Genomic DNA, 55801 nt, shown 5'->3' with positions numbered 1-55801 from the left:
GAACTGCACTTGCACGTGCCCGAGCAATGGAGCGTGGGCCGGGCGATGCAGTTGCGGCAGACGCTCGCCGCCGCGCTGATCGAGCGGGTGCCCGGGCTGCGGGTGACGATCGAGCTCGCCCCCGTGGCCGCGGAACCGCTGGCCGCGCAGCCGGGCACCGGGCACGACCCGATCGAGGAGGGCTGAGGTGCTGGCGCTGGTGCAGCGGGTGGCCGAAGCGCGCGTCGAAGTGGCGGGCGAGGTGGTGGGCGCGATCGGCCGGGGGCTGCTCGTCTTCGTGTGCGCCGAGCCGGGCGACACCGAGGCCCAGGCGGACCAGCTGGTCGCCAAGCTGCTCAAGCTGCGCATCTTCTCGGACGAGGCGGGCAAGATGAACCGCAGCGTGCAGGACGTCGGAGGCGGCCTGCTGATCGTCTCGCAGTTCACGCTGGCCGCCGACACCTCGGGCGGGAATCGTCCGAGCTTCGCCGGGGCGGCGCCGCCGCAGCAGGGGCGGCAGCTCTACGAGCATGTGGTGTCGCGCTTGCGCGCTGCGCATCCGCAGGTTGCCACCGGCCGTTTCGGCGCCCACATGCAGGTGCACCTCGTCAACGACGGGCCGGTGACGATACCGCTGCGGTTCGCCGCCGAAGGGGCGTGACGCCCGCCTGCCGGGCGGCCATGAAAAAGGCCGCCCGAAGGCGGCCCGTGCGCGCTGCGGCCCACCGCCTTGGCGGCGTGGCCGGCCCGCTCAGTCGGCGTACTGGCCTGCGGCCTTGATGACCGGGCCCCACTTGTTGATCTCGGCTTCCACGAACTTCTTGTGATCCGCCGGATTGACGCGGTTGTCCGTCACCACCACCGCACCGAGCGATTCCTGGCGCTTCAGGAACTCGGGGTCCTTCAGCGCCGTCTTGAGGGCGGCATTGAGCTTGTCGAGGACAGGCTTGGGCGTGCCCTTGGGCGCGTACAGCCCGTGCCAGATCGTGACGTTGAATCCCTTGAGTCCCGACTCGTCGAGGGTGGGCAGGTGCTTGAGCGCCGGCGTGGCCAGGCGCTTCGCCGTGGTCACGGCATAGGCCTTCACCTTGCCGCCCTCGATCTGCGTGGTGGTGTTGGTGGTCTGGTCGCACATCAGATCGACCTGGCCGCCGATCAGGTCGGTCATCGCGGGGCCGGTGCCCTTGTACGGCACGGTGGTCATGTCGATCTTGAGGGTGGACATGAACAGCAGGCCGCACAGGTGCGAGGCCGAGCCGAGGCCCGCGTTGGCCAGGTTGATCTTGCCCTTGTTGTCGTTGAGCCACTTGAGCAGCTCGGCGTAGTTGTTGGCCGGCAGCGTGGGACGGCCGATCAGCGTCATCGGCACTTCGTTGATGAGGCCGATGTACTCGAAGTCCTCCAGCGTCTTGTACTGGAGGTTGCGGTACAGCGCGGGCGAGGTGGCCATCGCCACGTGCGCCAGCAGGATCGTGTAGCCGTCCGGTGCGGCCTTGGCGACCTTGGTGGCGCCCAGGGTGCCGCCGGCGCCCGCGACGTTCTCAATGATGATCTGGCCCCCCAGCGCCTTGCGCATGGTGTCGGCCAGGTCGCGCGCCACCTTGTCGGTCGGCCCGCCCGCCGCGAACGGAACGACGAAGGTCACCGGCTTGGTGGGGTAGTCCTGAGCGTAGGCTGCCCCGGAGGTCAGGGCCGCGACCGCGGCGGCCATCAGCAGACGTTTCATGCGTGTCTCCTAAGCGGAAAGGGACTCTCGGTGCGAGTCCGAAAGACCGGCCGATGCTAAGGGCCGGGCGCCCCCGCCGCCCGGTGGGAACTACGTAAGGAGCGCCCCTAGGTCCGGCGCGCTGCGCTTCTATATGTGTAGCAGTGATTTGGGAATTCCGAAAGTGTATTGGACGTCCATAAGGGCGGTGTCTACCCTCGCTCCATCGCATCAGGAGAGCAGTCATGGCAGGCATCAGGGCATCCGGGAAGAGCGCGCTGAGCGCGTGGGCGGCCGTGGCCGTCATGCTCTGGGCCGGCGCCGCCCATGCGGAGCCGGTGTCTGCGGCTCATGCGCGCGAAGCACTGGCCTCCGGCGCGATCGCGTGGGACGTACGGGCGCCCGCGGCGTATGCGCAGGGCCACCTGCCGGGGGCCGTGTCGGCGCGCGTCGACAGCCTGGACCTGGCCGCTCTGGAGGCGCTCGTCAGCGCCCGGGGCATCGACCTTTCGCGCGGCGTGGTGGTGTACGGCCTGCCGGGCGATGAGGGGGCTGCGCGTCTGCATGCGCGGCTGGAGAGCGTGTCTCCGGGCAAGGTGTACTGGCTGGTGGGCGGGCTCGAGGAATGGCAGCTGGCCGGGGGGAAGGTCAGCCGGGAGGTGGCGGTGCGGGCCCCGGTGCCGCAGCGTCTCGTGGTGCGCGACGACAACGAGCGCGACCTGCGCATGGCGGCGCATGCCTTGCGCCGCCCGCACCCCTTCGCCCTGTGGGAGGTCGCGGGCGCCCGCTGAGGCGAGCGTACGCGCAAGACCTCACCAGACCCCCAGACCGCACCAGACGAAAGGGCGCCCCCAGGCGCCCTTTTCTTTTCTACTCGTAGCGGCGGGCGTCCTCGATCACTTTGCCGTCATTGGGCAGGGTGCCCGGGGCACACAGCTCGACCTCGCCGCGCAGCTTGGTCACCTCGCGCAGCGTCTGCGCGATGCGCTCGGCCAGCCCTTGCGCCGGGGAGGCCACTTCGGCGCGCAGGGTCATCCGGTCCTGAGCCATCTCGCCCGAGACCACGAGCCGCGCGCGCCCGATCTCGGGATGACGGCGGGCGACGTCGGCGATCTGCGAGGGGTGGACGAACATGCCGCGCACCTTGGCGGTTTGGTCGGCCCGGCCCATCCAGCCTTGGATGCGCGTGTTCGTGCGGCCGGTGGGGCAGCGTCCGGGCAGGACGGCCGACAGGTCGCCGGTGCCGAAACGGATGAGGGGGTAGTCGGGGTTGAGGGTGGTGACGACCACTTCTCCCACCTCGCCTTCGGCCACCGGGTCGCCGGTGCCGGGACGCACGATCTCGACGATCACGTGCTCGTCGAGCACCAGCCCTTCGCGCGCCGGGGTTTCGTAGGCCACCAGGCCGAGGTCCGCCGTGGCGTAGCACTGGAAGGCCTGCACGCCACGCTCCGCCAGCCAGTCGCGCAGCGAGGGCGGAAACGCCTCGCCGGAGACCAAGGCCTTGCGCAGCCAGGGCAGCCCGATGCCGGCTTCGGCCGCCTTGTCCAGGAGGATCTTCAGAAAGCTCGGCGTCCCGGCGTAACCCTGGGGCTTGAGCTCGCTGATCGCCTGCAACTGCAGCTCGGTGTTGCCCACGCCACCGGCGAAGACGGTGCACCCGATGGCGTGGGCGCCCGTTTCCATCATCGAGCCGGCGGGCGTCAGGTGATAGCTGAAGCTGTTGTGGATGAGGTCACCGGCGCGGAAGCCGGCCGCGTAGAGCGCGCGGGCCATGCGCCAGTAGTCGGCGGCCGCGCCTTCGGGCTCGTACAGGGGGCCGGGCGACTGGAACACGCGACGCGCTCCGCGCCCGGGACCCTGGCCGCGCCAGCCGACGGTGGCGAAACCGCCGAACACATCGTCGGCGCGCCGCGCCTTCTGGCGCTCCAGCAGCTCGTGCTTGCGCACCACCGGCAGTCGGGCGAGGGCCGCGCGGGACGTGATGGCGTCGGGGTCCACCTCGTGCAGCAGTTCGGCGTAGGCGGGGGCCTGCGCGCGCGCATGCGCGATCTGTGCCGGCAGCGCAGCGAAGAGGGCGCGCTCGCGCTGCTCGGGGTCGCGGCATTCGAGGTCGTCGTAGTAGGGGGCGGGTTCCGGCATGGCCTGGAGCTCCTTCGGTCTCATTCGTCCTCGTTCCAGCGCGCGAGACGGCGCCGAACGTCTTCCGTGAACCGGCGCACGTCGGCCCCGCTCGCCAGGCGCCGGTCCTCCCAATGCGGTGTGCGGGCCGGCCGCTCGACCACCTTCGCGCGGATGCAGTCCGGCTCGAGCGTCAGCAAGACGACGGGGTGCCCGCGGTACTCGAACGAGTCGCCGCGCGCGGTCAGACCCCGCAACTCGCGCAGGTCGCGGCGCAGTTTCACGATCGCCTCGTCCGGTTTGAAGGGCGGCAACGCGAAAGAGAAGTCGTCCGTCGTCATGGAAGCACCTTGCACCTGGGCACATGGGTCGTGCCGGCGGGTCGGTTCGTCCTCGGATTCGGGCCCGGCCTGCGTCCGCCGGCCAGCCTCGCCTGATTCATGACAGCCAGCGCTTGCGGCGCTTGTAGCTCTTGACGTCGCGGAAGCTCTTGCGGTCGCCGCCGCCCATGCCGAGGTAGAACTCCTTGACGTCTTCGTTCTCGGCCAGGTCCTTGGCCGTGCCGTCCATCACGACGCGGCCGTTCTCGAGGATGTAGCCGTAGCTGGCGTAGCGCAGCGCGACCCGGGTGTTCTGCTCGGCCAGCAGGAAGGTGACCCGCTCCTTGACGTTGAGGTCCTTCACGATCTCGAAGACCTCCTCGACGATCTGAGGGGCAAGACCCATCGACGGCTCGTCGAGCAGCACCATCTTCGGATTGGCCATCAGCGCGCGGCCGATGGCGCACATCTGTTGCTCGCCGCCCGAGGTGTACGCGGCTTGCGAGTGGCGGCGCGTCTTCAAGCGCGGGAAGTAGGTGTAGACCTTCTCCAGCGTCTCGGCGATGGCCGCCTTGCCGTCGCGCCGGGTGTAGGCGCCGGTCAGGAGGTTCTCCTCGATCGTCAGGTGGCCGAAGCAGTGGCGGCCTTCCATGACCTGCACCACGCCCCGGTGCACCAGGTCGGCCGGGGTGAGTTTTTCGATGCGCTCGCCGCGCAGCTCGATCGAGCCTTTGGTGACCTCGCCGCGCTCGCCGGCCAGCAGGTTGCTCACCGCCCGCAAGGTCGTCGTCTTGCCCGCGCCGTTGCCGCCCAGCAGCGCGACCACGCTGCCTTCGGGCACCTGCAGCGACACGCCCTTGAGCACGAGGATCACGTGGTTGTAGATCACCTCGATGCCGTTGACGTTGAGTAGCACGTTGCTCATGCAAGTTCCTCTGCCGTGGGGCCGGCAGCCGCGAGGCTGCCCGGTCCATTTCGAGTGTCGCCTCTGGACCGGCACGGCCGGTCCAGAGGCGGCGCCCCCTCGAGGGGGCGCGGCGCGAGCCGCGACGGGGTGGATCAGGACTGGCAGTCCTGCGGCGTGCGGCGGGTCAGCTTCTTTTCGTTGGCGTACTTGTCGGCCGCGGCGCGCACCATCGGGCGGATGATCTGTTCGTCCGCCTGGTACCAGTCGGAGCTGAAGTTCCACTTGCTGCCGTCCCAGGTGTGCACGCGGGCCCAGGTCGACCCCATGTGGTCCTGGCACGAGGTGCTGATGGGCCGCAACACGCCATTGAAGCCCAGCGCGTCGAGCTTCTTCTGGTCGAGCGCGAGGTTCTCCAAGCCCCAGCGCACCTGTTCGCCCGTCATGACCTTGCCCTTGCCGAAGCGCTCCTGCGCGCGGCGCACGGCTTCCACCGCCAGCATCTGGATGATCACGCCGCGGGTGTAGAGCACGGAGCCGACCTCTTCCTTGGGGCCGGTGCCCATGCCCTTGCCGTGCACATGCTTCAGGATGTCCTGGATCACCTTGGGCTGTTGGCCGTAGCCGTTGAGCGCCAGCGCGTTGTAGCCCTTGGCGCCTTCGCCGACGTCCTTCACGTCGGGTTCCGCCCCGGCCCACCACACGCCGTACATCTTCTCGCGCGGGTAGCCGGTGGCCTGCGCTTCCTTCAGGGCGGTGGAGTTCATCACCCCCCAGCCCCACAGCAGCACGTAGTCGGGGCGCTGCTGGCGCACCTGCAGCCAGGCGGACTTCTGCTCGACACCCGGCGCGGTGACCGGGATCTTCAGCAGCTCGAAGCCGTGCATCTTGGAGCGTTCCTCAAGCAGCGGGATGGGCTCCTTGCCGAACGGCGAGTCGTGATAGACGAGGGCGATCTTCTTGCCCTTGAGCTTGTCGAGGCCGCCTTCCTTCTTGCCGATGTGCTGGATCAGGATGTCGGCGCCGGTCCAGTAGCTGCCCATCAAGGGGAAGTTCCATTTGAAGACGCCGCCGTCCTGCGAGGCCGACAGGCCGTAGCCCAGCGTGATCAGCGGGATCTTGTCGGCCGGCGCTTTGTCGGTGAGCGCGAACGTGATGCCGGTGGACTGCGGGTCGAAGACGGTCGCGCCCTTGCCCTTCAGGCGCTCGTAGCACTCCACGCCCTTGTCGGTCGCGTAGCCGGTCTCGCACTCCTCGAACGTGAGCTTGACGCCGTTGACGCCGCCGTCGCGCTCGTTGATGAGCTTGATGTAGTCCTGCTTGCCGTTGGCCCAGGGCGTGCCGTTGGGCGCGTACGGGCCGGTGCGGTAGACCAGCAGCGGAAAGAACTGCTCCTTGGCCTGCGCATGGGCAGGCGGGGCCATCAGCGAGCCGGACACCGCGGCCGCGCAAGCGGCAGCGAGTGCGAGTGACTTCAGTTTCATCTCTTGTCTCCTTTTGGTGGTGGGCACTCGAAGGTGCGAGGGAACTCGTTGCCGGAAGATCAATGCGGGAATGGCCACAGCCGCAGCTTTTCCTTGGCGGTGGACCACAGCCGTGCCAGTCCGTGCGGCTCGACGATCAGGAAGAAGACGATCAGCGCGCCGAAGATCATGTAGGTGAGGTGCGCGGCCATCGCGGTGGACAGCGGCGCGCCCAGCCACCGCGGCACGGCGTCGAGCAGGATCGGCAGCAGCACGATGAACGCCGCGCCGAAGAAGCTGCCCATGATGGAGCCCAGGCCGCCGATGATCACCATGAAGAGCAGCTGGAACGAGCGGTCGATGTTGAAGGCGGCCGGCTCCCAGGCACCCAGGTAGATGAAGCCCCACAACGCCCCCGCCACGCCGACGATGAACGAGCTGACCGCGAACGCGGTGAGCTTGGCGTAGACCGGGCGGATGCCGATGACCGCAGCCGCGACATCCATGTCGCGGATCGCCATCCACTCGCGCCCGATGGCGCTGCGCACGAGGTTCTTGGCCAAGAGACCGAAGACCAGCACGAAGGCCAGGCAGAAGAGGTACTTCTGGACCGGTGTTTCGATCGGCATGCCCAAGACGTTGAGCCCCGCGACACTGACCGAGCCCGACGGCGAATCGTTGGTGAACCACTTGATGCGCAGGAAGGCCCAGTCGACGAAGAACTGCGCGGCGAGCGTCGCCACGGCGAGGTACAGGCCTTTGATGCGCAGGCTGGGCACACCGAAGATGACACCGACGACGGTGGCGCTCGCGCCGCCGAGCAGCAGCGAGGCGAGCAGCGGCATGCCGTCGATGCGCACATGGAAGTTGTAGGCCGCGTAGGCGCCCACCGCCATGAAGGCCCCGGTGCCCAGCGAGATCTGACCGCAGTAGCCCACCAGGATGTTGAGCCCCAGCGCGGCCAGCGACAGGATCAGGAACGGAATCAGGATGGCACGGAAGAGGTACTCGTCGGCGGTGAACGGGATCACGACGATCGCCACGAGCAGCAGCAGCGCCATCGCGATGCGGTCTTGCTTGATCGGGAAGATCGCGAGGTCGGCGCGATAGCTCGTCTTGAACTGGCCGTTTTCTCTGTAGAACATGGTGGTTCCAGTCGATGATCTTTGGGTTTCGGCACGCTTGGCTCAACTCGGCCTTGCCAAGTCAGGCCGCAGCGAAGCATTGCTCGTGCTCATACACGATCAATGATCTTTTCGCCGAAGAGGCCTTGTGGGCGCACGAGCAGGAACACGAGGGCCAGCACATAGGCGAACCAGATCTCGATGCCGCCGCCGAAGTACGGGCCGATGTAGATCTCGGAGAGCTTTTCGCCCACGCCGATGATGAGTCCGCCGATGATCGCGCCCGGCACCGAGGTGAGTCCGCCGAGGATCACCACGGGCAACGCCTTGAGCGCCACCAGCGACAGCGAGAACTGCACGCCGAGCTTGGAGCCCCAGATGATTCCGGCCACCAATGCGACGAAGCCCGCCACGCTCCAGACGATCACCCAGATGCGGTTGAGCGGGATGCCGATCGACTGCGCCGCCTGGTGGTCGTCGGCGACGGCGCGCAGCGCGCGGCCGGTGGCCGTCTTCTGGAAGAACACCGACAGCAGCGTGACCAGGGCGGCCGCGATCAGCGCGGCGATGAGGTCCTCCTGGCTGATGAGGATGCCGCCTTGGAAGAGGCTGTCGCCGACGATCACCGGGTCCTTCGGCATGCCGACGTCGATCTTGTAGATGTCGTTGCCGAACAGCGTCTGCCCGAAGCCGTCGAGGAAGTAGGTGATGCCCAGCGTGGCCATCAGCAGGGTGACGGCCTCCTGGTTGACCAACTTGCTCAGCGCCAGGCGTTCGATCAGCCAGGCGACGACGACCATCATCGCCATCGCGGCGACGAAGGCGAGCACGTTGGCCAGCGCCTTGCTTTCGAAGCCGAACCACTGCGGGAACCACTCGGCAAAGCGCGCCATACCCAACGCGGCGAACAGCACCATCGCGCCTTGCGCGAAGTTGAAGACGCCGGAGGCCTTGAAGATGAGAACGAAGCCGAGTGCGATCAGCGAATACAGCATGCCCGCCATCAGGCCGCCGATGAGTGTCTCGATGAAGAATCCCATGGTCGTTGTCCTGACGTGTTCAGTGCGAGGTGCCGAGATACGCCCGGATGACGTCTTCGTTGTTGCGCACCTCGTCCGGGGTGCCGTCGCCGATCTTCTTGCCGTAATCGAGCACGACGACGCGGTCCGAGATGTCCATCACCACGCCCATGTCGTGCTCGATCAGCACGATGGTGGTGCCGAACTCGTCGTTGACGTCCAGGATGAAGCGGCACATGTCCTGCTTTTCCTCGACGTTCATGCCGGCCATGGGCTCGTCGAGCAGCAGCACCTGCGGCTCCATCGCCAGCGCGCGGCCCAGGTCCACGCGTTTTTGCAGCCCGTAGGGCAGGCGCCCGACGGGCGTCTTGCGCCACGCCTGGATCTCGAGGAAGTCGATGATGCGCTCGACGAACTCGCGGTGCTCGATCTCCTCGCGCTCGGCGGGCCCCCAGCGCAGCGCTTGCAGGAAGAGGTTGCTCTTCATGCGCAGGTTGCGGCCGGTCATGATGTTGTCCAGCACGCTCATGCCCTTGAAGAGCGCGAGGTTCTGGAAGGTGCGCGCCACGCCCATCTCGGCGACCTGCCGCGAGTTCATGTGATGGAAGGTCTGGCCGCGGAAGGTGATCGTGCCCTGCTGCGGGGTGTACACGCCGTTGATGCAGTTGAGCATCGAGCTCTTGCCGGCGCCGTTGGGGCCGATGATGGCGCGGATCTCGTGTTCGCGCACGTCGAAGCTGATGTCGGTGAGCGCCTTGACGCCGCCGAAACTCAGCGAGATGTTGCGCACGTCCAGGATGACGTCGCCGATCTTGCGGCCGGCCACCGGCGCGTCGCTGTCGGTGGCCGGGGTCAGGGCGGGGGCGGGCACGTCGGCCGCCCGCATGACAGGAATCGCTGCGGCCCTCATGCGGCCCTCCTCATGGCGGGGTAGGTCTTGGCATCCACGATCGCCAGGTCGGCGCTCACGGTGCCGGTGCGCCCGTCCTCGAAGCGCACCTGCGTCTCGATGTACTGCGAGGACTTGCCCGCGTACAGGGCGTCGACCAGCACCTGGTACTTCTCGGCGATGTAGCCCCGGCGGACCTTGCGGGTGCGGGTGAGTTCGCCGTCGTCCGCGTCGAGCTCCTTATGGAGGATCAGGAAGCGGTGGATCTGGCTGCCGGCGAGTTTCTCGTCGGCGGCGAGGTCGGCATTGACCTTTTCGACGCACTCGCGGATGAGTTCGTACACCTCGGGTTTGGCGGCCAGGTCGGTATAGCCGGCATAGGGGAGCCCGCGCTTCTCGGCCCAGTTGCCCACGGCCTCGAAGTCGATGTTGATGAAGGCGCAGACCTTGTCGCGCTTGTCGCCGAAGGCCACCGCCTCCTTGATGTGCGGGAAGAACTTGAGTTTGTTCTCGATGTACTTGGGCGCGAACATCGAACCGTCGGCCATGCGGCCCACGTCCTTGGCCCGGTCGATGATCTTGAGATGACCGCTGGCGTCGATGAAGCCGGCATCGCCGCTGCGGTACCAGCCATCTTCGGTCTTGACCTCGGCGGTCGCCTGCGGGTTCTTGTAGTACTCCTTGAGCAGCCCCGGCGAGCGGATGAGGATCTCGCCGTTCGCATCGAGCTTGATCTCTACACCTTCGATCGGCACGCCGACGGTGTCGGCCTTGACCTCGTGGTCCGGCTGCAGGCAGACGAACACCGCCGTCTCGGTCGAGCCGTAGAGCTGCTTGAGGTTGATGCCGATCGAGCGGTAGAAGGTGAACAGGTCCGGTCCGATCGCCTCGCCCGCGGTGTAGGCCACGCGGATGCGGCTCATGCCCAGGTTGTTGCGCAGCGGCCCGTACACCAGCAGGTTGCCGAGCCCGTACAGCAGCTTTTCCGTGAAGCTGAGCCGCTGGCCGTCCATGCGCTTGGGCCCCACGCGCCGCGCCACGTCCATGAAGGTCTTGTAGAGCCAGCGCTTGAGGCGTCCGGCGTCTTCCATGCGGATGGTGACGCTGGTGAGCAGGCCCTCGAAGATGCGTGGTGGCGCGAAGTAGTAGGTGGGCCCGATCTCCTTGAGGTCGATCATCACGGTGGAGGACGACTCGGGGCAGTTCACCACGTAGCCGCACACCAGCCACTGGGCGTAGCTGAAGCAGTTCTGTCCGATCCACGCGGGCGGCAGGTAGGCCAGCACCTCCTCGCGCTCGGTGAGGTGGTCGAAGCGTGCCCCGGCCTCGGCGCGGTCGAGCAAGGAGCGGTGGGTGTGCACCACGCCCTTGGGGTTGCCGGTGGTGCCGGAGGTGAAGAACATCGCGGCCACGTCGTCCGCCTGGGCCTTCTCCACCTCGGCCTCGAACAGGCCGGGATGCCGGGCGTCGTGCTCCCGGCCCCGCTCGATCAGGGCATCCAGGCTTTCCAGGCCCGGCTCGCGGTAGTTGCGCAGGCCGCGGCCGTCGTCGTACCAGATGCATGCCAGCTGCGGGCACTGAGCCCGGATCTCGAGCAGCTTGTCGACCTGCTCCTGGTCTTCGACCACGGCGAAGGCGACCTCGGCGTTGTTGATCGGATAGACGAACTCGGCCGCCACCGCGTCCTGGTACAGCGGTACCGGCACGGCGCCCAGCGACTGCGCCGCCAGCATCGTCGCGTACAGCCGCGGGCGGTTCTCGCCGATCACCACCACGTGCTGGCCCCGCTGCAAACCGGCTTCGGCCAACCCGCCGGCCAAGTGGCGCACCATCTGCGCGAGCTGGGCCCAGGTCAGCGTCTGCCAGATGCCGTACTCCTTCTCGCGCAGCGCAGGCGCGTCGGGGCGCCGGGCGGCGTGCTCGAGCAGCAATCGGGGAAACGTCGTCTGCACCGTGAACTCCTTGGCACGCGCGATGGGGCGTGCCCAGTGTGAACGCGATGCTAGGGGCAAGTTTGACGTTAAGTTGTCATTGCGACGACAATCCTAGGGTCCGCCCCGTGGGGAAAAACCCGCGTGCGTCGGCGGCGTCGGCCCTGGGGAAGCCCCAGCCGGCCCACGCCGCTCGAGAAGCCGCGCCCGGGCGACGAGGAGCCTGCCATGAGCGAAGCCGCCGTCACGCCGCTGCATCGACGCGCCCGCGAGGCCACCGCGGCGGAGCTGGCCGGCATTCCCTGGTTGGAGGTGCTCGAGGCGAGCGAGCGCGAACGGGTCGCCGGTGAGATCCGGGTGGCCGACGCGGCGCCCGGCGAACTGCTGTGCCGCATCGGTCGGCCGCCCACCTACTGGTTCGGCGTGGTCGATGGCCTGCTCAAGATGAACAACGACAGCTCGCACGGCACCCCGATCACCTTCACCGGATTGCCTCCGGGGGCGTGGTTCGGCGAGGGCACGCTGCTCAAGCGCGAGCCGTACCGCTACAACGTGCAAGCACTGCGGCGCAGTGTCGTGGCGGGCCTGCCCATCGAGAGCTTCCATCGCCTGCTCGACAACAGCATTCCCTTCAACCGGTTCGTCATGCGCCAGCTCAACGAGCGGCTGGGCCAGTTCATCGCCGCCCGCGAGATCGACCGGCTCAACGACCCGGACGCCCGCGTGGCGCGCAGTCTCGCCTCGCTGTTCCACCCCCTGCTGTACCCCGGGGTCGGCTCGATGCTGCGCATCACGCAGCAGGAACTGGGGATGTTGGTGGGCCTGTCGCGCCAGCGGGTCAACCAGGCGCTGCACACCTTGCAGGACCGCGGCTTGATCCGCATCGAGTACGGCGGGGTGCGCGTGCTCGACCTGCCGGGCTTGCAACGCGAGGTGTTCTCCGCTTGAATCCGCTCGCGCGCCCAGCGCGGCCAAACTCCTAGCCGTTGATCACGCCGGCTGCCACGTGACCCGAGGGCACGTGCGCGGCGGCGTTCTCGATGTGCCGCATCTGGTCGTCGAAGAAGAAGTCGGGCTCGAACTCACGCAGGAATTCGCCCTTCGGCAGCCCGCCGAGGAACATGGCTTCGTCCACCTCGATCTTCCAGTTCATCAGCGTGCGGATCGCGCGCTCGTGCGCTGGCGCGCTGCGCGCGGTGACCAACGCGGTGCGGATGCGCATCGTCGGGCTGCCGTGCTGCTGGAGCCTGTGCAGGGCCTCCAGCACCGGCTTGAACGGCCCGGCGGGCAGGGGATAGTCGGCGCGGCTCGTCTCGTGGCGGTGAAAGGCGTCCAGCCCACCGTCCTGGAAGACGCGCTCGGCTTCGTCCGAGAACAGCACCGCGTCGCCGTCGAAGGCGATGCGAACCTCGTGCGGATGAGCGTCCGAGGCGCGTGCAGAGTGCGGGTAGACCCGCGCGGCGGGAAAGCCCGCTTCCAACGCCGAACGCACGTCGAGCTCATTGGCCGAGAGAAAGAGCTGCGCTTGCAACGGGCGCAGGTAGCGGTAGGGCGACGTGCCACGCGTGAACACACCGCGCTGGATCGGCAGCTGGTAATGCTGCGCCGAGCGGAACACGCGCATGCCCGACACGGGATCGTTGCGCGAGAGGATCACCACCTCCACCCGGGGCTTGCCGTCGGCCGTGTTGGCGTTGAAGGCCAGGAGTTTCTGCACGAGCGAGAACGCCACCCCGGGCTTGGCCGGCACGTCCAGCCGCTGCAGCTGCAACTCCATGTAGGCGCGGTCGTCGGTGGCTTCGAAGAGCTGGTTCTCCTCCTCGAAGTCGAAGAGCGCACGCGAGGAGATGGCGACGACGAATTGGCCGGTGAGGGAGAGGGGCATGGTCGGTGGCCTGCAACAAATTTGCGATGGGGCGTCCCCCTTTTGGGGGAAGTCAACGAATTCGGTCGAGTGGCGATGGCAAGATCGCCGTGCCGTTACAACGGTTTACAACAAAGAGGTAGGAACACGCATGATGAAGTCGAAAAAGATGTCTGCTTGGCTCCTGGCACTGTGCCTGGGGGTACCGTTCCTCGCTGCTTGCGGAGGAGGGGGAGGAGGGGGCGGCAGCGCCCAGCCGACCGTGAACGGGAGCGTCTCGGCCACCGATTACGAGGTGGTCGCCAATGGGGTCGTCGATACGCTGACGGCGACGAATGCGGCATCATCTGCGCTTGCGGGGAGTTATTCTGTCGGCGGGGCGAGCCAGCCCTCGAACGATGCCATTGTTTCGCTGGTCCGCCAAGGTGTGGCGCGGCTTCGCGCCGGCGAGCGAGCTCAACCCTTGGCCATCGCTTCTGAGACGGTCGCTTGCTCGAGCGGAGGCTCCCTCGCGGTGACCGTGTCCTACAAGGATCCCAACACCGTCTCCGCGGGCGACTATGTCGATTTCCAGGCGCAAAGCTGCGTAGAAGGCGGCGTCCGCCTCGATGGGGGGATGCGCCTCACGGTGACTTCGGTCACGCAGCAGTCGTTCGCGGCGCAGCTCAGTGCACGAAACTTCTCCGTCACCGCCGACGGGGTGACGACGGTGATCGACGGCGTCGCCACGGTGGCCGCCTCGACGAGTGCTTCGAAGGACACGATCTCGTTGGTCTATGAGGGCTTGAGCGCAACCCGCGGGGCCGAAAGGATCGAATGGTGGCACTCGGTGACCTATGAGTACGACAGCACTACCGGCTCGACGTCGTTCTCGTTCGGAGGCTTCGTGCAACATGCAGGCCGCTACTTCGCGCTGCGTCAGAACAAGCCGTTCTCTTGGTCCGGCGGGGTGCTGCAGGGCGAACTCGACGTGGTGGATTCGCGCGGGAACTTCGTGCGCATAGTCGGCTCTGCGGACCGGTTCATCTATCAGTACTACGAGGCGGGTAGCTCGACGCCGAAGGCCACCAGCTCGAACGGGCGGTCGTTCGCCGGCATTTTCTATTGATCCTGCCGACTGTCTTGACTCTGGAGCACCCGCCCGGGCTCGGGCCTTCGGGTGGGTAAGCTCCTGCACCGGGGCGGCGGGCAGGGTCACGGTACACAATAGTCTTTGTGGCTTTCAGGAGGACCGCATGACCCCCGCCCGCTATCCCTTCCCCCCGCTCGACTCCCTGCCGGACGACATTCGCCAGCGCATCCTGGCCGTGCAGGAGAAGTCGGGCTTCGTGCCCAACGTCTTCTTGCTGCTCGCCCGCCGGCCGGACGAGTTCCGCGCCTTCTTCGCCTATCACGACGCGCTGATGGAGAAGGATGGCGGGTTGACGAAGGCCGAGCGCGAGATGATCGTCGTCGCCACCTCCGGCGTGAACGACTGCTTGTATTGCGTCGTCGCGCACGGCGCGATCCTTCGCATTCGCGCGAAGAACCCCCGCCTGGCCGACCAGTTGGCCACCAACCACCGGCGCGCGGAGCTGACGCCCAGGCAGCGGGCGATGCTCGACTTCGCGGTCAAGCTCGCGACCCGCTCAGGCGAGGTGGTGGACGACGACCTGGCCGCGTTGAAGGCGCACGGCTTCTCCGACGAGGACATCTGGGACATCGGCGCCATCACGAGCTTCTTTGCGATGAGCAACCGGCTCGCGAACTTCGCGAGCCTGCAGCCGAACGAGGAGTTCTATCTGCTCGGCCGGGTGCCGAAGTCGTAAAGCCCCGGCAGGCACGGGTGGAGCGCGCTGCCCGTGGCCGGTGGGCAGGGCCGATGCGACCCGAGCGCCGCGCCGACGGCCAGGTGACCGGCGGGCGGCGTGCGGGCGGCGTGCGGGCGCCGGCCGCGCTGTCAGTGCACGAAGCCGATCGCCTGCTTGCGCGGACCGGTCTCGGGCAGATCCTTTTCCTCGATCTGATCGCGGCTGTCGAGTTTGGCGTTGCCGAAGGCGGTCATCCACGCACGGCGCATCTCGCGCGGCGCGAGGGTGCTCATGCGCTCCAGCACCGCCTCGCTCGGCTCGGGGTCGAAGCGCGAACCCCAATCGTGCTCGGCCCGGATGGACTGGTACAGCCGCAGGGCGATCTTGCGCGCGGCGTCCCGGTCGGGAGCCGGTACGGTGTAGACGTTCATGCGGTTGAGGATGGGCTCGGGGATCGCGCGTTCGTCGTTGGCGGTGGCCACCCAGATGACTTGGCTGGCGTCGATCGGCACCTCGGCGAACTCATCGGTGAAGCTGCCGGCGGTGTCGTGCTCGAGCAGGCTGTACAGCGCGCCCAGCGGGTCATAGGTGGACTCGCCGCTGGCCTTGTCGATCTCGTCCACCACCATGACCGGATTCGCGTACTGGCCGTCCACCAAGGTTTCGAAGACCTTGCCGGGCCGCGCGCCCTTCCATTGCGAGGAGGCGCCGGAGAGCACCCATCCGGCCGTCAGCGAGCTCATCGCGACGAAGCCCATGCCGGTACCCAGCAGTTGAGACAGGCGTTTGGCGAAATGCGTCTTGCCGACCCCGGGCGGGCCCAGCAGCAGCATGGGGGTGAGTTCGAGCGCGTCACGGCTGTCCTGGCACAGCGCGAGCTGGCGTTTGACGTCGTCCAGCACCTCGGTGAAGTTGGGCAGCTCGTCGTAGAGGGCTTCCATCACCGGCAGGGCGGAGGGCTTGACCTGAAAGCGCTCCGGTCCACGTTCGAGCATGCGCTCGTAGGTCGAGCGCAGGTGCTCGTGCTCCTTGGGCGGCAGCTTGTCCAGCCGCCGCTCGACGTCCGTGACGCGGTAGACCGCGCGCATGTGGGCGATGGGGATGTGGCCGCTGCGCGCCGGCACCAGGTCATGCGAGCTCATCGTTCACCTCCATCTCTGCGTCCCCGGGCGGCCGCGCGGTGCCGACAGACGGGGCGCGCTGCCCGGGAAACCCAAGGTCATTCCAGCAAAGCGTGCACGAGCCGAATCTTGGAACAAAGCGGAAAACCCCGCACAGATCCCAAGCGACGCCTCAGGCGAGGGCCCGGGCGTGATGGTCGTCACGCGCCGCCGCGGGAAGTCCTCCATCGGCGTGGACATCATGCGACGACGGCGGTCTCGGAGGCTGTCGGTGAAGGGCCGACGGGCTCGTCGGCGAGCGCTGGCAACGCGCGCCGGGGGCAGCCCGGCCGCGCCCGATCGCCGTTCGAGGCCTTCGAGGCAACGGCCGCCCGCGGCGCGGGTCCGGCGCCTCAGCGCACCCAGGTTTGGAGTTCGATGATGGGCAGCAACACGGCCAGCACGATCAACATCACGACGAGACCCATCGTCACGATCAGCAGGGGCTCGAGGATGGTGGCCATCTGCATGGCCCGGCGCTGCACTTCCTGGCCCAGTTGCTGCGCGGCCCGCGCGAGCATCGTGCTCAGATCGCCCGTCTGCTCACCCAGCCGCGCGAACATCGCCAGCAGCCCCGGAAAGCGCTTCTTGCCCGCGAGTGCGGCCGCCAGGGGCGCGCCTTCGCGCACCAGCACCAGCGCCTCGAGAGCGTCGGCGCGCATCGCGCGGTTGCCCAACGTTTCGGCCGCTGCCTGCAAGGCCTTCAGGATGGGCACGCCGGCGCCGGCCAGCATGGCCAGCGTGCCGGCGAAGCGCGCCGCGTTGTAGCCCCGCGAGAGCCGGCCGACGAGGGGCAGGCGCAGCCACGCGGCGTCGAAGCGCAGCCGGAACCCCTCGTTGCGCAGCATGACGGCCAGCGCGCCGCCGCCGGCCACGAGGCCGAGGGCCAGGAGCCAACCCCAGTGGCGCACGAAGTCGCTGAGGGCGAGCATCGCGACGGTGAGGAAAGGCAAGCTGCGCTTGCCCCCGCTGAAGACGGAGGCCACCTGGGGGACGACGTAGGTGACGAGGAAGATGACGATCACCACGGCGACCAGCGAGACGATGGCCGGGTAGAGGGCCGCGCCCACGATGCGGGCCTTGAGCGCCTGGCGCTCCTCGAGGTCGTCGGCGAGCTTCTCCAGCACCTTGCCGAGGCTGCCGCTTTGCTCGCCGGCAGCCACCACGGCCCGGTAGATCTCGTCGAATTCGCGCGGGGCGGTGGCGAGCGCCTTGGCGAAGGTCGAGCCGGCATTGACTTCGCTGCGCAAGTGCGCGAGCAACTCGCGCTGGCGCTCGTCCTCGGCCTCGTCGGCGAGCGCCGTGAGCGCACGCTCGAGCGGCAGGCCCGCGCTCACCAGGCCCGCAAGCTGTCGCGTCCAGATCGCCAGCGCCGTGGCGTTGAAGACGCGGCGCCGCAGGCGCACCTCGCGCGCGCCTTCCTGCGCGCCCACGGGGGTGACTTCCAGCGGCACGAGCTTCTGGGCGCGCAATTGCGCCCGGGCGGCGCGAGCGTTGTCCGCATCGAGCAACCCGGTGCTCGTGCGGCCGGCGGCGTCCAGGGCTTCGAAGCGATAGGCGGGCATGGTGGATCAGCGACGGGCGGGCACAGCGACCCTATTCGCGCGTGACGCGCAGCACTTCCTCGAGCGAGGTGACGCCCGCTTGCACGAGCCGTTCGCCGTCGTCGCGCATGGTGCGCATTCCCGCTTGCTCGGCGGCCACGAACAGCTGGGACTCGGCCGCGCGGCTGTGGATCAGCGCGCGGATCTTGTCGTCGGCCACCATCAGTTCGTAGACGCCGGTGCGGCCCTTGTAGCCGCTCAGGCCGCACGCCGGGCAGCCCACGGGGTGCCAACGGCCGCGATCGTCTTGCGTCTTGCACACGGGGCACAGGCGCCGCACGAGGCGCTGCGCCAGCACGCCCAGCAGCGACGACGACAAGAGGAACGGCTCGACGCCCATGTCGATCAGCCGCGTGACGGCACTGGGCGCGTCGTTGGTGTGCAGCGTGGCCAGCACCAGGTGACCGGTGAGCGACGCCTGGATCGCGATTTGCGCGGTCTCGAAGTCGCGGATCTCGCCGATCATGATGACGTCCGGGTCCTGCCGCAAGATGGCTCGCAGCGCCTTGGCGAAAGTGAGGTCGATCTTCGGGTTGACCTGCGTCTGGCCGATGCCGGGCAGCTCGTACTCGATCGGGTCTTCCACCGTCAGCACGTTGGTGGTGGCGGTGTCCATGCGGGCGAGCGCCGCGTAGAGCGTGGTCGTCTTGCCCGAGCCCGTGGGGCCGGTGACCAGCACGATGCCGTGCGGCTGCTGGATGAGCCGGTTGAACTTCTCCAGTGTGTCGCCGCTCATGCCCAGGCTCTCGAGCGTGAAGCGGGTGTCGCCCTTGTCGAGCAGACGCAGCACGGCGCGCTCGCCGTGGGCCGAAGGCAGCGTGGAGACGCGCACGTCGATGGCCCGCCCGCCGATGCGCAGCGAAATGCGCCCATCTTGCGGCAGGCGCTTTTCGGCGATGTCGAGCTCGGCCATGATCTTCAGGCGCGAAATGAGCGCGGCGTGCAGCGCCTTGTTGGGCTGCACCACCTCGCGCAGCGTGCCGTCCACGCGGAACCGCACCGAAGAGCTGCGTTCGTAGGGCTCGATGTGGATGTCGGAGGCGCCGTCCTTCGCGGCCTGCGTGAGCAGCGCGTTGAGCATGCGGATGATGGGGGCGTCGTTGGCGGCCTCGAGCAGGTCCTCCACCGCGGGCAGCTCCTGCATCATGCGCGACAGGTCCACCGCGCTCTCGACCTCGCCGACGACCGCGGCGGCGCTGGACTCGCCGCCGGCGTAGGCCGCCGCGATGCGCTGCGCGAGCGTCGCGGCCGGCTCGCGCTCGAAGGCGTCGACGTCGAAGTGCCGCAGCACCTCGGAGATCGCCTGCGGCGAAGCCTGCTCGTCCGCCCACAGCACGAGCCGCTCGCCGTCGTCTTCCAGCAGCAGCGTGTGCGCCTTGGCGAAGGCGTAGGGCAGGGGGTGTCGTGCGGCCATCGAAACGCCTCAGTTGGAGGGCACGGCCGCAGGGGCCGGCGCGCTCGCGGCGGGTTGCGGCGGCGTGGCGGCATCGGGCGCGGGCGGCACCCGCATCGGCGGCAGCAGCGGGGCCTCGTTGATCGGCAACAGGCGCCGGGGCTCGGGTTGGGCCTCCTTCTGCTGCGCGCGGATCATGTCGTAGCGGTCCAGCGAGAACCGCATCGTCGCATCCTGGTCGCGCATCACCACCGGCCGCAGGAACACCATCAGGTTCGTCTTGGTGCGGTTGCGGTTCTCGCTGCGGAACAGGCCCCCGATGAGCGGCGCGTCGCCCAGCACCGGCACCTTGTCGCGGTTGTTCTGGAACTGGTCCTGCATCAGCCCGCCCAGCACGATGATCTGGCCGTCGTCGACGACCACGCTCGACTCGATGGAGCGCTTGTTGGTCACGAGCCCCGCGGTCGCGTCGGCCACGCCTTGCGAGACGTTCTGGTTCACGACGCTGGAGACCTCCTGGTAGATCTGCAGGCGCACCGTGCCGTTCTCGCCGATCTGCGGGCGCACCCGCAAGGTGATGCCGACGTCCTTGCGCTCGATCGTCTGGAAGGGGTTGATCGTGCCGCCGGTGCCCGTGTTGGCGTACTGGCCGGTCACGAACGGCACGTTCTGGCCGATCGTGATCTTGGCTTCCTCGTTGTCCAGCGTCACGAGGTTGGGCGTGGACAGGATGTTGCCGTCGGCGTTGGTCTCGAGGAAGCGCGCCAGCGCCGCCAGGCTGTAGACGCCGCCGAAGTTGCGGATCAGGCCGATGTTGAAGCCGGGCGAGGGCAGCGTGGTGGTGTTGCCCCCCGCGGCGGCGATGGAGAGGTTGATGATGTTGTTGCCGCCGGTGCCGAAGTTGGTGCCGCCGATCAGGCCGTACTTGTCGCCCTCCTTGCCGAGCAGGCCTTGCCACTGGAAGCCGATGTCTGCCGCCTTGGTCGCGTTGACTTCGACGATCATCGTCTCGACATAGACCTGCGCACGGCGGGAGTCGAGCTGGTCGATCACGGCGCGCAACTGGCGGTACAGCGGCTCGCTGGCGGTGATGATGAGCGAGTTGGTGGCCGGGTCGGCCTGGATGAAGCCGCCCGTCGACGGCGGGGCCACCTGACCCACCGGGGCCGTGGCCTGGGGCGAGCCCATCCCGCCGGCTGCGCCCATCCCCGTCGCCGCTTGGGCGTTGAAGCCGCCTGGGGCGCCCGTCGCAGCCGTGGTGCCGGCGGCCGCCCCGAGCCCGGTGAGCCCGGCGGTGCCTGCGCCGCCGGCCGCCCCGCCCCGGCTCTCCGCGCTGAAGGCCGCGCGCAGCACCTGCGCGAGCCGCACGGCATCCGCGTTCTTCAGGTAGACGACGTGGATGTTGCTGCCGGCCGCCCCGCCCTGGCCCGGCACATCCAGCCGCGCGACGACCGACTTCACCATCGCCAGCCGCATGGGGTTCGGGGCGCGCACCAGGAGCGAGTTGGTGCGAACGTCCGGGATGATCGAGACGCCCGAGGCGCCCGCGCCCGGCGCAGCGGCTGGCGCCGCCTGGCCGGGCGCGGGCACCGCCCCGCCCGCCGCGGCGGCCTGCTGGTCGACCAGACGCTGGACCAGCACCGCCAGGTCGGAGGCCACCGCATGCTGCAACGGGATGACCTCGAGGTCGGTCGCATTGGGCAGGTCGAGCGCGGCGATGATCTTGCCGAGCCGCCGCACGTTCTCGGCGTAGTCGGTGATCACCAGCGTGTTGTTGCCGGGGTTGACGTTGATCGTGTTGTTCGGGCTGATGAGCGGGCGCAGCACCGTGACGAGGTTGTTCGCGTTCTCGTGCTGGATGCGGAACACCTGCGTGACGATCTGATCGCCGCGCTGCGGCGTGACGCCGCCCACGGCGACCGAGCCGGTCTGCAGCTTGGCGTCGGCCTCCGGCACGATCTTGTACAGGTCGTCCACCTGCACCACGGCAAAGCCCAGGCCGCGCAACTCGGACAGGAAGCGCAGGTACGCGTCGCCACGGCTCATCGGCTGCTCGCTGTAGAGCGTCATCGTCCCCTTGACCCGGGGGTCGACGACGAACTGCCGGCGCAGGATCACGCCCATCGCGCGGGCCACGGCCTCGATCTCGGCATTGACGAAGTTCAGCGTCACCTGGCTCGTGGCCGTGGACTCGGTGCGGGGGCCGCCCGTCTGGGCGTGCGTCAGGCCGGGCGCGAGCGCACCGGCGAGCAGTGCGACCGCCAGCGCGGCGGCCGTACCACGAGGCGCGAGCCGGGGAGATCTGTGGAGCATGGTCATCCGATCGAGATGAGCGAACGCTCGCCTTGGCGTCGCCCGATGATGTTCAGCAGGTTGTTCAACGCGCTCTCCTCGCCTGGCGCCGCCCACGCCTCGCCACGGAAGTGCAAACCGGCGGGACCGAGCGTGCCTTCGCCTTGCAGCTGCAACGGCCCCTCGGTCGTCTCCAGGGTCGTTTGTACCCGCCCTTCGGGGGTGCTGAACAGGGCCAGGCGGTAGCTGCCGAGCTGCTCCAGCGTGACCAGGGGGGAGGTGGCGTTGAGCATCAGCACCTCGGCGCGGCCTTCGACGCTCCAGCGCCCGGCGGCCTGCACCAGCCTCAACCCCGGCGAGCTGAGCCGGATGGCGCCGCCGAGTTGCAAGGTGTTCCACGGCGTGCCGAGGCCGGAAAGCAACGCGCTCGGCCACTGGCCCAACCAACCCGGCTTCGGCAACAGCTCGACCTCGGTGCGCGCGATGCCGGGAGAGATGCGCAGCGCGACGGTGCCGTTCAGGCAGCAGTCCTGTTGCAGCTCCAGCCGCCAGCCGGCCAGCGCCGGCCGCACCCGCCAGCGCAGACGACCAGGGAGCATCGTCGCGTCGCGGCTGTCGCGTCCACCGGTGAGCACCAGCGTGGCTTCGCCAGACCAGACCGTGCCGCTGGCCTGCGCGAGCAGCACGCGCTGGCCCGTCCAGCCCGCGACCTGGCCGGCGAGCCAGGTGGCCGGCAAGAAGGCGACCGCCGCCGCGAGCGCGCCGAGCGCCGCGCCGGCCCAGGCCCAGCGGCGCAGGGGCCGGGCGGTGGCAAGTGCCAGGTCCTCGCGCAGCCGGGCCGCCACCGCGGCACGCGCGGGGCGGGGGCGGAGGCGGGGCGTGCGCAGCTTCATCGGCCGGTCAGGGGGCGGAGGGCAGCGCCAGCACGAGCGAGCCGTTGTAGGCGTCGCCGCTGCGGGTCAGCTGGGCTTCCAGGGGGCGGGCTCGGGCGGTCGAACGGGCCTCTCCCAAGAAGGCGAGCAGCGCTTCGCCGCGCACGCCTTGCAATGTCACGGTCGCGCGATCGCCTTGGAGGTTCAGCCGCGCCCCGGTTCCCAGGCGCTGCGCGGCGGCCTTCAATGCCTCGGCCGCCTGCGAGGCATTCACGGCGGGAGTCCCGCGCAACTGCTCGGCCTCGGCCGCCATCGCGCGCATCTGTTGCAGCGACGATTCGAGCCGTGCAATCTGCAGCGGCGCCTCTCTCGTCGTGCGCAGCGCGGGCTGCACCGCAACCCACCACAGCAGCGCCAGGAGGATCAGGCCGCCGGCGGCGAGCACCATCCGGCGCTCCCGGGTCTCCAGCCGGGCCCAGCGCTCGCGCAGCTGGGCCTGCAGTTCGTTCAAGGTCATGCCGCCCCTCCTGCAGCGGTTCTCGACGGGGCGGCGCCCGTCACGCCTGCCTGGGGAGCGGCACGCCGCAGCGTCAGTCGGCTGCCCTCGCGCTCGACCTGCCAGCCGCCCGCTGCCAGCCGATCGCGGAAGGCCTGGATCTCTTCCTCGGGCCAGCCAGTCGCCGCCAGCGTCAGGCTGCCGGATTCGAATCGCAGGCCTTCGAGCCGGCGCTGCGTGGGCCAGGCGCTGGCCGCCGCCTGCAGCAGCGGCTCGAGGTCGGTGTCGCCGGGCTTGCCGGCGGCCAGCCGCAGCTGGTCGAGCTCGCGGCGCATCTGGGTGGGCGCGTCGAGCACCGCCCGCACCTGCGGGAAGGCGGCCTGCAGCAGGCGCACCTGTTCCCGTTGGCGCTCGGCTACGGCCTGGCGCTGCTGCCAGGCCCAGAGGTTCAGGCCCACCAGGTGCACGACGGCCAACGTGGCCAGGGCCCAGCGCGCCGGCCGCCACACGGGGCTGGCGAACTGCCGCCACAAGTCGCGCAGCGCTCGCACACCGCGGTGACGCAGCGCGAAGTCGAACTGGCGCAGGTTCCACGCCGACTGTGCAGCTCGCAGCGCCTTTTCTGCCCGGCTGACCACCTGCACCGGCTGGCCGAGCCACTGCTCGGCCGCCTCGGCCGCGGCCGGCTCGGCCGTCCAGAGGGCTGCATCCAGCGGCGGCAGCCAGGCGCGCGGCAGCGAGCCGCTGGGCCTCAGGGCCAGCACGCCGTCCGGGCGGGCCAGCAGCAGGCGCAGCCCTCGTTGCGCTTCGGTGTCGGCATCGTGCAGAAAGTGCCCGCGGGGCGGGTCGGCCGGCTCGGCTTGGGGCACGAGGCGATCGACCAGCACCCCGGCCGACTCCAACGCCTCCAGTTGCGCCCGCAGCCACGTGCGCTGCGTCGTCGCCACCCACGCCTGCTGCCCCGGCTGGGCGCCGGGCTGCACGGCGCAGTGAACGTCCTCGGGGTCGTCCAGCAGCGCTTCTTCGATCAGCCCGATGATCGCCGCCCGCAGCTTGGCCGGGGGGGCCTTCGGCAGCGTGATGCGGTGCCAGGCGAGGTCGTCGGCAGGCACGATCGCCACCACTTCGTCGGCCCGCGGCAGCAAGGCCGGTGCGGCCCGGCCTTCGCTCACCGATTGGCCGCCGTCGCGGCTGAGGACGTAATCGAACTCGGCCGGCGGCCGCAAGCTGGCCTCGCCCGCGGCTTGCGAGCCGAGATGGGGGCGGGCGACCAACGGAATGACGAGGAGGCTCATGCCGGCACCGAATGAGAAGCGGCCATTGTAGGGACGGGCCGGCCCGCGGACGCCGCGCCGCCCCGCACGCGGGGCCCCCCGCCTGTCGCAGTGTGCATCAGGGTGTAAGGGCACCCGCATGCGGGCGCGTCGCCACCGCGGGCTGGCGTGGCGGCCCGAAGGGCCTCACTGCACGGTCGCCGCGGTCCGCTCACGCCGGATCACCACCACTTGCAGGCCCCGCCGCTCGACGAGGGAGCGCTCCTCCACCACCCGGCTGCCCAAGCGCAGGCGGCCGCGCACTTCGAAGAAGTCGGTGCGCACGTCGGAGCGCGCGGGGTCGAGCGTGACCGCCGCACCCACGTGCGGGCGCACGTCCTCGAGGCTGCGAAACGGCGTGCGCTGGCGGATCTGCATCAGCCGCTCGGCCGTGCCCGCGTCGATGCCTTCCAGCGCCGCCACCAGCACTTCGCGGCCGGCCGTGTTGATGTTCACCGGCGTGGCGCGCGGCAGGAGGGTGACGTAGGGCGACAGTCGCTCGACGGTCTGCGCGTCCAGCCCCAGCCAGCCGAGCTGAGCGGCGCTGGGGGGCAGGAGCGGACCCTCGGCGGCCATGCTCGGGGTGGCCCCTGCGCCGGGCGAGGGTGCGGGGGTGGCGGGCGGCGCGGGCGAGGCCTGTCGGATCGCGGTGGCGATCAGGCCCGGCACGCTGCTGTCGATGTTGAGCTGCTCGCACAGCCGCTGCAGGGCGCGCAGCTGTGCTTCGGCCGCTTGTCCCTGATGGGCGAGGTTGCGCAGGTTGAAGCGGGATTGCGCATCCGAGATCTGCCCGGAAAGGAACGCTTCCGGCGCATCGTCGGTGTTGCTCTGGTCGGCAGCCAGAAAGGTCGACAGTCGCGCCTCCGCCAGGGGCGTCGCCCAGGGTTCCGAGAGGTGGTCGGCCCCGCCGGTGCGCGCGTCCTCGCGCAGGATGAGGCGGGCCCAGTCGAGGGCGCCCACCAGGATCCACGAGGCCTGCGAGCGGTCTCGCTCGGCCGCTTCGATCTGCACCGAGCGCCATTGGCGCCACAACATGGCGCCGGCCAGCGTCGCGACCAGCGAGACGATGATCATCGCGGTGAGCAAGGCCGCCCCTCGAGAGGGGCGGCGCCTCGGCACCGCACGAACCGGGTGCATGCGATCACTCCGCACGGTGGTTGAGCACCCGGTCGCGGGTGTAGCTGCCCACCAGGTTCGAGCGGGGAGCCATCGCGATGGCCAGCCGCACCCCTTGCGGCAGTTGTTGGCGCCCCGCGCCGGGCGAGGCGGCGTCGCGTTCGATGTCGCCCGTGGACTGCGGGTGGCTCCAGGCGTTGTTGCGCCAGTAGTAGAGCTGCCAGTCCTGCACGCCGTCGAGCATCGGCACCGTGCCGGGCTCATTGCCGAGCAACTGCTGCGCGCGCAGCCATTGGTCCTGGAGGTCGACACCGCGCGTGACGGGCGGGCCGGCCCAGCGCAGCCACCGGCCGTCGCGCACCGCCCAGACCACCACCTGGACACCCCGTTCCTGCGAGCGTGTCAGTCGAAGCGCCGCTGCGTCGAACTGCAACGCGGGCACGAGGTCGGTTTCGTGCAGCGCGGCGAGATCGGCGTCCCACTGCGCCATCACGGTGTGCAGCCGGGTGGTGGCGTCCAGCCGCTCCTGCGCCACCGAGCGGGCGCGCACCATGCCGTCGATGCCGCGCCATGCCATGGCCGCCAGCACGGCGAGGATGGTGATGGTGACGAGCACCTCGATCAGCGTGAAGCCGCGTGGGCGGGCCATGCTCAGAACCTCGGCACGATGGTGGACAGCACGAGCAACGGCTCGCCGGTGGCGGTGGCCATGCGCGCGTCCACGCGACGGAAGTTGGGGTTGGGGGTGGGCCGCACCACGAGCTGCCCCTGGTACTGACGGCCTCCTTGTTCGCAGCTGAAGCCGGAGTCGCCCACGGGGGGGAACTGCCGCGCGAGCAGCAGGGCCGCGAGCTGGTTCTCGGCGCACCATTGCGCGGCGATCACGTCCGACAGGCGTTCTGCGTTGCGGGTCAATGCGCCGGCCGCCTTCACCCCGGTGGCCAGCGCGATCGCGACGATCGCGAGCGCCACCAGCACCTCGATCAGCGTGAAGCCCGCCGAGGGTCGAGGAGGCAGGCGTGGCGTGTCACCGCGCACCGGTGTCCTCCCCCGCAATGGCGAAGGGCTGCAGGCCGTCGGTCGCCAGCACGATGCGGCGGTCGCCCAGGGCCAACAGCACGCGTTGCGGGCCGATGATCGGCTCAGGCCCCAAGACGAGCACCGGCGCCCCCACCACCTGGGCCTGCACGCCCGGCTCCAGCCACCTCTGCGGCAGTTGCACGGAGGAGGGCAGTCCGATGAAGCGGAAGTCGTGCTCGGCCGCCCCGGGGGTGGGCTGCCACCGCACCGCCAGCGCCGAGGCCCTGGCCTCCGCCCGTGCGGCCTCGAGCAAGGCCGACAGGCGCTCGGCCTCGCGCTCCAACTGCGACGTCGCCGGGTCGCGCAGCGCGAGCGAGACCGTTCCCACCACCAGCGCCAGCAGCGCCATCACGACGAGCAGCTCCAGCAAGGTGAAGCCGCCCGCTCCGAAGGGCGCCCGCCCGGCCGAACGCCGCGACCACCGCAGGGCTTCAGGCAAGGCGTCCATGAGACTGGCGCGACAGGCGCCCTCGGTCACTGCCAGGAGCCGATGTCCGCGTCGTTGCCTTCGCCGCCCACTTGCCCGTCCGCCCCGAAGCTGAAGACGTCGACCTCGCCCTTCACGCCCGGGTTGACGTACTGGTACGGCCGCCCCCAGGGATCGTTCGGCAGCTTGTCGAGATAGGGCTTCCAGTTGGGCGGGATGGGGCCGGCCGTCGGCTTGACGACGAGGGCCTGCAGGCCCTGCTCGGCGGTGGGGTAACGCAGGTTGTCGAGCTTGTAGAGCTTGAGCGCCTGCATCAGATTGTTCACGTCGGTGCGCGCCGCCGTGACGCGCGCCTCGTCCGCTCGGTTCAGGACGTTGGGCACGATCAGCGCGGCCAGGATGCCGATGATGACCAGCACCACCATCAGCTCGATCAGCGTGAAGCCCCGCGCGTGCGACGAACGGGACGGCAAAGGGCGCAAGGAGGTCTTGGGCATGGGATTCGAAAGGGTTGAGCCGGCGCGGGCCAGAAGCGGGCCACGCCGGGTGCCGTGAATCATAATCGGCCGATGCTTGCGCGACTGTTCACATTTGCGCTGTGGGGCCTGGCCGCCGCCAGCGTCGTGTTCTGGGGGATGCGGTTGAGTGCCTCGCCCCTGCCGGTGCCTTCGCAGGCGGCCCCTGTGACGGCGCAGCTCGGGAGCCAGGCGGCGGTGCAGCGCATGCTGGGCGCCGCCCCCGAGGGGGCGGGAGCGGCCGCAGCGCCGCCGCCCGAGAGCGCGCGCTTCAAGCTCGTGGGGGTGATGGCCCCTCGCGAAGGGCCCGAGGGTCCCGGGGTGGCGCTCGTCTCGGTGGACGGCAAGCCCGCGCGCGCGGTGGCGCTGGGCGGTGTGGTGGAAGGCGAGATCGTCTTGCGCGGTCTCACCCATCGCAGCGCGAGCTTCGGGCGCCCCGAGGGTGCCGTCGCCTTCACCCTGGAGCTGCCCGAGTTGCCGCCCGCACGCACCGGCACACTGCCCGCCGCCGAGGCCCCCGGAGCCGGCGCGGCGGCGACAGGGGCGCCGGCCGCGCCGGCCGCCACGCCCGGTGCGGTGCCCGGCACGGTCGCCCCCCAGCCGGTCCCGGCGCGCCCGCCGCGCTACGGCGAACCGCCCGCGCCGGGCGGCTCGCCCCAGACGCCGCAGTAGCCCAGCCGGCACCGCCGGGCTGCCCCAGGTCACGGAAGGACGCGCGATGCCCGAATCCACCTCGCCCCCGCCTGGCACCTGCGCTGCAGGAACCGCCCCCCGGCCCGAACCCTCGAACGCCTCGAACGCGGTCCCGCCCTCCGCAGCCGGGCCCTTGGCGCCTTCGTCGGGCCTCGTCGTACAACTGCGGCGCGAGATGCAGCGCTTCGCGCCGTTCTCGCAGATGCACCCGGAGCACCTGGACCGCCTGGTCGCGCAATCCTCGCAGGCCTACTTCGCGCCGGGAGAGACGGTGTTGCAGCCGGAGGACGGACCGCCTTCGCACCTGTACTACCTGCGCCAAGGGGCCGTCACCGGTCGTCGCGGCCTGGCGGAAATGGCGGCTGCCGGCTTCCAGTACGAGGCGGGCGACGTCTTTCCGGTCGGTGCCGTTCTGGGGCAGCGGGCGGTCACCGCCACCTACCATGCCACGCAGGACACCTTCTGCCTGCTGATCCCGCGCGAGACGGTGCTCGAGCTGGCACAGCTGAGTCCGCCGTTCGGCGACTTTCTCAATCGGCGCGTCCTGCAGTTCCTCGAGTTGTCGCGCCGGGCCGTGCAGGTGGCCTACGCCTCGCAGACGCTGGCGGAGCAGTCGCTCGAGGCGCCGCTGCGCAGCTTCGCGCGCAAGACTCCTGTGACCTGCCGGCCCGACACGCCGCTCGGCGATGCGCTGCAGCGCATGCATGACCAGCACATCGGCTCCATCCTGGTGGTGGACGACGAGGAGCGCGTGCTGGGCATCCTCACGCGGCACGATGTGCTCGGACGCGTCACCTTGCCGCAGGTGCCGTTGGACGCGCCCGTCTCCGAGGTGATGACCCGGCCCGTGCACGTGCTCACGGTCGACGACACGGCCCAGGAGGCGGCGCTTTTGATGTCGCGCCACGGCATCCGCCACGTGCCCATCACCGAGCGGGGGCGGCTGGTGAGCCTCGTGAGCGAGCGCGATCTCTTCGCCATGCAGCGTCTGTCGCTCAAGCAGGTGAGCACCAGCATCCGTGCGGCCCGGGACGTCGCGACCTTGGAACTGGTGGGGCAGGACATCCGCCGCTTCGCCCATAACCTGCTCGCGCAGGGCGTGCGCGCGCGCCAGCTCACCGAGCTCATCAGCCACCTCAACGATGTGCTCACCACGCGCCTCATCGAGCTCGTCGCCGAGCGCCGGCACGTGGACCTGCGCCGCATGTGCTGGATCGCACTGGGCTCCGAGGGGCGGCAGGAGCAGACGATCGCCACCGACCAGGACAACGGCCTCGTGTTTGCGAGCGACGCCCCCGAGGCCGACCGGCCGGGCTGGCTCGACTTCGCGCGCGACGTCAACGAGGCGCTCGAGCGCTGCGGCTTTCCGCTGTGCAAGGGCGGGGTGATGGCGATGAATCCCCAGTGGTGCCTCACGCCGCGCGAATGGTGCGAGCGCTTCGACGACTGGATCGAGCATGGCAGCCCGGAGGACCTGCTCAACGCCGCCATCTTCTTCGACTTCCGGCCGCTGGTGGGCGAGCCCGGCCTCGTCGCGCCGATGCGCGACCTCGTCACCCGCCGCGCCCGGGCGGTGCCCCGCTTCTTGCGGCAGATGGCCGAGGCGGCGCTGCGGCACCGCCCCCCGCTCAACTGGCTGGGCGGACTCGACACGGCCGACGAGGACGGCCGCGCGCTGATCGACGTCAAGCTGCAGGGCACGGCGATCTTCGTCGAGACGGCCCGCATCTACGCGCTGGCGCACGGCATCGAGGAAACCTCGACCCGCCGCCGTTTCGAGGCCGCGGCCGGCCCGATGGGCGTGGCGGCCAGCGAGAGCGAGGCCTGGGTCGAGGGCTTCGAGTTCCTTCAACTGCTGCGGCTGCGCGTGCAGCTCGGCGCAGAGGCGGCGGCCCCGCAGGCGACCGAGCGGCCCAACAGCATCGATGTCAACACGCTCAACGACATCGACCGCCGCGTGCTGAAGGAAACGCTGCGCCTGGCGCGGCGGCTGCAACAGCGCCTCGAACTGGACTACCTGCGATGACGCGCGCGTGGTGGGGCTGGTGGCGCGCCCGGCCGCCCGAGCCGGGCCCGTCTGCGGCGCGGGAGCGTTGGGTGGTCGTCGATGTCGAGTCCAGCGGGTTGGACGCGCGCCGCGACCGCTTGCTTGCCATCGCGGCGCTGGCCGTCCACGTCGAAGGCGAGCGGGCCCGCATCGCCCTGGGCGACAGTTTCGAGGTGGTGCTGCGCCAGCCCGAACCCACGGACCGCCTCGACAAGGACAACATCCTGCTGCACGGCATCGGGGTCGGCGCCCAGCGTCAAGGCGTCGAGCCGCGCGACGCGCTGCTCGCTTTCGAGCGCTACCTGGCCGGTGCACCCCTGATCGCTTTCCATGCCGCCTTCGACCAGACGCTGATCGAGCGGGCTTGCCGGGCCACCCTGCAACGGCGGCTCCCGCACGAGTGGGTCGATCTGATGCCGGTGGCGCGCGTGCTTGCCCCCGAGGTGGGAGCCCGCACGTTGGACGAGTGGATGGCGCATTTCGGCATCCGCTGCCTCCAGCGCCACCAGGCGGCGGCCGACACCCTGGCGACCGCCGAACTCCTGCTGTGCCTGTGGCCGCGCTTGCGCGCCCAAGGGCCTGTGACCTTCGCGGCCCTGCAGCGCCTCGCCTCGCAGAGCCGTTGGCTGCCGTAGCCGGGGGCGGGGCGCCCCACCGTCGCGAGTGCGGCAAACGGCAGGCCGGTCAGCACCGGGCCCGTGGCGCCGCCACCTCCTGCTCGCCCTCGGCGACCTCGGTCAACAGGGCCGCGGCACCGCGCAGCAGCGGCCACGCGAGCACGGCCCCGGTGCCGTCCGCGCTGTCGAGGCCGAGGTCCATGAGGGCGGTCGCCTGGAAGTGCCGCAACGCCAGGGACAAGCCCGGGCGTGTGTGGCTGCGGGCGAAGGCGCAGTAGTCCGTCACGGGGGAGGCGATCATCGCCGCCACGCGCAGCGCCGCACAGGCTGGCAGCCCGTCGATCACGACGAGCGATCGTCGGCTCGCCGCGACCAGCATCGCCCCCACCATCATCGCGATCTCGTAGCCGCCCGCCGCCGCCAGCGCTTCCACCGGGTCGCTGATTCCCCCGTGCCGCGCCAGCACGCTGTCCACCAGCCTTCGCCGATGTTCGGCGAAGGCCGGGTCTTCGCCCGCCGAGGCGGCGGCCAGCTCCGCGCTCGGCAGCCCGGCGAGCAGTGCCAGCAGGACCATCGCGCTCTCGTCGCTGCCCACGCCGTGTCCCGCACACGCGACGACGTTACCGGGCAGCCCCTCGGCGATCTCCATTCCCGCGCGGATGGCCGATTGCGCCTGCTCGAAGGTCATGGCCGATCCCACGCGGCAGTTGCGCGTGCCGTGGGCGATCTTGCGCGCGAGCAACGGGCCCTGCCGGGGCACGAGATCCGCCAGGCCGCTGTCGACGACCGTCAGCGCCCACCCGTGCAACTGCGCAAAGACCGCCAGGGGTACTCGCCTGGCGAGCAGGCCCTGCACCTGTTGCGCGGTCGTCGGCCGGCCGGGAAAGCACAGGCCATCGACGGCCAGACCGTGGTCGGCCGCGAAAACCAGCAGTTGCGGGTCGTGCAGCCGCGGCTTGAGCGAATTGCGGATGAGGCCCAGCCGCACCGCCAGGGGCTCCAGCGCGCCCAGCCCGCCCCCCGACTCGGCCCGCCGCGCCAGCGTGTGCCTGAGCGCATGCTCCAGCGGCGGGTGGAAGGTGGGGGCGATCAGTGTCCGGTTGAGCGACATCGAGAAGGGCGAGACGGGCTGCGGCACGTGGAGCCAGCCGCTGCCGGCGATTCTTTCAGGGCCGCCCGGCCCTCGCAATGCCCCTGAATGGAGGGGCCGCGCCGACGCCCGGGCGCGCCCGCCCCGCCGGGCGGGTGGCGCTACCGCAGGAACAACCGGTACACCGGGTTGTCGGTTTCTTCGACGTAGGGGTAAGCCAGCGTGTCGAGGAACTGCCGGAACGCCTTCTTGTCGCGCTTGGGCACCTGGATGCCCACCAGGATGCGGCCGTAGTCGGCACCCTGGTTGCGGTAGTGGAAGAGGCTGATGTTCCACTCGGGCGACATGCTGGAGAGGAACTTCATCAACGCCCCCGGGCGCTCGGGGAAGATGAATCGATACAGCAACTCGTCCTTCGCCAACGCACTGCGCCCGCCCACCATGTGCCGCAGATGCTGCTTGGCCAGCTCGTCGTGCGTGAGGTCCAGCGTGGGAAAGCCGTGCTTCTCGAACGAGGCCGCGATCTTGGCCGACTCGCCGCGGTTGCTGGTGCTCAGGCCGACGAAGATGTGCGCGACCTTCTCGTCCGAGATGCGGTAGTTGAACTCGGTCACGCTGCGCTGCCCGACGAGTTCGCAAAAGCGCCGGAAGCTGCCGCGCTCCTCCGGGATCGTCACGGCGAACAGCGCCTCGCGCTCCTCGCCGACCTCCGCGCGTTCCGCCACGAAGCGCAGCCGGTCGAAGTTCATGTTCGCGCCGCACGTGACCGCGACGAAGGTCTTGTTCTTGCAGCGCCGGGCCTCGACGTACTGCTTGATGGCCGCCACCGCCATCGCGCCCGAGGGTTCGACGATGCTGCGCGTATCCTCGAAGATGTCCTTGATCGCCGCACACACCGCGTCCGTGTCCACGACGACGTAGTCGTCCACGAGCTCGCGCGCGATGCGGAAGGTTTCCTCGCCCACGAGCTTGACGGCCGTGCCGTCCGCGAAGAGGCCCACGTCGGGCAGCTGCACGCGACGCCCGTGTCTCACCGAGCGCAACATCGCGTCGGAGTCGTTCATCTGCACCCCGATCACCTGGATCTCGGGGCGCACCGCCTTGACGTAGTTCGCCACCCCCGAAATCAGCCCGCCCCCGCCGATGGCGACGAAGATCGCATCGATCGGCCCCTGGTGCTGCCGCAGGATCTCCATGGCGATCGTGCCCTGGCCGGCGATCACATCGGGGTCGTCGAAAGGGTGCACGAAAGTGAGGCCCTGCTTCTTTTCGAGCGCGACGGCGTGCAGGTAGGCGTCCGAGTAGCTGTCGCCATGCAGCACCACCTCGCCACCGAGGGCGCGCACCGCGTCGATCTTGACCTGGGGCGTGGTCACCGGCATCACGATCACGGCGCGGCACCCCAGGCGGCGCGCCGCGAGCGCCACCCCCTGCGCATGGTTGCCCGCCGAAGCGCAGATGACCCCGCGCTTGAGTTGCGCGGCGCTCAAGTGCGCCATCTTGTTGTAGGCGCCCCGCAGCTTGAAGCTGAAGACGGGCTGGTTGTCCTCGCGCTTGAGCAGCACCTCATTGCCCAGCCGGCGCGAGAGCCGCCGCGCCGGCTCCAGCTGCGACTCGATCGCGACGTCGTACACCTTGGCCGTCAGGATCTTCTGCAAGTAGTCGGCAGGGGTGAGTCGCTTCGTGCGCGACGTCGAGGCGCGGGTCGTGCGAGGCATGCAATCTCCAGGAGCCAGACGGCATCGGGGCAGAGGCGGCACACGGCGTTCTGCGGCCGATTCGCCGAGGCGCCGGATCATAAGCCAACCCTTGCCCGGGCTTGCTGCGCTGCGCCATGCAGGAGGCGACGCGGCAACGAGCCCTCGCGATCTCGGGCGCCTTCGAGGCGCCGCGGCCCGCTCAGAAGAAAAAAGGCCCGAAGCCGTGAGGCCTCGGGCCGAATCCACCAAAGGAGGAGGGTGGAGGAGACAAACTGAAAGGAGACTCGCCGATGCCGCCTTGCTGCGCCGCTGCGGCGGCAGCACGACTCGCATCACATAAACATAAGTTTAACGTCATCCATGATGCGCTGCAATATCGCTGCGCCCATTCCGCGCGCCTGCACCCGGTGCCGGGTGGTGTCAGAATCGCCATGCACTGCACAAATTCACGGAACGCGAGGCCCACGATGGAATGCACGGTGAACTGGTTGCCCGCCTCGGGCATGGCCTTCAGTGCCGAGACCGGCAGCGGCCACCTGCTGACGATGGATGGCGCGCCCGACGGCGGCGGACGCAACCTGGCCCCGCGGCCGATGGAAACGCTGCTGGCGGGCGCCGGCGGCTGCACCGCGTACGACGTGGTACTGATCCTCAAGCGCGGCCGTCACGACGTGCGGGGGTGCCAGGTGCGGCTGCAGGCCGAGCGGGCGAGCACCGACCCGAAGGTCTTCACCAAGATCCACCTGCACTTCGTCGTCACCGGACGCAACCTGCCCGAAGCCGCCGTGCAGCGCGCGATCGAGCTGTCGCACGACAAGTACTGCTCGGCCACCATCATGCTCGGCAAGACCGCCGAGGTGACCACCAGCTACGAAGTGGTCGAGGCCACCTGAGGCCCGGCGCCCGGCCGCCCGAAGCCGGGCCGCGGCCCCCCCGGGGGGCGGGCGAAGCCCGGGGGCGAAGATCCGATGCCCGGCGCCCGGCCGCCCGAAGCCGGGCCGCGGCCCCCCCGGGGGGCGGGCGAAGCCCGGGGGCGAAGATCCGATGCCCGGCGCCCGGCCGCCCGAAGCCGGGCCGCGGCCCCCCCCGGGGGGCGGGCGAAGCCCGGGGGCGAAGATCCGATGCCCGGCGCCCGGCCGCCCGAAGCCGGGCCCCGACCCCAGCGGTGGGCGTCCGAGGGGCCGAAGTACAGGGTCGGCTCAGATGTAGTGGGCGGTCGTCGTCATCACCTTGGCCGCCGCCCGCATGGCCCAGCGCACCGGCACGGGCAGCGTGACGGCGCCGGCCGCCTGCGCCCGGTCGGCATGGCGCGCCTCGTCCTGCTTCATCTGCTCCACGATGGCGCGCGAGGCGGTGTCCTGCGCGGGCAGCCTCTCCAGATGCCCCTGCAGGTGCTGCTCGACCTGCCGCTCGGTCTCGACGACGAAGCCCAGGCTCACCGGGTCGCCGCCGACGCGGCCCGCCACGACGCCGATGGCGAACGAGCCGGCATACCACAAGGGGTTGAGCAGGCTCGTGCGCCCGCCCAGGTCGTGCACCCGGTCGGCCGTCCACGCGAGATGGTCCGTTTCCTCGCGAGCGGCCTCCTCCAGATGCGCCTTGAGGGCCGGGTCCCGGGTCACGAGCGCCTGGCCGGTGTACAGGGCCTGCGCACACACTTCCCCGACATGGTTCACGCGCATCAGTGCTGCGGCCAGTCGGCGTTCATCCTCGGACAGGGGCCCGGGCTGCACGGCCGGCTGCGGCCGCGGCCGCCCGGCTCGGTGCACTCCGAAGACGGTGCGCAGCGCGTTGTCCGCGGTGGAAATCAAGGTATCGACGGCACTCAGGGGCATGGTGTCCAGCGCATCAAGAGACGAGCACGGTGGGGCCCAGGCGCAGGCCCGCGCCGCGCTCGCGTGAGCACGTATTGTGGTCCACGGCCCGCCATGCTAGCGGCGTCCGGCACGTTGTGCGCAGACAACAGCGAACGCCGAAATCCGGCGCCAAGTCTGGCCTCCCTAGAACCGCTCTGGTGGAATAACGACAACTTCCGCGAGGAGGTTGGCCTGAAGAGCGGCGCCAGTTCACTCTCAGGGCCTCTTGTTCAACCTAGGGAAGGTCTGAACAACCCGCTCTGCCGCCCGGATTGCGGCATCGTGGCGCCGGCCTGGCGTCGCTTTCGAGCCGGATTTCGCCCGTGCAGGGCGGTTTTTGGCGGGTTTCCCCGCCTTACGGACGCACTGCTCCCGTCGTCGGCAACAAACGCCGGCGCGCCATCCACAGGTTCGACAGCGCGAACAGCGTCAGCACCTGCGCCGCGTTCTTCGCCAGGCCGCGGTAGCGCACCTTCGTGTAGCCGAACTGCCGCTTGATCACCCGGAACGGGTGCTCCACCTTCGCCCGCAGACTGGCCTTGTAGCGCTCCCACCGCTCGGCGTAGCGCCGCTCGCGCTCGTTCTTCATCGCACGCAGCTTCGACGGCTTCTCCGCGATCAGGAATCCGGCGTCCACGTCCTGCAGCTCCTCGCGCTTCTCGGCACCCGTGTAGCCGCTGTCGCCGCACACCGTGTCTTCCCGGCCGTGCAGCAGCTTGTACACCTGCGTCACGTCGGCCACGTTCGCCGCCGTGCATTCCACGTGGTGCACCAGACCGGACGCGTCATCCACGCCGATGTGCGCCTTCATCCCGAAGAACCACTGGTTGCCCTTCTTGGTCTGGTGCATCGCCGGATCGCGCTCGCCCGCCTTGTTCTTGGTCGAGCTCGGCGCACTGATGATCGTGGCATCCACGATCGTGCCACTGCGCAGGCTCAGGCCCTTGCGCTGAAGATGGGCGTTGACCTGCTCGAAGAGCTTCTCGGCCAGCCCGTGCGTCTCCAACAGCCGGCGGAAGTTGAGGATCGTCGTCTCGTCCGGGATGTCGGCAAGCCCGCCCAACTGCGCGAAGCGGCGCATCACCGGCGTGTCGTACAAGGCTTCTTCCATCGCCGGGTCGCTGAGCGCATACCACTGCTGCAGGAAGTGGATGCGCAGCATCGTCGCCAACGGATAGGGCTGGCGACCGGGACGGCCCATCTTCGGGTAGTGCGGCTCGATCAGACCCAGCAGCGCCTGCCACGGCACCACCTGCTCCATCTCCGCCAAAAACACCTCGCGCCGCGTGCGCTTGCGGCTCCCCAGACCCTCGGCATCACCGAACGACAGCTGCATCGCACTCACCCCGATCACGGTGAGGCATTGTCGCGCAATCGGGCGGAGTTGTTCAGACCTTCCCTAGGAGATAGTTGCAATGAAAAAATCTCTTCTCGCTCTCGCCGTGCTGGGCGCGTTCGCCGGTGCGGCGTCTGCGCAGTCGTCGGTGACCCTGTATGGCCGTGTCGACCTGAGCGTGGCTCGCAACATCGGCAGTGACACCACCGTCCTGCAGAACGGCTCCGGCAGCCGTCTGGGCGTCCGCGGTGAGGAAGACCTCGGCGGCGGCCTGAAGGCGACCTTCAACATCGAGCACCGCTTCGCCGCCGACACCGGCGCCGTGGGCACGAACAACAACGGTGCCGACAGCGCCACGACCAACTTCTGGCACGGCCGCTCCCTGGTCGGCCTGGCCGGTGGCTTCGGCAGCGTGAACTTCGGCCGCGAGTACAGCCCGCTGTTCTTGTACGTCGCTCTGCCGGCCGATCCGTGGGGCTTCGATACGGTCGCGGCCAACGGCTCGCTGCTGGGCGGCATCACCCCGTCTCGCAAGAACAACACCCTCAACTACTCCTCGCCGAACATGTCGGGCTTCCGCGCTCACGCGCAGTTGTCCCTGGACGAGAAGGTCACCAACACGGCTGACGAGGAGTACGGCATGGGTGTGGCGCTGACCTACTCGGCCGGTCCGATCTTCGTCGGCTTCGGCTACGACCGTGGCGTCGCCCCTGCCGGCTCTGCCGAAGAGTCGCCCAGCTACATGCTGCTGTCGGGTTCGTACAACTTCGGCGTGGCCAAGCTGATCGCTGCCTACGGCCGCGGCACCAGCCGCCTGGACCAGAAGCATCGTGACATGCACATCGCCGCCACCGCTCCGCTGGGCGTCGGCGAACTGCGTGTGTCGTACAACCAGCTGAAGAACACCACGACGGACGTCAAGGTGTCCTCGAAGTGGGGCCTGGGCTACCACTACCCGCTGTCGAAGCGCACCACGGTGTACGCCGACGTCGCTCGCGATGGCGAGGTCGCCAATCACAAGACCGGTGCCAACATCGGTCTCAAGCACAACTTCTGATCGAAGTTGATGCCGCAGAAGCCGCCTCCCGACGGGAGGCGGTCTTCCCAGAGCGCCCACGAGCCGCAGGCTGGTGGGCGTTTTCTTTGGTGCGGTCCGCGTAGCCGGCTGCCGCCCGTGTGACAGGATGCGGCCGCATCCCGTGCACCGCGCCCCTCAGGGCTGTTCGTCCTGACAGGCCAGTCTACGGGCAATCCCCTTTGACGCCCGATCTTCGTTTTGCTGTAGTTCGGGCTTTGAATAATTCGAGGTTTCCTCATGGTGCATCGTTATTCCTTCGCAGGGGGGATCGCTGCGGCCTTCGCGGCGGCTGCGGTGGCTACCGCGGCCGTTCCGGCCGTGGCCAAGACCTTCAAGTGGACCAGCGCGAGCGATATCCCGACCTGGGACATCCACTCCCAGAACAACGCCCTGTCCAACGGCATCCACGCCTGGGTGTATGAATCGTTGTTCTATTACGACCGCAACTTCAAGGTCGAGCCGATGCTGGCCACCGGCTACAAGCAACTGACGCCGACGCAGTTGCGAGTCACTCTGCGCAAAGGAGTCAAGTTCCACGACGGCGCGGATTTCAACGCCGATGACGTGGTCTTTTCGCTCAACCGCGCGATGGACAAGGCGTCGAACTTCGGCGTCTATACCCAGGGCATCGACAAGGTGGTGAAGGTCGACGACCACACCGTCGACATCTTCACCAAAGGGCCCAACCCCGTGCTGCTGCGCCAGCTGACCGAGCTGCGCATGATGGACAAGGACTGGGCGGAGAAGAACCGTTCCACCACGCCGAAGGACATCCGCTCCAAGGACGAGAACTTCGCCCACCGCAACGCCAACGGCACGGGTCCCTTCATGCTCAAGAGCTGGGACCAGGACGTGCGCATGGTGCTGGTGCGCAACCCCAACTGGTGGGGCAAGATGGAGGGCAACGTCACCGAGATCGTCTACACCCCGGTGAAGTCCGAGGCCACGCGCGTGGCGGCCCTGATGTCGGGCGAGGTGGACCTGGTGCTCGACCCCTCGCCGACCGACCTGCCGCGCCTGCGCGCCAACCCCGCGCTCAAGGTCATCGACGGGGTCGAGAACCGCACGATCTTCCTCGGCATGGACCAGTTCCGCGACGAACTGCCGGGCTCCAACGTGAAGGGCAAGAACCCGCTGAAGGACGTGCGGGTGCGCAAGGCGCTCTACCAGGCCATCGACATCAACGCCATCCAGAAGAACATCATGCGCGGCCTGTCGCAGCCGACCGGCACGCTGATCGCGCCGCAGGTCAACGGCTGGACGAAGAAGGCCGACGTGCGCTACCCCTACGACGTGGAGGCGGCCAAGAAGCTGCTGGCCGAGGCGGGCTACGCGAACGGCTTCGAGGTGGACTTCGCCTGCCCGAACAACCGCTACATCAACGACGAGGAGATCTGCCAGGCGATCACCGCGATGTGGGCGCGCATCGGCGTCAAAGCGAAGCTGCGCACGCTTCCGCTGGTGACCTACTTCCCGATGATCCAGCGCTACGAGGCGAGCATCTACATGCTGGGCTGGGGCGTGCCGACCTTCGATGCGCTGTACTCCCTGCAGTCCCTGGTGCGCTCGGTGGGGGCGCAAGGCGACGGCAACTACAACGTCGGCCGCTACAGCAACCCGCAGATGGACGCTCTGGTGGAGCGCATCAAGAAGGAGGGCGACATCGCCACGCGCAACCAGCTCATCGAGCAGGCGCTGCTGCTGTCGCACCAGGATGTCTCCCACATCCCGCTGCACAACCAGGTCATTCCGTGGGCGATGAAGAAGAACGTGAACGTCTATCATCGCGCCGACAATCGGATCGACATCCGCAGCGCGCGCGTCGACTGATCTTGCCTGAGGGACGCGGGGCCGCGCAGACCGCGTGCCCCGAGTCGCCTTTCACGACTGCCGCGCCACCCGCGCGGCAGCGGCGCTTCTGTCGTCAGGGGCGCATGCGTGCTTGCAGCGGCCGGACCTCACACCGGCCCGAAAGTGAGTTCAGATGCTGGTATTCATCATTCGACGCCTGCTCCAGGCCGTCATCGTGATGCTCACGGTGGCCTTCATCGCCTTCATGCTGTTCCAGTTCGTCGGCGATCCGGTCACCAACCTCCTCGGTCAGGACGCCACGCCCGAGCAACGCGACGAGATCCGCGCCGAGTTGGGGCTGGATCAGCCCTTCGTGGTGCAGTTCGCGCGGTTCGTCGGCAATGCAGTGCAAGGCGAGTTCGGCCTGAGCCTGCGGCAGGGCCGCAAGGTGTCGACGCTGATCCTCGAACGCTTGCCCGCGACCATGGAGCTGGCCTTGTCGGCCGCGGTGCTGGCGCTGGCGCTCGGCATCCCGATGGGGGTGTACGCGGCGCTCAAGCGGGGCACCTTCTTTTCGCAGGTGCTGATGACCTTCTCGCTGCTCGGGGTGTCGTTGCCGACGTTCCTGATCGGCATCTTGCTCATCCTCGTGTTCTCGGTCACGCTCAAGTGGTTGCCGAGTTTCGGCCGCGGAGAGGTCGTCCAGCTCGGCTGGTGGACCACCGGCCTGCTCACGGTGGACGGCTGGCGCCACTTGATCCTGCCGGCGGTGACGCTGGCGATCTTCCAGCTCACGCTCATCATGCGCTTGGTGCGCGCCGAGATGCTGGAGGTTCTGCGCACGGACTACATCAAGTTCGCGCGGGCCCGCGGGCTCACAGACCGGGCGGTGCACTTCGGGCATGCCTTGAAGAACACGCTGGTGCCGGTCATCACGATCACCGGCCTGCAACTGGGCTCGCTCATCGCCTTTGCCATCATCACCGAGACGGTGTTCCAGTGGCCCGGCATGGGGCTGCTGTTCATCCAGGCGGTGAGCTTTGCCGACATTCCCGTGATGGCGGCCTACCTGTGCCTCATCGCGCTGATCTTCGTCGTCATCAACCTGGTCGTGGACCTGCTGTACTTCGCCGTCGATCCGCGTCTGCGCACCGCGCGCGCTGCCGGCCACTGACCTGCGTCCTCCTGCCACGGCGCCGCGGGATCTCGGCGCTCCTCGTCGAACGAGCCTCACGATGAATCCGACCTCCACTGCTTCTTCCGCGCCCACGGCGCCGGCCCCCGGCCGCTGGCGCCGCTTTCTGGACAGCGATCTGTGGTACAGCTTTCGCACTTCGCCCGTGGCGATGGCAGCGGCCCTGATCGCTTTCGTGTGCATCTTCTGTGCGGTGTTCGCCGGCTGGGTGGCCCCGCACAACCCCTTCGATCTGGCCACCTTGGAGCTTGGGGACTCGCGCCTGCCTCCCGCGTGGTTGGAGGGGGGCAAGTGGACCTACGTCTTCGGCACCGATGACCAGGGGCGCGACATTCTTTCCGCGCTGATGTACGGCGCGCGCATTTCGCTGTTCGTGGGTGTGGCGTCGGTGTTGCTGTCGATGTTGATCGGCGTGTCGCTGGGCTTGTTGTCCGGCTTCGTGGGGGGCAAGCTCGACACGGTGATCATGCGCATCTGCGACGTGATGCTGTCGTTTCCCACCATCCTGGTGGCCCTGCTGATCGACGGGGTCGGCCGGGCGATGTTTCCGGACGCGCACGAGACGCTGGCGTTCACGGTGTTGATCCTGTCCATCGCGCTCACCAAGTGGGTGGACTACGCCCGCACGGTGCGCGGCTCCACGATGGTGGAGCGCAACAAGGAGTACGTGCAGGCGGCGAGGGTGATCGGCGTGCCGCCCTTGCGCATCATGTACAAGCACGTGCTGCCGAACGTGACCGGGCCGGTGCTGGTGCTGTCCACGATCCAGATCGCGCAGGCCATCATCATCGAGGCGACGCTGTCGTTCCTCGGCGTCGGCGTGCCGCCCACCTCACCGTCGTTGGGCACGCTGATCCGCATCGGCAACGACTTCCTCTTCAGCGGTGAGTGGTGGATCACGATCTTCCCCGGTGCGATGCTGGTGCTGATCGCGCTCAGCGTGAACCTGCTGGGCGACTGGCTGCGCGACGCGCTCAACCCGCGGCTGCGATGAGGAGAGAGCGATGAACGCACCGCTGTTGCAAGTGAAGAACCTGCGCGTCGAGTTTCCGACGCGCCGGGGCACCCTGGTCGCTCTGGACGACGTGTCGTTCGACATCGCGGCGGGCGAGATCCTGGGTGTGGTCGGCGAGTCGGGGGCCGGAAAGTCCCTCACCGGAGCGTCGATCATCGGCCTGCTGGAGCCGCCCGGGCGCATCGCCGGGGGCGAGATCCTGCTCGAGGGGCGCCGCATCGACCGGCTGCCGCACGAGGAGATGCGCCGCATCCGCGGGCGCAAGATCGGCGCGATCTTCCAGGACCCGCTCACGTCGCTGAACCCGTTGTACACCGTGGGGCGGCAGTTGGTCGAAACGATCCAGACGCACCTGCCCGTCGGCGCGGCCGAGGCCCGCCGTCGTGCGATCCAGTTGCTCAAAGACACCGGCATCCCGGCGGCCGAGGAGCGCATCGACCACTATCCGCACCAGTTCTCGGGCGGCATGCGTCAGCGCGTCGTCATCGCGCTGGCCTTGGCGGCCGAGCCCAAGCTCATCGTCGCCGACGAACCCACCACCGCGCTGGACGTCTCGATCCAGGCGCAGATCATTTTCCTGCTCAAGCGCTTGTGCAAGGAGAAGGGCGCCGCCGTGATGCTGGTGACCCACGACATGGGGGTGATTGCCGAGACCTGCGACCGCGTGGCGGTGATGTATGCGGGTCGTGTCGCGGAGATCGGCCCGGTGCAGGACGTCATCCACGCCCCGGCGCATCCGTACACCGTCGGCCTCATGGGCTCCATCCCTTCGATGGAGGACGAACGCGAGCGGCTGACGCAGATCGACGGTGCGATGCCGCGGCTCACCGCGATCCCGCCCGGTTGCGCCTTCCATCCGCGCTGCCCGCATGCCTTCGAGCGCTGCCACCGGGAGCGCCCGGATCTTCTCGACGCCGGCCGCACACGCGCTGCGTGCTGGCTCCACGCGGCCCGGCCGTCGGATGTGGCGACTGCACCGGCCGTCTTCCAACCGAACGCACTGACCGACGCATGACCGCTCTCATCGAAGTCAATGACCTGGCCAAGACCTTCGATGTCTCGGCCCCGTGGCTCAACCGCGTCATCGAGCGCAAGCCCAGGCAGTTCGTGCACGCGGTCGACGGCGTGAGCTTCGCGATCGAGCGTGGCAAGACGCTGGCCCTGGTGGGCGAGTCGGGCTGCGGCAAGAGCACGGTGGCGCGGCTGCTCGTCGGCTTGTACGACCCCACGCGCGGCGAGGTGCGCTTCGACGGGCAACCGACGGCCGCGGCGTTCGCGAGCCGCGCCGGGCGTGCGCTGCGCAGGCGGATGCAGATGATCTTCCAGGACCCGTACGCGAGCCTCAATCCCCGTTGGAAGGTGCGCGAAATCATCGCCGAGCCGTTGCGCGAGCATGGGCTGCTGACCGACGCGGCCGCCATCGAGCAGCGCGTGGCAGAGCTGCTGCGCATGGTGGGCCTGGCCGCAGCGGACATGGAGAAGTACCCGCACCAGTTCTCGGGGGGGCAGCGGCAGCGCATCTCGATCGCGCGAGCCTTGGCGACCCGGCCGGAGTTCCTCGTGTGCGACGAGCCCACCTCGGCGCTGGACGTTTCGGTCCAGGCGCAGGTCCTCAACATCATGAAGGACCTGCAGCGCGACCAGGGCCTGACGTACCTGTTCATCTCGCACAACCTGGCGGTCGTGCGCCACGTGGCCGACGAGGTGGGCGTGATGTATCTGGGTCGTCTGGTGGAGCTGGCGCCCAAGCGCACGCTCTTTGCGCAGCCGCAGCACCCCTACACACGGATGCTGCTCGATGCGATTCCCGACATCCGCATGACCGGCCGCGCGCGCACGCCGGTGCAGGGAGAGGTGCCCAACCCGCTCAACCCGCCTTCGGGATGCGCCTTTCACCCCCGCTGCCCGCATGCCCGCGAACGCTGCAAGCGCGAGCGTCCCGCGTTGCTGGAGTTGCGGGGCGTGAAGGTGGCGTGCCACGCGGTGGAGGAAGGGCGCCTCTGACAGAGGCGCACCTCGGGGTGACTCGGCGCGCCAGCCGCGCCGGTTGGCCTCGGCACCCTGCTGCGCGAGGTCCGGGCGACTAGCGCGCGGCGTAGGGGTCGTCGAACCCGAGGGCCAGCAAGATCTCGGTCTCGCGCGCCTCCATCGCCTCGGCCTCGTCGTCGGACTCGTGGTCGTAGCCTTGCGCGTGAAGCGTGCCGTGCACCAGCAGGTGGGCGTAGTGGGCCTCCAGCGTCTTGCCCATCTCGCGCGCCTCGCGCTCGACGACAGGCGCCGCGAGGATCAGGTCGGCGACGACCACCGGTTCGTGTGCGTAGTCGAAGGTCAGGACGTTGGTCGCGTAGTCCTTCCCGCGATAGTCGCGGTTGAGGGTGCGACCTTCGTCCTCATCGACGATGCGCACGGTGATCTCGCCCGGCCGTTCAAGGGCCGCGCGCATCCACCGCATCACGCGGTGGCGGGGCAGCAGCGCGCGGTGGCGTGCGTCGGCGAACTGCAGCGACAGGCGCAGCGCCGGCAGGACGGCGCGCCTCATTCCTCGGCCGCCTTCTTGGCCGCGTCGTAGGCCTCGACGATGCGCGCCACCAGCGGATGGCGCACCACGTCGGCGGCGGTGAAGCGCGTCATCGCGATGCCTCGCACCCGCCGCAGCACCCGTTCTGCATCGACCAGGCCGCTCTTCTGCCCGCGGGGCAAGTCGATCTGGCTGACGTCGCCCGTGATGACTGCCTTGCTTCCGAACCCGATGCGGGTGAGGAACATCTTCATCTGCTCCGGCGTGGTGTTCTGCGCCTCATCGAGGATCACGAAGGCGTGGTTGAGCGTGCGCCCGCGCATGAACGCGAGCGGTGCGATCTCGAGCGTGCCCTTCTCGAACGCCTTGGTCACGCGGTCGAAGCCCATGAGGTCGTACAAGGCGTCGTACAGTGGACGCAGGTAGGGGTCGACCTTCTGTGCCAGGTCGCCCGGCAAGAACCCCAGTCGCTCGCCCGCTTCGACCGCGGGGCGCGTGAGGATGATGCGCTGCACGGTATTGCGTTCCAGCGCATCCACGGCGCAAGCGACCGCGAGAAAGGTCTTCCCGGTGCCGGCGGGCCCGATGCCGAAGGTGACGTCGTGGCTGAGGATGTTGCGCAGGTACTGGTCCTGGTTGGGCGTGCGCCCCTGCAGGTCGGCGCGGCGCGTGCGCAAGACGATCTCCTCGTCTTCTCCGGCCTCCTGCGTGTGGCGTCGGTCCTCCGGTTGCATGGCCTCCACCAGCGCGAGCTGGAACTCATCGGCAGGGATCGGGGCCCCGGCGCGGTCGTACAGGCTTTGCAGCAGCGCGACGGCGCGCTCGGCCTGTTTCCTCGAGCCCTCGATGCGAAACGACTCGTTACGGCGGGAGATCGAGACGTCGAGCGCGGCTTCGATGCTGCGCAGGTGCTCGTCCAGCGTGCCGCACAGGTGGGACAGACGTTGATTGTCGAGTGGGATGAAAGCGTGTCGCAGTATCACTTCGGGGCCTGGGTGGATGCACCTTTGGGAGGGCGAGCACATCGCGCGCCGCCCCTCATTCTCGGATTGTCCGCAAAGAGGGGCTTCCCCGAGAATGCGCGACCATGATCTTTCTTCCGTTCAGCGTCCGTGGCCGGCCTTGGCTGGCCATCGCGGGGCTGGCCGGCCTGCTGGCCGTGGTGCCCCTCGTGGCCTGCGTGACGGCGTGGGCGTCTCAGGCCTCCTCCGCGGTGCACGTGATCGATCAGGCTCGGGTCGAGGCGCCGGCCGGGGCCGACGCTCCCGCCGCGGCTTCGGCCTCACAGGTCCAGCGTCTGCCCGACGAATGGACCTCGAGCCGGCCCGGCTTCGCCGGCACCGTGGTCTATCGCCTGGATCTGCCGCCGGCTCCTTCGGCCGATCCGCGGGCCCTCTACCTGCCACGCGCTTGCGGGGCGATCGAGGTGAGGTGGGCGGGGCACACGATCCTGCAGCGTCCGCAGGCCGGGCCTCCCCGTTGTGACCAGGCGCAGCTGGTGGCGTTGCCCGGCGACACCGCCCGCGGCGGGCTGGTCGAGGTGCGCCTGGCCGGGCGGCCTCGCAGCGAGACGCTGCTGCGCCAGGATGCAGGCTACTTCGGGGCGCCCCGGGTGGGCCCCGAATGGCTGCTGCACGCGCGGGCCGAGCGTCAGCGGGCCGCGGGAGTGTGGCTGCCGAGGATGTTGGCGGCCATGCTCGGGCTGTTTGCGCTCGGCTGGCTGGCGGTCGCCTTGTGGGGCGGCGCGGCCATCGCAGGGCCCACCGGGCTGCTGTTGGGCGGCGCGGCCCTGCTGGAAGCGCGCGAGCTCTGGCTCGGCTGGTTGCCCGCCGGACGGCCCGCCGAAGCAGCGGTGGCCATGCTCATTGCCGCACTGGCGGGCGGCACGGTGCTGTGGCTGCAGCGATGGGAGGGGGCCCGGAGGCGGCGGGTGGAGGCCGCGCTCTTGGCCCAGGTCCTGCTCGTGCCGCTGACGGTGCTGGTCGTTCCGGCTGCGCTCGTGCACGACGCGGCGCTGGGCTGGTGGGTGGTGCACTGGCTGCAGGTGGCCGTCGCGGTGGGGGTGTGCGTGCGGGCGCTGCACCGCGGCGGCCGTGCTTCTTCACCCTGGGTGGCGGCAGGTGGCGGCCTGGCGCTGGCGTTCGCCGCCGTGGAATGGGCCGTGCAGGCCGGCGCGGGCGACTTGCCCGCCAGTCAGCCGACGGAGTACGCCCTGCCGGTCCTGCTGGCCGGGCTCACGCTGGCGGCGGCACGCCACTTCGTCGCATCGACGCGCGGGGAGGTCGAGGCGCAGGCCGCGATGGAGCAGGAGGTGGCACGACGCACCGCCGAGATCGAGCAGCGCTATGCGGAGATGGCCGAAGCGCGCATCGAGCAGGTGGCCGAAGCCGAACGCAAGCGCATCGCCGGCGACCTGCACGACGACCTCGGTGCGAAGCTGCTCACCATCGTGCACACCAGCAGCGACGAGCGCATCTCCACCCTGGCGCGCGAGGCCCTGGAGGAGATGCGGCTGTCCGTGAGGGGGCTGACCGGCAAGCCGGTCAAGGTGGCCGATGCGCTGGCCGACTGGCGCGCCGAGACGGTGTCCCGGCTGGGGCAGGCCGGCATCCAGGTGGACTGGATGACCGAGCACGACAACGACGAACGGCATCTGGCGGCGCGCGCCTACGTGCAGACCACGCGCATCCTGCGCGAAGCGGTCAGCAACATCATCAAGCACAGCGGGGCCAACGCGTGCACCATCCGCTGCGTCATCGACGAGACCGACTTCAACCTCGTGATCCAGGACAACGGCCGCGGGATTCCGCTCGAGTTGGACGGCAAGCTCGACCGAGGCCACGGCATGGCGAGCATGAAGCGCCGCGCGAAGCAGCTCGCGGGCCAATGCCTGGTGGAATCCGGCCCCGGCTTCGGCACGGTCATCCGTCTGACGCTGCCGCTCTGAGGGGGAGGGCGCCGCGCGGAGCCGGCTCGAGCGTTCCGGGCGCGCCACACCCCCCGGGCCGGGCGATGGAGTCTGCGGCGGGCCGCTGGTACATTTGCTCGGCAGCTGCCTTCTGCAGCGCGTGAGCGCCTCATGCACATCCTGCTCCTGGAAGATCTTCCCGAGATCCGTCAATGGCTGAAGGCGTTGGTGCTGCAGGTTTTTCCTGCCGTGCGCGTCTCCGAGAGTGCGCGCGTGCACGACGCACTGGAGCAGATCACCGCGCTGCGCTTCGATCTGGCGCTCATCGACCTCGGCCTGCCCGACGGGTCGGGCGTGGAGGTGGTGGCGGCACTGCGCGAGTCCCAACCGGACGCGCAGGCGGTGGTCGTGACGATTCACGACGATGACGACCATCTGTTCCCGGCGCTGCAGGCCGGCGCCTTTGGCTACCTGCTCAAGGAGCAGCCGAAGGAGCAGCTGGCCGAGCAACTGCAGCGGATCACCCAGGGGGAGCCGCCCTTGTCGCCTTCCATTGCTCGAAGAGTGATCGCCTACTTCGCCTCGCAGGCGCGCAACCAGCCGCAACAGGCCGAGCCGTTGCTGCCGGCGGTCCAGCTGACCGAACGCGAGAACGAGGTGCTGCTACGTGTGGCCAAGGGGTTCACATTGCCCGAGATCGGCGTGCAGCTGGGCCTGTCCCGGCACACCATCGCCGACTACGTCAAACAGATCTACCGCAAGCTCAACGTCTCGTCCCGTGCCGAGGCCGCGCTCGAAGCGCAGCGCCTGGGCCTGTTCAAGCGCAACTCCCGCTGAGCCGCTCCCTCGTGCTGGTCGGCGCCGGGGCGTCGCCGGGGATAATCGGGCGATGATCGGTCGTCTCACGGGCGTGCTGGCGGACAAAGCCCCTCCGCAGGTCTTGATCGACGTCGGTGGCGTCGGCTACGAAGTCGACGTGCCGATGAGCACCTTCTACAACCTGCCCTCGCTCGGCGAGCGCGTGACCTTGCTCACCCATTTCGCCGTGCGCGAGGACGCGCAGGTGCTCTACGGCTTTGGCACGGCCGAGGAGCGTGAGGCCTTTCGCCAGCTCATCAAGATCTCGGGCGTCGGCCCACGCACGGCGCTGGCCCTCCTGTCGGGGCTGAGCGTGGCCGACTTGGCCCAGGCGGTGAGTCTGCAGGAGCCCGGCCGCCTGGTGAAGGTGCCCGGCATCGGCAAGAAGACGGCCGAGCGTCTGCTGCTCGAACTCAAGGGCAAGCTCGGCCCCGAGCTCGCGCGCCCCCAAGGGGTGGCGTCCGACACCCAGGCCGACGTGCTGCAGGCCCTGATGGCGCTGGGCTACAGCGACCGCGAGGCCGCAGCAGCGCTCAAGGCACTGCCGGCCGACGTCGGCGTGAGCGAAGGCATCAAGCTGGCGTTGAAGGCCCTGGCCAAGTGAGGCCGAGGCGCCCTCCCGCAGATCCACCATGACCATCCAGACCGACGATTTCGCCCCGCCGCCGCGTCAGCGTGTGGTGTCGGCCACGCCAGCCTCGCCCCACGAGGAGGCGATCGAGCGCGCGCTGCGCCCCAAGATGCTCGACGAGTATGTCGGCCAGACCAAGGCCCGCGAGCAGTTGGAGATCTTCATCGGCGCCGCCAAGAAGCGCGGCGAGCCCTTGGATCACGTGCTGCTGTTCGGCCCGCCCGGCCTCGGCAAGACGACGCTCAGCCACATCATCGCGCACGAGCTGGGCGTCAACCTGCGGCAAACCTCGGGGCCCGTGCTGGAAAAACCCAAGGACCTGGCCGCGCTGCTCACCAACCTCGAGCGCAACGACGTGCTCTTCATCGACGAGATCCATCGGCTGTCGCCGGTCGTCGAGGAGATCCTCTATCCGGCGCTGGAGGACTACCAGATCGACATCATGATCGGTGAGGGCCCGGCGGCCCGGTCCATCAAGCTGGATCTGCAGCCGTTCACGCTGGTGGGTGCCACCACGCGGGCGGGGATGCTCACCAACCCGCTGCGCGACCGCTTCGGCATCGTGGCCCGGCTCGAGTTCTACACCGCCGAGGAGCTGGCGCGCATCGTCACCCGTTCCGCCGGCCTGCTGGGCGCGCCCATCGACCCTGCCGGCGCCATCGAGATCGCGCGCCGGTCGCGCGGCACGCCCCGCATCGCCAACCGCCTGCTGCGCCGAGTGCGCGACTACGCCGAGGTCAAGGGCGACGGCCGCATCACCAAGACCATCGCCGACAAGGCGCTGGCCATGCTCGACGTCGATCCGCTGGGCTTCGATGTGATGGACCGCAAGCTGCTCGACGCAGTGATCCACAAGTTCGACGGCGGCCCGGTGGGGTTGGACAACCTGGCTGCCGCGATCGGCGAGGAGCCGGGCACGATCGAGGACGTGATCGAGCCCTACCTCATCCAGCAGGGCTATCTGCAGCGCACCCCGCGCGGGCGCATCGCCACCTTGGCCGCGTACCGCCACCTGGGGCTGCAGCCGCCGGCCAAGCCGGGCCTCGCTCCGGATCTGTTCGACGAATAGGTTCCGCGGCCCGCGTCGGGTGCCGGCCCGCGCGGTCGCCTCGGCTCAGGCCGCGGCGCCCTGCGGCGGCGCGGCCTCGGCCGGCCGCTCGCGGCCGCTGGTCAACACGCTCACGAGCCACAGCCCGGCGATGATCGCGGCCGCGTAACCCAGCTGCGCCGGCAGCGACCACAGGTGCGCGTTCCACAGGAACGCCGCCGTCGCACCGAGCAGCCCCAGGAAGAGCAGCGCGGCCGTCACCTGCGCCCAGCGGCTCACTTCGGGGTCGTACAGCCGCACCTGGCGGATGTCGAAGGGCGGCTTCGGGTAGCGGGCCGCCACATCGGCCGGCCGCCAGCCCGGCGGCATGAACCACACCTTGAGCTTGTCGCTCCAGCGGCGTGCATGCCAGGCGTCGAGCCACAGATCGCGATAGACCTGCAGGTTCGCCCACAGCGGGTTCCAGCTGCGCAGCGGCGAGCGGGTGCCGTACACGCAGGGCTGCGCGTCGTCCTCCTCCTCGAAGGTGCCGAACAGGCGGTCCCAGACGATGAGGATGCCGCCGTAGTTCTTGTCCACGTAGCGGTCGTTGACCGCGTGGTGCACGCGGTGGTTGCTCGGGGCGCAGAAGACACGGTCGAACCAGCCGAGCTTGCCGATCTGCTGCGTGTGCACCCAGTACTGGTAGAGCAAGTCGATCAGCGCGACCGCGGCGAACACCACCGGCGGCACCCCGAGGAGGGCCATCGGCAGGTAGAACAGCCAGCCGCCGATCCAGCCGGTGCTGGTCTGCCTCAGCGCGGTCGAAAGGTTGTAGTCCTCGCTTTGGTGGTGCACGGCGTGCGCAGCCCACAGCACCGCGCACTCGTGCCCCAGGCGATGGTGCCAGTAGTAGAAGAAGTCGTACAGGAGGAGCGCGCCCACCCACACCCACCAAGCGTCGGCAGGCAGATGCCAGAGGGCTGCCGCCTCGTACACGGCGGTGTAGACGCCGACGGCGAACAGCTTCGTGAACACGCCCACCAGCTGGCTCATCATGCCCAGACCGATGCTGCTCATCGCATCGTTGAGCCGGTAGGTGTTGCGCCCCCGGGCCAGGCCCACCGCATACTCGATGGCGATCAGCAACAGGAACACGGGTGTCGCCAGTACGATGACGCGGGCACCTTCCATCGGAACCTCCATCCCTGGAAAAGCGCGTATCGTGCGCGATCCGCCCTCGTCCGCCGATCCGGATTCGCCCGCCCCCAAGCTCCCGCTTCTCAGGCGGCGCGGCCCAACCGGTCCCCGTCGCTGAACTCGTCCCTGCCGCTGTGCGCCAAATGCATGGTGTCCGCCCAGCCCACCAGCGTGAAGCCTTCGTCGGTGTGCAAGAGCCGGTTGATGCTCGCGTTGCCCAACTGCCACGTGCGGGGCGCCTGCAGGTCCACCCGGGAGGCCGCGCGGTACAGGCAGTCCAGCACGCCCCCGTGGGCGACGAGCGCGATCGTCTGCCCCCGGTGGGCGGCGGCCAGCCGCTCGGCGGTGCCCACCACGCGCTCGTAGAAGCCCCGCAAGGTCTCCCCGCCGGGCGGGCCGAAGTCGGCGTCGCGCCGGCGCCAGCGCAGTGCCTCGTCCGGCCAGCGGGCCTCGATCTCCTTGAACGTGTACCCCTCGAACCGCCCGAATCCGCGCTCGCGCAGCCCCCGTTCCTTTCGCAGCGGGGCCCGTGCGGCCTGGGCCACGTAGTGCGCCGTTTCCCAGGCGCGCCGCAGGTCACTGGCATAGATGGCGTGCAGGGCTTCCTCCGACAGCGCCTCGGCCAGGCGCTGCGCCTGCCAACGCCCCGTCTCGTTCAAGGGGATGTCGAGATGCCCTTGGATGCGCGTATCCACGTTCCACGCCGTCTCGCCGTGGCGGATCGCGATGATGCGGGTGACCTGGCTGTGGGGCATCGTCACCCCAATCGTCGGTTCAAGGTGTAGGTGCCCGAGAACCGGGCCTCGGCCAGCACGTGGCCGCGGATCGCCTCTCGCACCTGCGCCCCGGTGAAGCTGCCATCGACCGGGCAGCGCTCCAACTCCAGCGCATACAGCGTGAACACGTAGCGGTGCACACGGGCGTCGTTGAACGGAGGAAACGGCCCGTCGTAGCCGAAATACTGCCCCGCCAGCTCGTCGTTGCCGGCGAACCATCCGGTGTAGTCGTTCAGTCCGTGACGTGCCCCGTGCAGGGTCTGCGGTCCGCTCTTGCCACGCGGGGTGAACTCCCGGCTGAACTCGCCCTCGGCGATCTCCCGCAGCCCCGGCGGCAAATCCACCAGCACCCAATGGAAGAAGTCCACCCGCGGCAGGTCGGCCGGTACCTCGCGGTCGGGCTTGTTGACGTCGTCGCCGCGGCTCGGCACGTCCGGGTCATGGCAGATGAGCACGAACGACCGCGTGCCCGCGGGCGCCTCGCTCCAGGCGAGGTGCGGGCTCACGTTGCTCGAGAAGGCGACCCCCTGGGCGTCGTCCAGCCTGCCTGCCGCGAACTTCGCGGGGATGCGCGCGCCGTCCTGCCAGCTGTGGCTCCAAAGCTTCATGTCGACTCTCCTGGTCTGCGAGGGTGGGGCTCAGACGCCCCAAACGATTTCCTTGTCGGCCGCATGGGCGCGCTTCATCATCTCGATGAGCGGCCACACGCGCTGTCGCAGCGTCACGCCCTCCTGCGGCGGCAGTTCCTTGCCCTCGGCGCGCGCCTCTTCCTCCGCGCGGCGCCGGGCCGCTTCCTCCTCGATCACCGCCCGTTCGAGGGCGGCCATGGCGGCCGGCATGTCCTGCGGCAGGAAGATCCCCTGGGGCGCCGGCTCTCGCCCGAGGATGCGCAGGATCTGGTCGCCCGAGGCGCCGGTCATGATGACGTCGCCCGCGGCCTTGGACTTGAACTTGTAGAGCATCTCAGCGGTACATGTACGAGCGGTTGAACGGATACGCCGATTGTGCCCCCCGCATCGGCCCATCCTCCACACAGCCGCTCGGGCGCGCCGCAAGCAGTTGAAACAGTGAGATCCACCCGCGCTCGAAGCTCATCGCGCAGCCCGCGAGGTACAGCCGGTACGCCCTGACCGTCTGCTCGCGGGTCAGCTCTCGCGCCCGGTCCAACTGCCGCTCCAGCCCGTCCGACCAGGCCCACAAGGTGCGAGCGTAGTGCGGCCGCAGGCTCTCGGCGTCCAGCAGCTCCAGCCCTCCTTCGCACAGGGCTTGCGCCACCCGCGAGACATGCTCCAGCTCCCCGCCAGGGAAGATGTACTTCTCGATGAAGTCCCCCATCCCGCCGCCGAGTTGCGCGTTGTAGAGGCCTGCGGCCGTGATGCCGTGGTTCATCACCAGACCGCCCGGCCGCAGCAGCCGCCGGATCTTCGCGAAATAGGCCGCCAGCTGCGCGCGCCCCACGTGTTCGAACATGCCCACCGAGGCGATCCGGTCGTAGGGCTGGTCTTCCGGCACATCCCGGTAGTCCATCAGGTGCATCGTCACACGCCCCCTCAGCCCGCGTTCCTCGATCAGGCGGTTCACATAGGCGTGCTGGTTCTTCGACAGCGTGATCCCCGTGGCGTGCACGCCGTAGCGCTCGGCAGCCCACAGCAGCAGGCCGCCCCAGCCCGCCCCGATGTCCAGGAAGCGCTGCCCCGGCTGCAGGTCCAGCTTGCGGCAGATGTGGTCCAGCTTGGCTTCCTGCGCTTGCGCGAGCGTCATCTCCGGTTCCCGGAAGTAGGCGCACGAATACACGCGTCGTGGGTCGAGCCACAGCGCATAGAAGTCGTCCGAGACGTCGTAATGGAACTCGATCTGCCGCGCGTCCCGGTTTTTACGGTGCCTCCATCGGGAGTGCCAACGTCCCAGCCACTGCTGCCACGCTGGCCGCTCGCCGGCGGCCACCGGGTCTCCCACGAGGCTCGCCGCCACCGCCATCACGTCGCGCATGCCGCCTTCGATTTCCAGGCGTTGCTGGACGTAGGCGTCGGCCAGTGCGCCGATCTGACCGCGCGCCAGGGCACCCATCCAGCGGGGCTCGTTCAGGCGCAAGCGCACCTGGGCATCGCTGCGGCCGGCCTGGCCGCCCGGCCATTCCAAGGCGACGCTCAGTGGCAAAGCCTCCAATCGCTGCTCGATCAAACCGAACCATCCCTGCATGTCTTTTCCCCTCGTGAGACAGTGACAAATTGCACGTACCGCCAAGTCTTGCGCAAGCGGTGAAAGCCCGCATCAGAGGGGCCGTCCGTCCATTCATCGCACATCCCGGCGCAGGCGGCGCCTGCGTCCACTGTCGGATGACCCGGGGCGCCGAGATGTCACCCACCTGCTAGCATCGAAACATGACGCTTCAGGTGTTCGGTTTGCCCGTGTCCCGCGGCGTGGCCATCGGCCGCGCGGTGCTCGTCGCGTCCAGCCGGGTGGACGTGGCCCACTATTTCATTGCCCCTGACCAGATCCCCCACGAGATCGAGCGGCTGCGGCAAGCGCGGGACGCCGTGGCCGACGAGATCGAAAGGCTCAAGCGGGAGGTCCCCGATGACGCCCCGCCCGAACTCGTGGCCCTGCTGGACGTGCACCTGATGTTGCTGCACGACGAAACGCTCACCGGCGCCACGAAGCAGTGGATCACCGAGCGCCACTACAACGCAGAGTGGGCTCTTTCGGCTCAGCTGGAAGTCCTCGCCCGGCAGTTCGACGAGATGGAAGACGACTACCTGCGCGAGCGCAAGGCCGACATCGAGCAGGTCGTCGAGCGCCTGCTGCGCGCGATGAGCCGTCAGTCCGTCTCCACGCTCGCAGCCGTCTCCCAGACGCGTGAGCGCGATTGGGGCGGTGAGGAGCCTCTCGTGCTCATTGCCGGCGACATCGCCCCCGCCGACATGCTGCAGTTCAAGCGCAGCGTCTTCCAGGGCTTCGTCACCGACGTGGGCGGGCGCACCTCCCACACCGCTATCGTCGCCCGCAGCATGGACATTCCCGCCGTCGTCGGCGCCCGGGAGGCCAGCCGCCTCATCCGTCAGGACGACTGGGTCATCATCGACGGAGACGCCGGGGTGGTCATCGTCGATCCCTCCCCGATGGTGCTGGAGGAATACCGGTTCCGCCAGCGCCAGAGCCAGCTCGAGCGCGAGCGGCTGGCGCGCCTGCGCCACACACCCGCCGTGACGCTCGATGGCGAGCAGGTCGCCTTGCTCGCCAACATCGAACTGCCCCAGGACGCCCCCGCGGCACTGGCCGCCGGGGCGGTCGGCGTCGGGCTCTTCCGCACCGAGTTCCTGTTCATGAACCGGCAGGGCGAGTTGCCCGGCGAAGACGAGCAGTACGAGGCCTATCGCGCCGCGGTCGAGGCGATGCAGGGCCTGCCCGTCACCATCCGCACCGTGGACGTGGGGGCCGACAAGCCGCTCGAACGCATGAGCATGAGCGAGCTGCGCCACGAGCACACGCTCAACCCGGCCCTCGGCCTGAGGGCCATCCGCTGGAGCCTCTCGGAGCCCAGCATGTTTCGCATGCAGTTGCGGGCGATCCTGCGGGCCAGCGCCCACGGCAAGGTCCGCCTGCTCATTCCCATGCTGGCGCACGCCAACGAGATCCGCCAGACGTTCGAGATCCTCGCGCGCGCCAAGCAGCAACTGCGGGACGCCGGTGTTGCGCATACCGACGTCGAGGTCGGAGCCATGATCGAGGTGCCCGCCGCCGCGCTGCAACTCCCGCTGTTCCTGCGCCATTTCGACTTCATCTCGATCGGCACGAACGACCTCATCCAGTACACGCTGGCGATCGACCGGGCCGACGAAGCCGTCGCACACCTCTACGATCCCTGGCACCCGGCCGTCCTGCGCCTCATCGCCGACGCGATCCGCCTCGCCCGGCAGGCCGGCAAGGACGTGAGCGTGTGCGGCGAGATGGCCGGCGAGCCGGCCTTCACGCCCTTGCTGCTGGCGATGGGCTTGCGTTCGTTCTCGATGCACCCCTCCCAGATCCCGGCCGTCAAGCAGCGGATCTTGCGCTCCGACACCCAGAAGCTCGCCCTGCACCTGGCCTCG

Annotated in this window: 53 protein-coding genes and 1 pseudogene (2 of these 54 cut by a window edge); 21 read left to right on the top strand and 33 right to left on the bottom strand. The window is 69.2% G+C overall.

The genetic code is table 11. The features are described from left to right. Together OMP39_RS13220 and dtd are read left to right on the top strand one after the other, a co-directional pair. On the top strand, positions 1–186 hold the 3' portion of the coding sequence (locus tag OMP39_RS13220) for a cation diffusion facilitator family transporter (RefSeq protein WP_264892196.1). Its footprint begins 735 nt before the window's first position; only the last 186 of its 921 coding nucleotides appear in the window; its start codon lies beyond the left edge, outside the window; its stop codon occupies positions 184–186. 1 nt (position 187) lies between these two features. Then, complete coding sequence (gene dtd, locus OMP39_RS13215) at positions 188–640, top strand: D-aminoacyl-tRNA deacylase (protein WP_264892195.1); 453 nt, start codon at positions 188–190, stop codon at positions 638–640. A 90-nt stretch (positions 641–730) separates the two neighbouring features. On the opposite strand, the gene OMP39_RS13210 is transcribed toward dtd, so the two are convergent. Then, entirely contained in the window at positions 731–1705 is a 975-nt protein-coding gene (locus tag OMP39_RS13210) for a tripartite tricarboxylate transporter substrate binding protein BugD (protein WP_264892193.1), read from the bottom strand. 224 nt (positions 1706–1929) lie between these two features. Here OMP39_RS13210 and OMP39_RS13205 point away from each other — a divergent pair, with 224 nt between their 5' ends. Beyond that, positions 1930–2475, top strand: a complete 546-nt coding sequence (locus OMP39_RS13205; protein ID WP_264892192.1) for a rhodanese-like domain-containing protein — start codon at positions 1930–1932, stop codon at positions 2473–2475. Between the two features lie 79 nt (positions 2476–2554). Here the strand turns inward: OMP39_RS13205 and OMP39_RS13200 are convergent, their stop codons facing one another. The 8 genes from OMP39_RS13200 to OMP39_RS13165 form a co-directional block, all read right to left on the bottom strand. Beyond that, positions 2555–3826: a phenylacetate--CoA ligase family protein gene (locus OMP39_RS13200; protein ID WP_264892191.1), complete on the bottom strand. Its 1272-nt coding sequence runs from the start codon at positions 3824–3826 to the stop codon at positions 2555–2557. A 20-nt stretch (positions 3827–3846) separates the two neighbouring features. Beyond that, positions 3847–4146 (bottom strand): hypothetical protein, encoded by a 300-nt coding sequence (locus OMP39_RS13195; RefSeq protein ID WP_264892190.1) that lies wholly within the window; start codon positions 4144–4146, stop codon positions 3847–3849. A gap of 97 nt (positions 4147–4243) precedes the next feature. Beyond that, positions 4244–5050, bottom strand: a complete 807-nt coding sequence (locus tag OMP39_RS13190) for an ABC transporter ATP-binding protein (RefSeq protein ID WP_264892189.1) — start codon at positions 5048–5050, stop codon at positions 4244–4246. 134 nt (positions 5051–5184) lie between these two features. Next, a complete protein-coding gene (locus OMP39_RS13185) occupies positions 5185–6513 on the bottom strand; it encodes an ABC transporter substrate-binding protein (RefSeq protein WP_264892188.1) in 1329 nt (442 codons plus the stop codon). 59 nt (positions 6514–6572) lie between these two features. Further along, positions 6573–7637, bottom strand: coding sequence for a branched-chain amino acid ABC transporter permease (locus OMP39_RS13180; protein ID WP_264892187.1), 1065 nt, complete (start codon positions 7635–7637; stop codon positions 6573–6575). Between the two features lie 89 nt (positions 7638–7726). Beyond that, the gene (locus tag OMP39_RS13175) at positions 7727–8656 is read right to left on the bottom strand and encodes a branched-chain amino acid ABC transporter permease (RefSeq protein ID WP_264892186.1); all 930 of its coding nucleotides are present in this window, start codon (positions 8654–8656) and stop codon (positions 7727–7729) included. Positions 8657–8675: 19 nt separating this feature from the next. Then, entirely contained in the window at positions 8676–9461 is a 786-nt protein-coding gene (locus OMP39_RS13170) for an ABC transporter ATP-binding protein (protein WP_264894577.1), read from the bottom strand. Positions 9462–9541: 80 nt separating this feature from the next. Next, positions 9542–11476, bottom strand: a complete 1935-nt coding sequence (locus tag OMP39_RS13165) for an AMP-dependent synthetase/ligase (protein WP_264892184.1) — start codon at positions 11474–11476, stop codon at positions 9542–9544. Between the two features lie 207 nt (positions 11477–11683). Between OMP39_RS13165 and OMP39_RS13160 the strand changes: the two genes are divergently transcribed. Then, complete coding sequence (locus OMP39_RS13160) at positions 11684–12403, top strand: Crp/Fnr family transcriptional regulator (RefSeq protein ID WP_264892183.1); 720 nt, start codon at positions 11684–11686, stop codon at positions 12401–12403. A gap of 31 nt (positions 12404–12434) precedes the next feature. Here the strand turns inward: OMP39_RS13160 and OMP39_RS13155 are convergent, their stop codons facing one another. Continuing rightward, positions 12435–13340, bottom strand: coding sequence for a 5'-nucleotidase (locus OMP39_RS13155; RefSeq protein WP_264892182.1), 906 nt, complete (start codon positions 13338–13340; stop codon positions 12435–12437). Between the two features lie 130 nt (positions 13341–13470). Between OMP39_RS13155 and OMP39_RS13150 the strand changes: the two genes are divergently transcribed. Continuing rightward, complete coding sequence (locus OMP39_RS13150; protein ID WP_264892181.1) at positions 13471–14427, top strand: hypothetical protein; 957 nt, start codon at positions 13471–13473, stop codon at positions 14425–14427. Between the two features lie 127 nt (positions 14428–14554). Beyond that, positions 14555–15127 carry a peroxidase-related enzyme gene (locus OMP39_RS13145; protein ID WP_264892180.1) on the top strand — a complete coding sequence of 191 codons (573 nt, stop codon included), beginning with the start codon at positions 14555–14557 and terminating at the stop codon, positions 15125–15127. A 131-nt stretch (positions 15128–15258) separates the two neighbouring features. Here the strand turns inward: OMP39_RS13145 and OMP39_RS13140 are convergent, their stop codons facing one another. The 12 genes from OMP39_RS13140 to gspG form a co-directional block, all read right to left on the bottom strand. Next, a complete protein-coding gene (locus OMP39_RS13140; protein WP_264892179.1) occupies positions 15259–16251 on the bottom strand; it encodes an AAA family ATPase in 993 nt (330 codons plus the stop codon). Between the two features lie 371 nt (positions 16252–16622). After that, complete coding sequence (gene gspF, locus OMP39_RS13135) at positions 16623–17834, bottom strand: type II secretion system inner membrane protein GspF (RefSeq protein ID WP_264892178.1); 1212 nt, start codon at positions 17832–17834, stop codon at positions 16623–16625. A gap of 31 nt (positions 17835–17865) precedes the next feature. Next, positions 17866–19287: a type II secretion system ATPase GspE gene (gspE, locus tag OMP39_RS13130; protein ID WP_264892177.1), complete on the bottom strand. Its 1422-nt coding sequence runs from the start codon at positions 19285–19287 to the stop codon at positions 17866–17868. Positions 19288–19296: 9 nt separating this feature from the next. Beyond that, on the bottom strand, positions 19297–21579 hold the full coding sequence (gspD, locus tag OMP39_RS13125) for a type II secretion system secretin GspD (protein ID WP_264892175.1): 2283 nt from the start codon (positions 21577–21579) through the stop codon (positions 19297–19299). Between the two features lie 2 nt (positions 21580–21581). Further along, entirely contained in the window at positions 21582–22451 is an 870-nt protein-coding gene (gene gspN / locus OMP39_RS13120; protein ID WP_264892173.1) for a type II secretion system protein N, read from the bottom strand. Positions 22452–22458: 7 nt separating this feature from the next. Continuing rightward, entirely contained in the window at positions 22459–22947 is a 489-nt protein-coding gene (gene gspM / locus OMP39_RS13115; protein ID WP_264892172.1) for a type II secretion system protein M, read from the bottom strand. Further along, the gene (gene gspL / locus OMP39_RS13110) at positions 22944–24221 is read right to left on the bottom strand and encodes a type II secretion system protein GspL (protein WP_264892171.1); all 1278 of its coding nucleotides are present in this window, start codon (positions 24219–24221) and stop codon (positions 22944–22946) included. Before gspL ends, gspM begins: the two co-directional genes overlap by 4 nt. A gap of 165 nt (positions 24222–24386) precedes the next feature. Beyond that, positions 24387–25325: a type II secretion system minor pseudopilin GspK gene (gene gspK / locus OMP39_RS13105; protein WP_264892169.1), complete on the bottom strand. Its 939-nt coding sequence runs from the start codon at positions 25323–25325 to the stop codon at positions 24387–24389. Between the two features lie 55 nt (positions 25326–25380). After that, complete coding sequence (locus OMP39_RS13100; protein ID WP_264892167.1) at positions 25381–26004, bottom strand: prepilin-type N-terminal cleavage/methylation domain-containing protein; 624 nt, start codon at positions 26002–26004, stop codon at positions 25381–25383. A gap of 2 nt (positions 26005–26006) precedes the next feature. Further along, positions 26007–26393, bottom strand: coding sequence for a type II secretion system minor pseudopilin GspI (gspI, locus tag OMP39_RS13095; protein ID WP_264892166.1), 387 nt, complete (start codon positions 26391–26393; stop codon positions 26007–26009). Further along, positions 26383–26883, bottom strand: a complete 501-nt coding sequence (locus OMP39_RS13090) for a prepilin-type N-terminal cleavage/methylation domain-containing protein (RefSeq protein ID WP_264892164.1) — start codon at positions 26881–26883, stop codon at positions 26383–26385. The genes gspI and OMP39_RS13090 overlap by 11 nt, the downstream gene beginning before the upstream one ends. Before the next feature lie 26 nt (positions 26884–26909). Then, positions 26910–27359, bottom strand: a complete 450-nt coding sequence (gspG, locus tag OMP39_RS13085) for a type II secretion system major pseudopilin GspG (RefSeq protein ID WP_264892162.1) — start codon at positions 27357–27359, stop codon at positions 26910–26912. 72 nt (positions 27360–27431) lie between these two features. On the opposite strand from gspG, the gene OMP39_RS13080 reads away from it, so the two are divergent. The 3 genes from OMP39_RS13080 (at position 27432) to OMP39_RS13070 (ending at position 30752) form a co-directional block, all read left to right on the top strand. After that, positions 27432–28049, top strand: a complete 618-nt coding sequence (locus tag OMP39_RS13080; RefSeq protein WP_264892161.1) for a hypothetical protein — start codon at positions 27432–27434, stop codon at positions 28047–28049. A 154-nt stretch (positions 28050–28203) separates the two neighbouring features. Then, the gene (locus tag OMP39_RS13075) at positions 28204–30096 is read left to right on the top strand and encodes a DUF294 nucleotidyltransferase-like domain-containing protein (RefSeq protein WP_264892159.1); all 1893 of its coding nucleotides are present in this window, start codon (positions 28204–28206) and stop codon (positions 30094–30096) included. Continuing rightward, positions 30093–30752, top strand: coding sequence for a 3'-5' exonuclease (locus OMP39_RS13070; protein WP_264892157.1), 660 nt, complete (start codon positions 30093–30095; stop codon positions 30750–30752). The genes OMP39_RS13075 and OMP39_RS13070 overlap by 4 nt, the downstream gene beginning before the upstream one ends. A gap of 49 nt (positions 30753–30801) precedes the next feature. Here OMP39_RS13070 and OMP39_RS13065 read toward each other — a convergent pair whose 3' ends face one another. Both OMP39_RS13065 and ilvA read right to left on the bottom strand, forming a co-directional pair. Beyond that, a complete protein-coding gene (locus OMP39_RS13065) occupies positions 30802–31872 on the bottom strand; it encodes a nicotinate-nucleotide--dimethylbenzimidazole phosphoribosyltransferase (protein WP_264892156.1) in 1071 nt (356 codons plus the stop codon). 113 nt (positions 31873–31985) lie between these two features. Further along, positions 31986–33542, bottom strand: coding sequence for a threonine ammonia-lyase, biosynthetic (gene ilvA, locus OMP39_RS13060; RefSeq protein WP_264892155.1), 1557 nt, complete (start codon positions 33540–33542; stop codon positions 31986–31988). Positions 33543–33991: 449 nt separating this feature from the next. Between ilvA and OMP39_RS13055 the strand changes: the two genes are divergently transcribed. Next, positions 33992–34417 carry an OsmC family protein gene (locus OMP39_RS13055; protein ID WP_264892154.1) on the top strand — a complete coding sequence of 142 codons (426 nt, stop codon included), beginning with the start codon at positions 33992–33994 and terminating at the stop codon, positions 34415–34417. A gap of 306 nt (positions 34418–34723) precedes the next feature. Here OMP39_RS13055 and coq7 read toward each other — a convergent pair whose 3' ends face one another. Together coq7 and OMP39_RS13045 are read right to left on the bottom strand one after the other, a co-directional pair. Next, entirely contained in the window at positions 34724–35359 is a 636-nt protein-coding gene (gene coq7 / locus OMP39_RS13050) for a 2-polyprenyl-3-methyl-6-methoxy-1,4-benzoquinone monooxygenase (RefSeq protein WP_264892153.1), read from the bottom strand. A 376-nt stretch (positions 35360–35735) separates the two neighbouring features. Further along, positions 35736–36716 (bottom strand): IS5 family transposase, encoded by a 981-nt coding sequence (locus OMP39_RS13045; protein WP_028915768.1) that lies wholly within the window; start codon positions 36714–36716, stop codon positions 35736–35738. A gap of 79 nt (positions 36717–36795) precedes the next feature. On the opposite strand from OMP39_RS13045, the gene OMP39_RS13040 reads away from it, so the two are divergent. The 6 genes from OMP39_RS13040 (at position 36796) to OMP39_RS13015 (ending at position 43799) form a co-directional block, all read left to right on the top strand. After that, complete coding sequence (locus OMP39_RS13040) at positions 36796–37773, top strand: porin (RefSeq protein ID WP_264892150.1); 978 nt, start codon at positions 36796–36798, stop codon at positions 37771–37773. A gap of 258 nt (positions 37774–38031) precedes the next feature. Beyond that, positions 38032–39624 (top strand): ABC transporter substrate-binding protein, encoded by a 1593-nt coding sequence (locus OMP39_RS13035; RefSeq protein ID WP_264892149.1) that lies wholly within the window; start codon positions 38032–38034, stop codon positions 39622–39624. A gap of 154 nt (positions 39625–39778) precedes the next feature. After that, on the top strand, positions 39779–40759 hold the full coding sequence (locus OMP39_RS13030) for an ABC transporter permease (RefSeq protein WP_264892148.1): 981 nt from the start codon (positions 39779–39781) through the stop codon (positions 40757–40759). A gap of 61 nt (positions 40760–40820) precedes the next feature. Then, a complete protein-coding gene (locus tag OMP39_RS13025; RefSeq protein ID WP_264892146.1) occupies positions 40821–41774 on the top strand; it encodes an ABC transporter permease in 954 nt (317 codons plus the stop codon). A 10-nt stretch (positions 41775–41784) separates the two neighbouring features. Next, positions 41785–42810: an ABC transporter ATP-binding protein gene (locus OMP39_RS13020; protein WP_264892145.1), complete on the top strand. Its 1026-nt coding sequence runs from the start codon at positions 41785–41787 to the stop codon at positions 42808–42810. Next, a complete protein-coding gene (locus tag OMP39_RS13015; protein ID WP_264892144.1) occupies positions 42807–43799 on the top strand; it encodes an ABC transporter ATP-binding protein in 993 nt (330 codons plus the stop codon). Before OMP39_RS13020 ends, OMP39_RS13015 begins: the two co-directional genes overlap by 4 nt. Positions 43800–43878: 79 nt before the next feature. On the opposite strand, the gene ybeY is transcribed toward OMP39_RS13015, so the two are convergent. Continuing rightward, positions 43879–44334: an rRNA maturation RNase YbeY gene (gene ybeY, locus OMP39_RS13010; RefSeq protein WP_264892143.1), complete on the bottom strand. Its 456-nt coding sequence runs from the start codon at positions 44332–44334 to the stop codon at positions 43879–43881. Continuing rightward, on the bottom strand, positions 44331–45296 hold the full coding sequence (locus tag OMP39_RS13005; protein ID WP_264892142.1) for a PhoH family protein: 966 nt from the start codon (positions 45294–45296) through the stop codon (positions 44331–44333). The genes ybeY and OMP39_RS13005 overlap by 4 nt, the downstream gene beginning before the upstream one ends. A gap of 104 nt (positions 45297–45400) precedes the next feature. Here OMP39_RS13005 and OMP39_RS13000 point away from each other — a divergent pair, with 104 nt between their 5' ends. From OMP39_RS13000 to ruvB, 4 genes are all read left to right on the top strand, one after another. Next, complete coding sequence (locus tag OMP39_RS13000) at positions 45401–47260, top strand: sensor histidine kinase (RefSeq protein ID WP_264892141.1); 1860 nt, start codon at positions 45401–45403, stop codon at positions 47258–47260. A 132-nt stretch (positions 47261–47392) separates the two neighbouring features. Next, positions 47393–48058, top strand: coding sequence for a response regulator (locus OMP39_RS12995; protein ID WP_264892140.1), 666 nt, complete (start codon positions 47393–47395; stop codon positions 48056–48058). A 52-nt stretch (positions 48059–48110) separates the two neighbouring features. Further along, a complete protein-coding gene (gene ruvA / locus OMP39_RS12990; RefSeq protein ID WP_264892139.1) occupies positions 48111–48683 on the top strand; it encodes a Holliday junction branch migration protein RuvA in 573 nt (190 codons plus the stop codon). Positions 48684–48711: 28 nt separating this feature from the next. Beyond that, positions 48712–49779, top strand: a complete 1068-nt coding sequence (gene ruvB / locus OMP39_RS12985; protein ID WP_264892138.1) for a Holliday junction branch migration DNA helicase RuvB — start codon at positions 48712–48714, stop codon at positions 49777–49779. Positions 49780–49869: 90 nt separating this feature from the next. Here the strand turns inward: ruvB and OMP39_RS12980 are convergent. From OMP39_RS12980 to OMP39_RS12960, 5 genes and pseudogenes are all read right to left on the bottom strand, one after another. Continuing rightward, a pseudogene (locus tag OMP39_RS12980) lies at positions 49870–50931 on the bottom strand (sterol desaturase family protein); the annotation flags it as partial. 89 nt (positions 50932–51020) lie between these two features. Beyond that, positions 51021–51692: a histidine phosphatase family protein gene (locus OMP39_RS12975; protein WP_264892137.1), complete on the bottom strand. Its 672-nt coding sequence runs from the start codon at positions 51690–51692 to the stop codon at positions 51021–51023. A gap of 2 nt (positions 51693–51694) precedes the next feature. After that, the gene (locus OMP39_RS12970) at positions 51695–52321 is read right to left on the bottom strand and encodes a YbhB/YbcL family Raf kinase inhibitor-like protein (protein WP_264892136.1); all 627 of its coding nucleotides are present in this window, start codon (positions 52319–52321) and stop codon (positions 51695–51697) included. Between the two features lie 30 nt (positions 52322–52351). Then, positions 52352–52675: a DUF1840 domain-containing protein gene (locus tag OMP39_RS12965; RefSeq protein ID WP_264892135.1), complete on the bottom strand. Its 324-nt coding sequence runs from the start codon at positions 52673–52675 to the stop codon at positions 52352–52354. Position 52676: 1 nt separating this feature from the next. Continuing rightward, on the bottom strand, positions 52677–53912 hold the full coding sequence (locus OMP39_RS12960) for a class I SAM-dependent methyltransferase (protein ID WP_264892134.1): 1236 nt from the start codon (positions 53910–53912) through the stop codon (positions 52677–52679). A gap of 182 nt (positions 53913–54094) precedes the next feature. Between OMP39_RS12960 and ptsP the strand changes: the two genes are divergently transcribed. Then, a protein-coding gene (ptsP, locus tag OMP39_RS12955; protein ID WP_264892132.1) for a phosphoenolpyruvate--protein phosphotransferase crosses the window boundary here: on the top strand, positions 54095–55801 show its 5' portion. The gene runs 90 nt beyond the window's last position; only the first 1707 of its 1797 coding nucleotides appear in the window; the start codon lies at positions 54095–54097; its stop codon lies beyond the right edge, outside the window.

The organism is Schlegelella aquatica (assembly GCF_026013905.1).
Taxonomy (GTDB): Bacteria; Pseudomonadota; Gammaproteobacteria; order Burkholderiales; family Burkholderiaceae_C; genus Caldimonas; species Caldimonas aquatica.
This window is presented reverse-complemented; position numbering and strand designations above follow the sequence as displayed.

Bases quoted from the DNA above. Each gene is read 5' to 3' on its own strand.
- OMP39_RS13210 (WP_264892193.1), bottom strand. From the start codon at position 1,705: ATGAAACGTCTGCTGATGGCCGCCGCGGTCGCGGCCCTGACCTCCGGG.
- OMP39_RS13205 (WP_264892192.1), top strand. From the start codon at position 1,930: ATGGCAGGCATCAGGGCATCCGGGAAGAGCGCGCTGAGCGCGTGGGCG.
- OMP39_RS13200 (WP_264892191.1), bottom strand. From the start codon at position 3,826: ATGCCGGAACCCGCCCCCTACTACGACGACCTCGAATGCCGCGACCCC.
- OMP39_RS13195 (WP_264892190.1), bottom strand. From the start codon at position 4,146: ATGACGACGGACGACTTCTCTTTCGCGTTGCCGCCCTTCAAACCGGAC.
- OMP39_RS13190 (WP_264892189.1), bottom strand. From the start codon at position 5,050: ATGAGCAACGTGCTACTCAACGTCAACGGCATCGAGGTGATCTACAAC.
- OMP39_RS13185 (WP_264892188.1), bottom strand. From the start codon at position 6,513: ATGAAACTGAAGTCACTCGCACTCGCTGCCGCTTGCGCGGCCGCGGTG.
- OMP39_RS13180 (WP_264892187.1), bottom strand. From the start codon at position 7,637: ATGTTCTACAGAGAAAACGGCCAGTTCAAGACGAGCTATCGCGCCGAC.
- OMP39_RS13175 (WP_264892186.1), bottom strand. From the start codon at position 8,656: ATGGGATTCTTCATCGAGACACTCATCGGCGGCCTGATGGCGGGCATG.
- OMP39_RS13160 (WP_264892183.1), top strand. From the start codon at position 11,684: ATGAGCGAAGCCGCCGTCACGCCGCTGCATCGACGCGCCCGCGAGGCC.
- OMP39_RS13155 (WP_264892182.1), bottom strand. From the start codon at position 13,340: ATGCCCCTCTCCCTCACCGGCCAATTCGTCGTCGCCATCTCCTCGCGT.
- OMP39_RS13150 (WP_264892181.1), top strand. From the start codon at position 13,471: ATGATGAAGTCGAAAAAGATGTCTGCTTGGCTCCTGGCACTGTGCCTG.
- OMP39_RS13145 (WP_264892180.1), top strand. From the start codon at position 14,555: ATGACCCCCGCCCGCTATCCCTTCCCCCCGCTCGACTCCCTGCCGGAC.
- OMP39_RS13140 (WP_264892179.1), bottom strand. From the start codon at position 16,251: ATGAGCTCGCATGACCTGGTGCCGGCGCGCAGCGGCCACATCCCCATC.
- gspF (WP_264892178.1), bottom strand. From the start codon at position 17,834: ATGCCCGCCTATCGCTTCGAAGCCCTGGACGCCGCCGGCCGCACGAGC.
- gspE (WP_264892177.1), bottom strand. From the start codon at position 19,287: ATGGCCGCACGACACCCCCTGCCCTACGCCTTCGCCAAGGCGCACACG.
- gspD (WP_264892175.1), bottom strand. From the start codon at position 21,579: ATGCTCCACAGATCTCCCCGGCTCGCGCCTCGTGGTACGGCCGCCGCG.
- gspN (WP_264892173.1), bottom strand. From the start codon at position 22,451: ATGAAGCTGCGCACGCCCCGCCTCCGCCCCCGCCCCGCGCGTGCCGCG.
- gspM (WP_264892172.1), bottom strand. From the start codon at position 22,947: ATGACCTTGAACGAACTGCAGGCCCAGCTGCGCGAGCGCTGGGCCCGG.
- gspL (WP_264892171.1), bottom strand. From the start codon at position 24,221: ATGAGCCTCCTCGTCATTCCGTTGGTCGCCCGCCCCCATCTCGGCTCG.
- OMP39_RS13100 (WP_264892167.1), bottom strand. From the start codon at position 26,004: ATGGCCCGCCCACGCGGCTTCACGCTGATCGAGGTGCTCGTCACCATC.
- OMP39_RS13090 (WP_264892164.1), bottom strand. From the start codon at position 26,883: ATGGACGCCTTGCCTGAAGCCCTGCGGTGGTCGCGGCGTTCGGCCGGG.
- gspG (WP_264892162.1), bottom strand. From the start codon at position 27,359: ATGCCCAAGACCTCCTTGCGCCCTTTGCCGTCCCGTTCGTCGCACGCG.
- OMP39_RS13080 (WP_264892161.1), top strand. From the start codon at position 27,432: ATGCTTGCGCGACTGTTCACATTTGCGCTGTGGGGCCTGGCCGCCGCC.
- OMP39_RS13070 (WP_264892157.1), top strand. From the start codon at position 30,093: ATGACGCGCGCGTGGTGGGGCTGGTGGCGCGCCCGGCCGCCCGAGCCG.
- ilvA (WP_264892155.1), bottom strand. From the start codon at position 33,542: ATGCCTCGCACGACCCGCGCCTCGACGTCGCGCACGAAGCGACTCACC.
- OMP39_RS13055 (WP_264892154.1), top strand. From the start codon at position 33,992: ATGGAATGCACGGTGAACTGGTTGCCCGCCTCGGGCATGGCCTTCAGT.
- coq7 (WP_264892153.1), bottom strand. From the start codon at position 35,359: ATGCCCCTGAGTGCCGTCGATACCTTGATTTCCACCGCGGACAACGCG.
- OMP39_RS13045 (WP_028915768.1), bottom strand. From the start codon at position 36,716: ATGCAGCTGTCGTTCGGTGATGCCGAGGGTCTGGGGAGCCGCAAGCGC.
- OMP39_RS13040 (WP_264892150.1), top strand. From the start codon at position 36,796: ATGAAAAAATCTCTTCTCGCTCTCGCCGTGCTGGGCGCGTTCGCCGGT.
- OMP39_RS13035 (WP_264892149.1), top strand. From the start codon at position 38,032: ATGGTGCATCGTTATTCCTTCGCAGGGGGGATCGCTGCGGCCTTCGCG.
- OMP39_RS13030 (WP_264892148.1), top strand. From the start codon at position 39,779: ATGCTGGTATTCATCATTCGACGCCTGCTCCAGGCCGTCATCGTGATG.
- OMP39_RS13025 (WP_264892146.1), top strand. From the start codon at position 40,821: ATGAATCCGACCTCCACTGCTTCTTCCGCGCCCACGGCGCCGGCCCCC.
- OMP39_RS13020 (WP_264892145.1), top strand. From the start codon at position 41,785: ATGAACGCACCGCTGTTGCAAGTGAAGAACCTGCGCGTCGAGTTTCCG.
- OMP39_RS13015 (WP_264892144.1), top strand. From the start codon at position 42,807: ATGACCGCTCTCATCGAAGTCAATGACCTGGCCAAGACCTTCGATGTC.
- ybeY (WP_264892143.1), bottom strand. From the start codon at position 44,334: ATGAGGCGCGCCGTCCTGCCGGCGCTGCGCCTGTCGCTGCAGTTCGCC.
- OMP39_RS13000 (WP_264892141.1), top strand. From the start codon at position 45,401: ATGATCTTTCTTCCGTTCAGCGTCCGTGGCCGGCCTTGGCTGGCCATC.
- OMP39_RS12995 (WP_264892140.1), top strand. From the start codon at position 47,393: ATGCACATCCTGCTCCTGGAAGATCTTCCCGAGATCCGTCAATGGCTG.
- ruvA (WP_264892139.1), top strand. From the start codon at position 48,111: ATGATCGGTCGTCTCACGGGCGTGCTGGCGGACAAAGCCCCTCCGCAG.
- ruvB (WP_264892138.1), top strand. From the start codon at position 48,712: ATGACCATCCAGACCGACGATTTCGCCCCGCCGCCGCGTCAGCGTGTG.
- OMP39_RS12975 (WP_264892137.1), bottom strand. From the start codon at position 51,692: ATGCCCCACAGCCAGGTCACCCGCATCATCGCGATCCGCCACGGCGAG.
- OMP39_RS12970 (WP_264892136.1), bottom strand. From the start codon at position 52,321: ATGAAGCTTTGGAGCCACAGCTGGCAGGACGGCGCGCGCATCCCCGCG.
- OMP39_RS12965 (WP_264892135.1), bottom strand. From the start codon at position 52,675: ATGCTCTACAAGTTCAAGTCCAAGGCCGCGGGCGACGTCATCATGACC.
- OMP39_RS12960 (WP_264892134.1), bottom strand. From the start codon at position 53,912: ATGCAGGGATGGTTCGGTTTGATCGAGCAGCGATTGGAGGCTTTGCCA.